General features: G+C 63.6%; 57 protein-coding genes (1 of these 57 only partly in view). 26 read left to right on the top strand and 31 right to left on the bottom strand.

The window, feature by feature from the left end:
- From DS839_RS32215 to DS839_RS32200, 4 genes are all read left to right on the top strand, one after another.
- A protein-coding gene (locus DS839_RS32215) for an aliphatic amidase (RefSeq protein ID WP_119274653.1) crosses the window boundary here: on the top strand, positions 1-83 show its end. Its footprint begins 958 nt before the window's first position; only the last 83 of its 1,041 coding nucleotides appear in the window; the start codon falls outside the window, past its left edge; it ends in the stop codon at positions 81-83.
- An 80-nt stretch (positions 84-163) separates the two neighbouring features.
- On the top strand, positions 164-961 hold the full coding sequence (locus tag DS839_RS32210) for a CbbQ/NirQ/NorQ/GpvN family protein (RefSeq protein ID WP_119274652.1): 798 nt from the start codon (positions 164-166) through the stop codon (positions 959-961).
- A 1-nt stretch (position 962) separates the two neighbouring features.
- Positions 963-3,236 (top strand): nitric oxide reductase activation protein NorD, encoded by a 2,274-nt coding sequence (locus tag DS839_RS32205; RefSeq protein ID WP_162918948.1) that lies wholly within the window; start codon positions 963-965, stop codon positions 3,234-3,236.
- Positions 3,237-3,238: 2 nt separating this feature from the next.
- Positions 3,239-3,913, top strand: coding sequence for an MIP/aquaporin family protein (locus DS839_RS32200; protein WP_119274650.1), 675 nt, complete (start codon positions 3,239-3,241; stop codon positions 3,911-3,913).
- Positions 3,914-3,934: 21 nt separating this feature from the next.
- Here DS839_RS32200 and DS839_RS32195 read toward each other — a convergent pair whose 3' ends face one another.
- The gene (locus tag DS839_RS32195; protein WP_119274649.1) at positions 3,935-4,990 is read right to left on the bottom strand and encodes a LacI family DNA-binding transcriptional regulator; all 1,056 of its coding nucleotides are present in this window, start codon (positions 4,988-4,990) and stop codon (positions 3,935-3,937) included.
- Between the two features lie 206 nt (positions 4,991-5,196).
- Between DS839_RS32195 and hisD the strand changes: the two genes are divergently transcribed.
- From hisD to DS839_RS32135, 12 genes are read left to right on the top strand one after another with little or no spacing between them, the layout of a single operon-like run.
- A complete protein-coding gene (hisD, locus tag DS839_RS32190; RefSeq protein ID WP_119274648.1) occupies positions 5,197-6,480 on the top strand; it encodes a histidinol dehydrogenase in 1,284 nt (427 codons plus the stop codon).
- Positions 6,477-7,580 (top strand): MBL fold metallo-hydrolase, encoded by a 1,104-nt coding sequence (locus tag DS839_RS32185; protein ID WP_119274647.1) that lies wholly within the window; start codon positions 6,477-6,479, stop codon positions 7,578-7,580. Before hisD ends, DS839_RS32185 begins: the two co-directional genes overlap by 4 nt.
- Before the next feature lie 23 nt (positions 7,581-7,603).
- Positions 7,604-8,938: a sugar ABC transporter substrate-binding protein gene (locus DS839_RS32180; RefSeq protein ID WP_162918947.1), complete on the top strand. Its 1,335-nt coding sequence runs from the start codon at positions 7,604-7,606 to the stop codon at positions 8,936-8,938.
- 29 nt (positions 8,939-8,967) lie between these two features.
- On the top strand, positions 8,968-10,557 hold the full coding sequence (locus DS839_RS32175) for a sugar ABC transporter ATP-binding protein (RefSeq protein ID WP_119274645.1): 1,590 nt from the start codon (positions 8,968-8,970) through the stop codon (positions 10,555-10,557).
- The gene (locus DS839_RS32170; RefSeq protein ID WP_119274644.1) at positions 10,554-11,546 is read left to right on the top strand and encodes an ABC transporter permease; all 993 of its coding nucleotides are present in this window, start codon (positions 10,554-10,556) and stop codon (positions 11,544-11,546) included. The genes DS839_RS32175 and DS839_RS32170 overlap by 4 nt, the downstream gene beginning before the upstream one ends.
- Before the next feature lie 30 nt (positions 11,547-11,576).
- Positions 11,577-13,055, top strand: a complete 1,479-nt coding sequence (locus DS839_RS32165; RefSeq protein WP_119274643.1) for an extracellular solute-binding protein — start codon at positions 11,577-11,579, stop codon at positions 13,053-13,055.
- A gap of 5 nt (positions 13,056-13,060) precedes the next feature.
- On the top strand, positions 13,061-14,011 hold the full coding sequence (locus tag DS839_RS32160) for a carbohydrate ABC transporter permease (protein ID WP_119274642.1): 951 nt from the start codon (positions 13,061-13,063) through the stop codon (positions 14,009-14,011).
- A gap of 1 nt (position 14,012) precedes the next feature.
- Positions 14,013-14,897, top strand: a complete 885-nt coding sequence (locus DS839_RS32155) for a carbohydrate ABC transporter permease (protein WP_119274641.1) — start codon at positions 14,013-14,015, stop codon at positions 14,895-14,897.
- Positions 14,894-15,967, top strand: a complete 1,074-nt coding sequence (locus DS839_RS32150) for an ABC transporter ATP-binding protein (RefSeq protein ID WP_119274640.1) — start codon at positions 14,894-14,896, stop codon at positions 15,965-15,967. Before DS839_RS32155 ends, DS839_RS32150 begins: the two co-directional genes overlap by 4 nt.
- Positions 15,967-17,094 (top strand): ABC transporter ATP-binding protein, encoded by a 1,128-nt coding sequence (locus tag DS839_RS32145; RefSeq protein ID WP_119274639.1) that lies wholly within the window; start codon positions 15,967-15,969, stop codon positions 17,092-17,094. Before DS839_RS32150 ends, DS839_RS32145 begins: the two co-directional genes overlap by 1 nt.
- Positions 17,085-18,242 (top strand): hypothetical protein, encoded by a 1,158-nt coding sequence (locus DS839_RS32140; protein ID WP_119274638.1) that lies wholly within the window; start codon positions 17,085-17,087, stop codon positions 18,240-18,242. Before DS839_RS32145 ends, DS839_RS32140 begins: the two co-directional genes overlap by 10 nt.
- A complete protein-coding gene (locus DS839_RS32135; RefSeq protein WP_119274637.1) occupies positions 18,239-19,513 on the top strand; it encodes an NAD(P)-dependent malic enzyme in 1,275 nt (424 codons plus the stop codon). Before DS839_RS32140 ends, DS839_RS32135 begins: the two co-directional genes overlap by 4 nt.
- On the opposite strand, the gene DS839_RS32130 is transcribed toward DS839_RS32135, so the two are convergent.
- The 28 genes from DS839_RS32130 to phnG all read right to left on the bottom strand — a co-directional run bounded on the left by DS839_RS32130 (position 19,500) and on the right by phnG (position 44,724).
- Positions 19,500-20,384 carry an SMP-30/gluconolactonase/LRE family protein gene (locus tag DS839_RS32130; protein WP_162918946.1) on the bottom strand — a complete coding sequence of 295 codons (885 nt, stop codon included), beginning with the start codon at positions 20,382-20,384 and terminating at the stop codon, positions 19,500-19,502. The two genes, DS839_RS32135 and DS839_RS32130, sit on opposite strands and share 14 nt — an antisense overlap.
- 13 nt (positions 20,385-20,397) lie before the next feature.
- Positions 20,398-21,150 carry an SDR family NAD(P)-dependent oxidoreductase gene (locus DS839_RS32125; protein ID WP_119274635.1) on the bottom strand — a complete coding sequence of 251 codons (753 nt, stop codon included), beginning with the start codon at positions 21,148-21,150 and terminating at the stop codon, positions 20,398-20,400.
- The gene (locus DS839_RS32120) at positions 21,150-21,917 is read right to left on the bottom strand and encodes an SDR family NAD(P)-dependent oxidoreductase (RefSeq protein ID WP_119274634.1); all 768 of its coding nucleotides are present in this window, start codon (positions 21,915-21,917) and stop codon (positions 21,150-21,152) included. Before DS839_RS32120 ends, DS839_RS32125 begins: the two co-directional genes overlap by 1 nt.
- Positions 21,918-21,921: 4 nt before the next feature.
- Positions 21,922-22,704 carry an ABC transporter permease gene (locus DS839_RS32115; protein WP_119274633.1) on the bottom strand — a complete coding sequence of 261 codons (783 nt, stop codon included), beginning with the start codon at positions 22,702-22,704 and terminating at the stop codon, positions 21,922-21,924.
- Positions 22,701-23,576, bottom strand: coding sequence for an ABC transporter permease (locus tag DS839_RS32110; protein ID WP_119274632.1), 876 nt, complete (start codon positions 23,574-23,576; stop codon positions 22,701-22,703). Before DS839_RS32110 ends, DS839_RS32115 begins: the two co-directional genes overlap by 4 nt.
- Before the next feature lie 48 nt (positions 23,577-23,624).
- Positions 23,625-24,776 carry an ABC transporter substrate-binding protein gene (locus tag DS839_RS32105; RefSeq protein ID WP_119274711.1) on the bottom strand — a complete coding sequence of 384 codons (1,152 nt, stop codon included), beginning with the start codon at positions 24,774-24,776 and terminating at the stop codon, positions 23,625-23,627.
- A gap of 114 nt (positions 24,777-24,890) precedes the next feature.
- Positions 24,891-26,066, bottom strand: coding sequence for a mandelate racemase/muconate lactonizing enzyme family protein (locus DS839_RS32100; protein WP_119274631.1), 1,176 nt, complete (start codon positions 26,064-26,066; stop codon positions 24,891-24,893).
- A gap of 37 nt (positions 26,067-26,103) precedes the next feature.
- Positions 26,104-26,922, bottom strand: a complete 819-nt coding sequence (locus DS839_RS32095) for an IclR family transcriptional regulator (protein ID WP_119274630.1) — start codon at positions 26,920-26,922, stop codon at positions 26,104-26,106.
- A gap of 145 nt (positions 26,923-27,067) precedes the next feature.
- A complete protein-coding gene (locus DS839_RS32090; RefSeq protein WP_162918945.1) occupies positions 27,068-28,285 on the bottom strand; it encodes a lytic murein transglycosylase in 1,218 nt (405 codons plus the stop codon).
- A gap of 85 nt (positions 28,286-28,370) precedes the next feature.
- Positions 28,371-29,261, bottom strand: coding sequence for a lipid kinase (locus tag DS839_RS32085; RefSeq protein WP_368912040.1), 891 nt, complete (start codon positions 29,259-29,261; stop codon positions 28,371-28,373).
- Positions 29,262-29,333: 72 nt separating this feature from the next.
- Complete coding sequence (locus DS839_RS32080; protein ID WP_119274627.1) at positions 29,334-30,284, bottom strand: aldose epimerase family protein; 951 nt, start codon at positions 30,282-30,284, stop codon at positions 29,334-29,336.
- Positions 30,281-31,108, bottom strand: coding sequence for a carbohydrate ABC transporter permease (locus tag DS839_RS32075; protein ID WP_119274626.1), 828 nt, complete (start codon positions 31,106-31,108; stop codon positions 30,281-30,283). The genes DS839_RS32080 and DS839_RS32075 overlap by 4 nt, the downstream gene beginning before the upstream one ends.
- A 3-nt stretch (positions 31,109-31,111) precedes the next feature.
- A complete protein-coding gene (locus DS839_RS32070) occupies positions 31,112-32,053 on the bottom strand; it encodes a carbohydrate ABC transporter permease (RefSeq protein WP_162918944.1) in 942 nt (313 codons plus the stop codon).
- Positions 32,023-33,363 (bottom strand): ABC transporter substrate-binding protein, encoded by a 1,341-nt coding sequence (locus DS839_RS32065; protein WP_119274624.1) that lies wholly within the window; start codon positions 33,361-33,363, stop codon positions 32,023-32,025. Before DS839_RS32065 ends, DS839_RS32070 begins: the two co-directional genes overlap by 31 nt.
- Before the next feature lie 47 nt (positions 33,364-33,410).
- The gene (locus DS839_RS32060) at positions 33,411-34,187 is read right to left on the bottom strand and encodes an SDR family NAD(P)-dependent oxidoreductase (protein WP_119274623.1); all 777 of its coding nucleotides are present in this window, start codon (positions 34,185-34,187) and stop codon (positions 33,411-33,413) included.
- 143 nt (positions 34,188-34,330) lie between these two features.
- Positions 34,331-34,966, bottom strand: a complete 636-nt coding sequence (locus DS839_RS32055) for an LbetaH domain-containing protein (RefSeq protein WP_119274622.1) — start codon at positions 34,964-34,966, stop codon at positions 34,331-34,333.
- Positions 34,950-35,531, bottom strand: a complete 582-nt coding sequence (gene phnN, locus DS839_RS32050) for a phosphonate metabolism protein/1,5-bisphosphokinase (PRPP-forming) PhnN (protein WP_368912039.1) — start codon at positions 35,529-35,531, stop codon at positions 34,950-34,952. Before phnN ends, DS839_RS32055 begins: the two co-directional genes overlap by 17 nt.
- A gap of 1 nt (position 35,532) precedes the next feature.
- On the bottom strand, positions 35,533-36,678 hold the full coding sequence (locus DS839_RS32045; RefSeq protein WP_119274621.1) for an alpha-D-ribose 1-methylphosphonate 5-triphosphate diphosphatase: 1,146 nt from the start codon (positions 36,676-36,678) through the stop codon (positions 35,533-35,535).
- Positions 36,675-37,397 carry a DUF1045 domain-containing protein gene (locus DS839_RS32040; protein WP_119274620.1) on the bottom strand — a complete coding sequence of 241 codons (723 nt, stop codon included), beginning with the start codon at positions 37,395-37,397 and terminating at the stop codon, positions 36,675-36,677. Before DS839_RS32040 ends, DS839_RS32045 begins: the two co-directional genes overlap by 4 nt.
- A complete protein-coding gene (phnE, locus tag DS839_RS32035) occupies positions 37,394-38,188 on the bottom strand; it encodes a phosphonate ABC transporter, permease protein PhnE (RefSeq protein ID WP_119274619.1) in 795 nt (264 codons plus the stop codon). The genes DS839_RS32040 and phnE overlap by 4 nt, the downstream gene beginning before the upstream one ends.
- Before the next feature lie 64 nt (positions 38,189-38,252).
- Positions 38,253-39,257 (bottom strand): phosphonate ABC transporter substrate-binding protein, encoded by a 1,005-nt coding sequence (phnD, locus tag DS839_RS32030; RefSeq protein WP_119274618.1) that lies wholly within the window; start codon positions 39,255-39,257, stop codon positions 38,253-38,255.
- A 93-nt stretch (positions 39,258-39,350) separates the two neighbouring features.
- Positions 39,351-40,190, bottom strand: coding sequence for a phosphonate ABC transporter ATP-binding protein (gene phnC, locus DS839_RS32025; RefSeq protein ID WP_119274617.1), 840 nt, complete (start codon positions 40,188-40,190; stop codon positions 39,351-39,353).
- Between the two features lie 77 nt (positions 40,191-40,267).
- Entirely contained in the window at positions 40,268-40,969 is a 702-nt protein-coding gene (gene phnL / locus DS839_RS32020) for a phosphonate C-P lyase system protein PhnL (protein ID WP_119274616.1), read from the bottom strand.
- Positions 40,970-40,973: 4 nt separating this feature from the next.
- Positions 40,974-41,747 carry a phosphonate C-P lyase system protein PhnK gene (phnK, locus tag DS839_RS32015; protein ID WP_119274615.1) on the bottom strand — a complete coding sequence of 258 codons (774 nt, stop codon included), beginning with the start codon at positions 41,745-41,747 and terminating at the stop codon, positions 40,974-40,976.
- Positions 41,744-42,583: an alpha-D-ribose 1-methylphosphonate 5-phosphate C-P-lyase PhnJ gene (locus DS839_RS32010; protein WP_119274614.1), complete on the bottom strand. Its 840-nt coding sequence runs from the start codon at positions 42,581-42,583 to the stop codon at positions 41,744-41,746. The genes phnK and DS839_RS32010 overlap by 4 nt, the downstream gene beginning before the upstream one ends.
- Positions 42,580-43,665, bottom strand: coding sequence for a carbon-phosphorus lyase complex subunit (locus DS839_RS32005; protein ID WP_119274613.1), 1,086 nt, complete (start codon positions 43,663-43,665; stop codon positions 42,580-42,582). Before DS839_RS32005 ends, DS839_RS32010 begins: the two co-directional genes overlap by 4 nt.
- Positions 43,665-44,264, bottom strand: coding sequence for a phosphonate C-P lyase system protein PhnH (gene phnH / locus DS839_RS32000; protein WP_119274612.1), 600 nt, complete (start codon positions 44,262-44,264; stop codon positions 43,665-43,667). Before phnH ends, DS839_RS32005 begins: the two co-directional genes overlap by 1 nt.
- A complete protein-coding gene (gene phnG / locus DS839_RS31995) occupies positions 44,257-44,724 on the bottom strand; it encodes a phosphonate C-P lyase system protein PhnG (protein ID WP_119274611.1) in 468 nt (155 codons plus the stop codon). The genes phnH and phnG overlap by 8 nt, the downstream gene beginning before the upstream one ends.
- Positions 44,725-44,958: 234 nt before the next feature.
- Between phnG and ccoN the strand changes: the two genes are divergently transcribed.
- The 8 genes from ccoN to ccoS are packed head-to-tail and all read left to right on the top strand — an operon-like array spanning position 44,959 to position 51,741.
- Positions 44,959-46,614 carry a cytochrome-c oxidase, cbb3-type subunit I gene (gene ccoN, locus DS839_RS31990; RefSeq protein ID WP_119274610.1) on the top strand — a complete coding sequence of 552 codons (1,656 nt, stop codon included), beginning with the start codon at positions 44,959-44,961 and terminating at the stop codon, positions 46,612-46,614.
- A gap of 5 nt (positions 46,615-46,619) precedes the next feature.
- The gene (gene ccoO / locus DS839_RS31985; protein WP_119274609.1) at positions 46,620-47,354 is read left to right on the top strand and encodes a cytochrome-c oxidase, cbb3-type subunit II; all 735 of its coding nucleotides are present in this window, start codon (positions 46,620-46,622) and stop codon (positions 47,352-47,354) included.
- Positions 47,355-47,356: 2 nt separating this feature from the next.
- Positions 47,357-47,518, top strand: coding sequence for a cbb3-type cytochrome c oxidase subunit 3 (locus tag DS839_RS31980; protein WP_119274608.1), 162 nt, complete (start codon positions 47,357-47,359; stop codon positions 47,516-47,518).
- Positions 47,509-48,387 carry a cytochrome-c oxidase, cbb3-type subunit III gene (gene ccoP / locus DS839_RS31975; protein ID WP_368912038.1) on the top strand — a complete coding sequence of 293 codons (879 nt, stop codon included), beginning with the start codon at positions 47,509-47,511 and terminating at the stop codon, positions 48,385-48,387. The genes DS839_RS31980 and ccoP overlap by 10 nt, the downstream gene beginning before the upstream one ends.
- Positions 48,384-48,554 (top strand): hypothetical protein, encoded by a 171-nt coding sequence (locus DS839_RS36740; RefSeq protein WP_162918943.1) that lies wholly within the window; start codon positions 48,384-48,386, stop codon positions 48,552-48,554. Before ccoP ends, DS839_RS36740 begins: the two co-directional genes overlap by 4 nt.
- A gap of 18 nt (positions 48,555-48,572) precedes the next feature.
- Positions 48,573-49,361 carry a DUF2189 domain-containing protein gene (locus DS839_RS31970; RefSeq protein WP_119274607.1) on the top strand — a complete coding sequence of 263 codons (789 nt, stop codon included), beginning with the start codon at positions 48,573-48,575 and terminating at the stop codon, positions 49,359-49,361.
- Entirely contained in the window at positions 49,358-51,595 is a 2,238-nt protein-coding gene (locus DS839_RS31965) for a heavy metal translocating P-type ATPase (RefSeq protein WP_119274606.1), read from the top strand. The genes DS839_RS31970 and DS839_RS31965 overlap by 4 nt, the downstream gene beginning before the upstream one ends.
- Positions 51,592-51,741, top strand: a complete 150-nt coding sequence (ccoS, locus tag DS839_RS31960; RefSeq protein ID WP_119274605.1) for a cbb3-type cytochrome oxidase assembly protein CcoS — start codon at positions 51,592-51,594, stop codon at positions 51,739-51,741. Before DS839_RS31965 ends, ccoS begins: the two co-directional genes overlap by 4 nt.
- A gap of 5 nt (positions 51,742-51,746) precedes the next feature.
- On the opposite strand, the gene DS839_RS31955 is transcribed toward ccoS, so the two are convergent.
- Entirely contained in the window at positions 51,747-52,436 is a 690-nt protein-coding gene (locus DS839_RS31955; protein ID WP_119274604.1) for a Crp/Fnr family transcriptional regulator, read from the bottom strand.
- 203 nt (positions 52,437-52,639) lie between these two features.
- On the opposite strand from DS839_RS31955, the gene DS839_RS31950 reads away from it, so the two are divergent.
- A complete protein-coding gene (locus tag DS839_RS31950; protein WP_119274603.1) occupies positions 52,640-53,842 on the top strand; it encodes an NnrS family protein in 1,203 nt (400 codons plus the stop codon).
- A gap of 26 nt (positions 53,843-53,868) precedes the next feature.
- Here DS839_RS31950 and DS839_RS31945 read toward each other — a convergent pair whose 3' ends face one another.
- A complete protein-coding gene (locus DS839_RS31945) occupies positions 53,869-54,489 on the bottom strand; it encodes a TetR/AcrR family transcriptional regulator (RefSeq protein WP_119274602.1) in 621 nt (206 codons plus the stop codon).
- Between the two features lie 93 nt (positions 54,490-54,582).
- On the opposite strand from DS839_RS31945, the gene DS839_RS31940 reads away from it, so the two are divergent.
- Entirely contained in the window at positions 54,583-55,656 is a 1,074-nt protein-coding gene (locus DS839_RS31940) for an ABC transporter substrate-binding protein (RefSeq protein WP_119274601.1), read from the top strand.
- The last annotated feature ends 135 nt before the right edge of the window (positions 55,657-55,791 follow it).

The raw sequence follows: 55,791 nt of genomic DNA, 5'->3' as shown, positions 1-55,791 counted from the left end.
AAGCGATCACGCGGTCCACGGTCGGCACCGAGGAGTCACCGATCGAGGGCATTCCCAATCCCAAGACACGAGCCCACCGCTAGAGGGTTCACTGTCTGGGTTAGCACCGGAGGGCGGCCCCACTGCCCTCCGGCCTCCTCCTTGCGACAAGGCCTTGAGCATCATGGAACTGAGCAGCTATCTCGTCACTGCCGAGCCCTATTATCACGCAACCGGCAATGAGGTGGCGGTATTCGAGGCCGCCTATGCGACCCGCCTGCCGATGATGCTGAAAGGTCCGACCGGCTGCGGCAAGACGCGCTTCATCGAGCATATGGCCTTCCGGCTGAAGAAGCCCCTGATCACCGTCGCCTGCCATGAGGACATGACGGCCTCCGACCTCGTGGGCCGCTTCCTGCTCGATGCGCAAGGCACCGTCTGGCATGACGGGCCGCTGACGCTCGCCGTGCGCCATGGCGCCATCTGCTATCTCGACGAGATCGTCGAGGCGCGCCAGGACACGACCGTCGTCATCCATCCCTTGACCGATGACCGCCGTATCCTGCCGCTCGAGAAGAAGAACGAGCTCATCAAGGCGCATCCGGACTTCCATCTGGTGATCTCGTACAATCCCGGCTACCAGAGCGTGATCAAGGATCTGAAGGAATCGACCAAGCAGCGCTTTGCGGCTCTCGATTTCACCTATCCCGAGGCCGAGATCGAAACCGAGATCGTGGTGCACGAAGCGGGCATCGACCGCAAGAATGCCGCGGCCCTGGTCAGGATCGCCGGCCGCACCCGCAATCTCAAAGGTCATGGGCTCGATGAGGGCGCCTCGACGCGCATGCTCATCCAGGCCGGCCGCCTGATGAGCCGGTCGGTGCCCATCGTCGAAGCCTGCGAGGTGGCGCTGGTGCTGCCGATCACCGATGATCCCGACATGCGCATGGCGCTCAGCGAAACCATCGCCGCCTGCATATAGTATGATGGGCGGCGGCGATCCCATAGATGATCTCCTCAAATCGGCACGCTACGCCAGGATGATCGACAGCCGGACATGGGACATGGTGCGCAAGGCCTTTCCCGATTCCATCTTCGACCAGTGGAGCGATAGTCTCTCGCGCATTGCCTCGGCGATCGATGATCCTCAGGCCGGTATCCAGTTTGCGCGCGGCAGCGCTGCGGTGGCGCGCGCCCATGGTACCGATCTTGCTCTGGCGACAGTGCCCATGGCGGTCGGTATCGCCAAGACAGCCGACATGGGGGCTGCCGCGATCTTCCTCACGGCACTCACCAAGGCGGCGGGACTCTTCAAGGATCATTCGGCTTTTCGGACCTGGCTCAGGACCATCGAGGAAGGCGCCAATCTGGCGCCGCATTCGCTGCCGGCCATCGTTCAAGCCTCGCTCCTCGGCCGGGTCAATATCATCGCCTTCCGCGCGTGGATGCTGAACGGCATCCGCGAAGCAGGCAGCGATCCCGTCAAATGCGCCGCCTATTTCGCGCAAGTCGACAGCGCGACGCTCAAGGCCTTCGAGCGCGATCCGGATGATGTCGCCTTCAGCGATGTCGAGGCCTCGCTCAAGGCCTTCGTGATGGCCTTGTGGAGGATCCGCCCGGTGATCCGCACCGCCAATGTGAGGCCCGGCGGGAAGGTGATGCGGCGCGCTTCCTTCGACGGCGCCTTTATTCGCTTGCCGGAAATCTATTCGGGCTATCGCGGGGCGGAAGCCGCGGCACATTATCATGCCGTGCTGGCCCATGTCGGCGCGCATCTGGCCTATGGCCAGGCGAAATTCCCCGTGGGATCGCTCAAGCCCGTGCAAATGGCGCTTGTCGGCCTCATCGAAGATGCGCGCGTCGAGGCGCTGGCAGCCGCCGATTATCCGGGCCTTGCCCGGCTGTGGGGACGATTTCATCGCGTCGAAGCATCGCCGGCGCTCACTGCCGAGCTCCTGATGCTGCGATTGTCACGCACGCTGATCGATCCTTCCTTCATCGATGGCGATCCTTGGATCACGAAAGCGCGCATCATGTTTCGCGAGGCCCGCGAACAATGGAACGATCCCTCCATCAGCCGCCGCATCGGCGGGCTCCTCGGCAATGATATCGGCCAGATGCGCATCCAGTTCAACGCCAAGAGCTACGTGGTCGAGCCGTCCTATCGCGACGACAATCTCGGCCTGTGGGATTGGGGCGAGCCGCCGCCCGAGCAAGCCGAAACGGCGGAGACCATTCTCGAAGCGGTGCGCGTCTCGGAAAAGGAAGACAAGGACAAGGGCGAGCAGCGCGACCGGCAGGACGACTCGACGCCGGCGAACCGCGCCACACGGGTGACGGAGGTGCCGGAAGACGCCGGCATCCCGATCGCACGCCATGCCGAATGGGATCACATCAGCAGCATCCTGCGCCATGACTGGACGACGATCGTCGAGTTCAAGCCGCGCCCCGCGCCGGCGGCGGCAATCGACGACATCCTCGAGCGCTATGCCGATGTCGAGCAGCGCATAGAGCGCCTGGTCAGGGCGGCGAAGATCAGCCGTCCGGTCCGCATGCGTCGCCAGCCGCAAGGCGATCGCCTGGATCTCGATGCCTCCATCCGGGCGATGATCGACTACAGGAGCGGTGTCACCCCCGATGCGTGCATCTATGAGACGAAGGAGATGCACGCGCGGGATCTCTCCGTGCTCCTGCTGCTCGACATATCGGAATCGACGCGCGACCGGGTGCGCGACACGACCACAACCGTCATCGCGCTCGAACGTGCCGCCACGGCCCTTCTGGCCCAGGCCATGGCCGATCTCGGCGATCCCTTCGCCATTCACGCCTTCTGCTCCAATGGCCGCGAGGAGGTGCGCTATTACCGCGTCAAGGATTTTGCCGAGAGCAGCCCGCAAGCGCTGAAAGCCCGGCTCGCCGGATTGCGCGGCATGCTGTCGACCCGGCTCGGCGCCGCTTTGCGCCAGGCCGGTGCCGAGATCGAGCGCCAAGTCACGCACCGCAAGCTCGTGCTGGTGATCACCGACGGCGAGCCCTCCGACATCGACGTGGCGGACCGCAAATATCTGGTCGAGGATGCGCGCAAGGCGGTGCATGAGCTTGCCCATAAGGGGATCGACGTCTTCTGCGTCGGCCTCGACAGCGGCGGCGAAAGCTATCTGCCGCGCATCTTCGGCCTGCGCAACCATCTGATGATCAACCGGATCGAAGCCTTGCCGGAGAAGTTGCCGATGCTCTATTTCCGGCTGACGATCTGATCATGCTGAGCGCAAACATAGGGCGCTACGCAGCGGAGTTCATCGGCACGGCCATATTGGTGTTCTTCGCCGCAGGCGCGGTCATGGCGGCCAGCATGGTGGGCGGGCTTCCCGTACCCCTGATCGGCGGAGCGGCCTCGGGGCTGGCACTCATGATCCTGATCTGGTGCTTCGTCGACATATCGGGCGGCCACTTCAATCCGGCCTTGACCGTGGTGCTTGCCGTCTTCGGCGATTTCCCCAAATCCAGTGTCCTCGGCTATCTCACCGCACAACTGGCGGGCTCCGTCGCCGGCGCCGCACTTCTTTATTATGCGCTTGGACCTCAGGCCGGCATGGGCGCCAATATGCCGAATACGGCGCTCGCCATATCAGGTCCTGGCGCCTTCATCATCGAATGCTTCCTGTCCTTCGCCATGATGCTCACCATACGCGCCGCTTTCGCGACGGGCGAGCAATTGCGCCAGTTCGCCGCCGTGCCGATCGGGCTTGTCGTCGGCATCGAGGTCATGGTCATGGGGCCGATCGCCGGTGCCGCCATGAATCCGGCCCGCGCCTTCGGCCCCTATGTCTTCCTCGGCGACTGGCATCATTACTGGATCTATGCCTTGGGTCCGCTGCTCGGCATCCTGCTGGGCGCTCTCGCCTGGGACAGGCTCATCGCACCAAAGCGGTGAAGGCGCATAAATATCAGCCATTCACCCGCGTGGCAGTGCGGTGCTCTCGCGCAGGATGATCTCGACCGGGAGGACCTCGGAAGCGGGCTCCGATTGGCCGCGGACCATCTCGAGTAGCCGGGTCGCCGCCACATGGCCCATGCGCTGAGCCGGCACGCGGATCGTCGTCAGCTTGGGAAAGGTGAATTCGGCAAGCGGCAGATCGTCGAAGCCGATGATCGACATGTCCCTCGGAACATCGAGACCCGAGGCCCGGCATTCGGTCATGGCGCCGATCGCCTGGATGTCGTTGGCGGCGAAGACCGCGGTCGGCGGGACGACATCGTCGAGCATGCGGCGCATCGCGGTGCGGCCTTCGATGAATTCGAAATCGCGCTCGAAGATCAATGTCGGATCGATGGCGATGTCGATCTCGGCGAGCGTGTCCTCATAGGCCTTGCGCCGTTCGAGCGCCCGGTCGTTGAGCTCGGTGCGGCCGCAGATCAGGCCGATGCGGCGATGGCCGAGCTCGATGAGATGCGTCATCGCCATGCGGCCGGCCGCGTAATTGTCGAAGGACACGCACGGAAGATTGGCGGCGGTGTCCAGCCGCCAGGTCACGACACAAGGGATGCCGTGGCGCTCGATCAGCCGATAGATGGCAGGATCGCGTCCGCCGCCGGTGAGGATCAACCCATCGACACGGCGCTCGACCAGATGACGGATCATGCGGCGCTCCTCATCGGGCGAGAATTCGCTGACGCCGAGCAGCACGCCATAGGATTCGCGCTGGGCCACGCGCTGGATGGCCTGGGTCGAGGCGGCATAGATCGAGTTGGTGATCGTCGGGATGACGAGGCCTATGGTCATCGAGCGGGCACCGGCGAGGGCGCCCGCCATGCCGTGCAGCACGTAATCGTGGCGCTCGATCACCTTGAGCACGGCCTTGCGCCGCTCGGGCCGTACACGCTCGGGATTGTTCAGCACGCGCGATACGGTGGCGGTCGAGACGCCGGCCTCCTTGGCGATCTCCTTGATCGTCTTGCGCTCCTGCGGCGAAGAGGAAAACTCGTCCTCGCGCGGCGGATCCTCGGTCATTATGTAAGCGCTTTCAGTTTGCCTGCCTGGAAACCGGGTTGCCGTCAGAAATTCGCTCCCCTTCAAAAACACAAACGAATCTCGAAAGATAGATCACGATTAGAAATCCTAAAGTGTCACTTTAGGATAAGTCAAGCCGAATGCGATTGACTCAAATATCCTCTGTCGTAAGCTCATATTTGTAAGCGCTTACAAATTGGGTCACGATGCCTCATTATATAAAGAAAGCCGCGGGCCAAGAGCGCGCCGATACGCTCGCCGTCGAACGCACGGTCGGCGAGATGATCGGGCGCATCCGCGAGGAGAGGGATGATGCCGTCCGGCATTACGCGAAAGCCCTCGACAAATGGGAAGGCGAGAGCTTCCGCGTCTCTCCCGACCAGATCCGCGCGGTCTCCAAGGCCTTGCCCGAAAGCTTCAAGGACGATTTCGCCTTCTGCCTGAAGAATATCCAGGAATTCGCCCGCCGCCAGCGCGCCTCCTTGAGCGAATTCACGACCGAGATCGCGCCCGGCGTGGAGCTGGGGCAGAAGCTCGTGCCCGTAGCCAATGTGGGCTGCTACATCCCCGGCGGCAAATATCCGCTCATCTCGGCCGCGGCGATGAGCGTCGGCACGGCGCGGATCGCCGGCGTCGATCACATCATCGGCTGCGCGCCGCCGCGGCCCGGCGAAGCGGGGATGTATCCCCACACGCTCCATGCGCTTCAGGCCTCGGGCGCGGATGAGATCTATTGCATCGGCGGCGTGCAGGCCATGGCCGCCATGGCCTTCGGCTGCGTGGGCATGCGGCCGGTCGACATGATCACGGGCCCCGGCAATGCCTATGTCGCGGAAGCGAAGCGCCAGCTCTTCGGCCTGGTCGGCATCGACCTGCCGGCGGGCCCGACGGAGATTTGCATCCTCGCCGATGACAAGGCCGATCCCGCTCTCGTTGCCACCGACCTTCTCGGTCAGGCCGAGCACGGACCCGACAGCCCCGCCTGGCTGGTCACGACATCGAAAAAGCTGGCGGAGGCCGTGGTGAAGGAGATCGAGCGCCAGCTCGTCGATCTTCCGACCCACGACATCGCTTCGCGCTCCTGGCGCGATCATGGCGAGATCGTCGTCGCCGATGGCAGGGAGGAAGCGGCCCAGATCGTCGATGCCTATGCGCCCGAGCATCTGGAGATCCAGACTGAGAGCGACGACTGGTATCTGGCGCGGCTCAGGAACTATGGCAGCGCCTTTGTCGGCGAGGAATCGACCGTCGCCTATGGCGACAAGGGTGTGGGCACCAATCACACGCTGCCGACGGGGCGCGCCGCGCGTTACACCGGCGGACTCTGGGTCGGCAAATTCATCAAGACCGTCACCTGGCAAAGGCTGACACGCAAAGCGAGCCGCGATCTCGCCGGGCCCTTCGAACGCATCTGTGCGGCGGAAGGCATGCTGGCGCATGCGCTGACCTGCAAGGCGCGCGCCGAACGCTATCGGGGAGAGAATGCATGATCTTCTTCTGGGCCGAGACGCCGGATGGCTGGGGGATTCCCGGACTTCACGGTCCCTGGGCCGAGGATGAGCTCGACGGCTATGTGCAGTCGGGCGTCTATCTGATCCGCGGCCGGGCTGAGAACATCCTCATCGATACCGGCAATTGGACGACACCCGACTATGACAACGGCATGGGCGAGTTTCTGATCGAAAAGCTCGATCAGGAGAAGAACGATCTCAAATATATCCTGATCACTCATTTCCATTACGACCATACCGGCAATGCCGCGGTCTTGAAGAAGCGCTATGGCGCGGAAATCGTCGCTCATCCCGCCGACAAGCCGATCATCGAAGATCCGATGCTGGTCACCAAAGCGGAGAATCTGAAGCGCTTCGGGACGACGCCGGCCGAGGTGCTGGCCGATTTCAACTTGGCGGAGGGCGAGAGCCTCGGCCTCTCCGACCCCGAGATCGTGCGCCGGCATTGGAACCGGCCGGTCGAAGTCGACGTGACGGTCGATGACGGCGACGTGCTCGAGGTCGGCGGCCTCAAGCTCGAGATCATGCATCTTCCCGGTCACTGCCCGGGCCAGATCGGCGTGTGGAACAAGCATTCGGGCACGCTCTATTCCGCCGACATCATGCATTTCCCGACACCGCTCGGGCCCTTTCCGATCGGCGATGCCAAGGCGCATCGCCGCTCGATCGAGCGCTGCATCGAGATCAAGCCGCAGCTCATCCTCGAAGGCCACGGCCTCTCCGCCTATTCGGCGGACAGCGCGCTCCGGCGCCTCCTCCATATGCGGCGCCAGCAGGAGGACATCGAATACTGGATCATCCATGTGCTGGCGCGGGCCGGGCGGCCGATGACCATTTCCGATCTCGTACCCGAGGTCATGCCGGTGAAGAGCGAGCTCGATTATGCCGTGTCGACCGGCATCGGCATGCGGCGCTGCTATGCCGAGTGCTGCATCCAGACGCATCTCATCTGGCACATCGAGAAAGGCAACGCGCTGCGCATCAATGAAAGCGGGCAGGTGAAATTCGCGGCGACCGCAAGGGGCAAGGACTGGGCATCGGAAGTGCACGAGGCCCGAAGGGCAAACAAATGGAGCTGAGCTCCAAGCCAAGGAGGGAAGAAATGTCGAAGGGTTTCAGAAAGTCTCGCTTTCCCGATTTCACCGACAAGAAGGTGATCGACCGCCATATGGACGCCTATGGGACGAGCGGCCTGTCGCGCCGCGACTTCCTTTCTTTCGCGACCGCAAGTGCGGTGGCCGCGTCCTTCGCCGGCACGATCGGCGCGCCGGGCGTCGCGGTCGCCGCGACCAGCGGCAAGATCGCCCATCTGATGATGACGCTGCAGCTCGAATATGTCGCCAATGCCGATGCCGGCGCCAAAGGGGCCGCGGCGGCGCTCGGTCTCGAGCAAGTGGCGGTCGACGGCCAGCTCGACAGCGAGCGCCAGCTCAACCAGTTCGAGCAGCAGGCGACCGCCGGGGTCAAGGCGGTGATGCTGCATGCGCCGGGCGGCGGCTCGATCAAGCGCATCGCCGAGCTCGCCAACCAGAACAAGATCTGGCTCGACAACACCTGGGGCACGCTGCCCTGGTACACGCCTTTCGAGGCCGGCGACTATTGGACGCTCTATGCGGTGCCGGAGGAGTTCTCCGCCCATGGCGATGTGACGCGCACCGTGTGCAAGGCGGTGATGGAGGCCTTTGGCGGCGGCGAGCTCGTCGGCGTCACCGGCGTCGAAGGCAATTCGACCGATCTTATCCGCTCACGTGGACGGGACGCGGCGATCAAGGAATTCCCCAAGATCACGCTCGCCGGTGAATTGCCCGGCAAATGGAACCGCGAGGACAGTCAGAAGGCGATGGAGGACCTGATCTCGCGCCATCCCAATCTCAAAGGCGTCATCGCGCAGAATGACGACGTGGCGGATGGCTGCATCGCCGCACTCAAGGCGGCGGGCCTCAGGCCCGGCCAGGATGTCTTCATCTCCGGCGCCGACGGCACGACCGGTGGTGCGGAGATGATCAAGCAGGGCCTGCTGCTCGCCACCAGCGCCAATGTCCCGCAATACATGGGCGCCATGCTGACGGCGCGGCTCTATGACGTGCTCAATGGCTGGAAGCCGCGTGCCGCCGAACGGCTGATGAGCTGGCGCTCGGTGACGATGACCAAGGACAATGTCGATGTGTATCTCGCCCGCTATGTGAACAATGGCGATGCGGCGCCCTTCGACTACAAGCGCCTGTCGAAAGTGGCGCATCCCGACGATTGGGACCCGCAGGCCGAGCTTTTCCCCATGGATATCGACCTCGAATGGGGCGGCATAGCGAAGCCGGACGGCTGGGACTATCCGGCGGACTACAAGAAAGCGCGCGAAAGCGGCGAGGCCGCGGCGGTCGCCAAGGAATATGCCGAACATTACAAGATTCCGATGTTCGGTCCGGCGCCGAAGCTTTGACGTCGAGCGAGCAGTAAGCGAGCCTTCGCATGAGCGCGCCCCCTGCCGACCATCCTGCGGCACTCAGCGCCAGAAGCTTGAGCAAGCGCTATGGCGAGACCCTGGCGCTGAGCCATGTCGATCTGACCCTCGAGGCGAAGAAGGTCGTGGGCCTTGTTGGCGAGAACGGCGCCGGCAAATCGACGCTGCTCAATATCCTGTCCGGCATCACGTCACCCGATGCGGGCACCCTGGAGATCCAGGGTGCCCGCCAGTCGCTCGCGGGCTATGGCGCGGCGCAGCGCCTGGGCGTCGGGCGCGTGTTCCAGGAACAGGCGCTCATCGGCACCATTCCGGTGTTCGAGAATCTGCTGCTCGGCGCGGAAGCGCGCTTCACCCGCCTCGGCCAGTTCATGCGCCGACGCGACATGATCCGGCTGGCGCAGGAGATGGTCGATGAAGCGGGCGCCAAGATCGACGTCCGGCGCCTGACCCAGAGCTTGAGCTTTTCCGAGCGCCAGGTTGTCGAGATCATTCGGGCCTGTATCGGACCCAAGAGCCTCCATGGCGTCGAAACGCCGATCATCGTGCTCGATGAGCCCACGGCGTCACTGGAGAAAGGCGATGAGAGACTGTTCTTCGATCTCATCGACAAGGTCAGGCAGTCGAGCGCCGTCCTCTTCGTGTCGCACCGGCTGACCGAGATCCTTTCCATTTGCGATGAGGTCGTCATCCTGAAGGATGGGCGCCGTGTCGCCTCGGTGACGCCGGCAGAAGCCGATGAGCGCGATCTGCATCGGCTGATGGTCGGGCGCGAACGCGACGCCGACTACTATCACGAAGAAGAGCAGCGCGACGGCGATCTCGGACGTCCGGGCTTCGCGGCGCGCGGCCTCACACGCGCGGATGTCTATGATGATGTCGGCTTCGAGGTGAAAGCCGGCGAGATTCTGGGCATTGGCGGCCTGCTCGATTCGGGCAAGTCGGAGCTGGGCAAGGGGCTTGCCGGCATCGAGCGCCCGGAGCGAGGTGAGATCCATCTTGGCGACGGACGCTGGACGGCACCCGAGATCACCAAGGCCATTCCCAAGGGGCTCGGCTATGTGCCGGCGGAAAGGCTGGCCGAGGGCATGATCGCGAGCCAGCCCGTCGCCTGGAACATCTCCTCCGCCAGCGGCGCCGATCTCTTCTCGACGCGCTGGGGCCTTTGGCGCCACCGCCGTGAAGCGGCGGTCAGCGCGCGGTTCATGGACAGGCTAAAGATCAAGGCCAGATCGCCGCAAACACCGGCGGCCCGGCTGTCGGGCGGCAATCAGCAGAAGGTCGTTCTGGCGCGCTGGCTGGCGCGCGACTTGCGCGCCCTGGTGCTCGACAATCCGACGCGCGGCGTCGATGCCGGCGCCAAGGAAGAGATCTATGCGCTGTTGCGTGCTTTGACCGCCAAGGACGTCGCGATCGTCCTGATCACCGACGACCTGCTCGAGCTGATCGGCCTCGCCAACCGCATCGCGATCATGCGGCAAGGGACGCTCTCCCGGATCATCGATGCCCGGGCCGATGCCAAGCCGACCGAGCAGGAACTGGTCGCCATGATGCTCGGCGCCGGTGACGGCGATCAGACGCCCGAGAGGGCGGCATGACGGACGAGGGCGTTCATATGGCTCTGTCCAGTGCCGATCGATCGACCGGCAAGGCGGCATTCAATGGCATCTGGCTTCCGATTGCCGTCGTCATCGCGCTCATCGTCTTCTTCTCCCTCGCCAGCGACGCCTTCTTCAGCCTGCGCAACATGACGGGCATACTGGGCCAGGCCAGCACCTTGCTGCTCGCCTGCCTCGGCGCGTCCTTCGTGGTCCTGATGGGCAGCATCGACCTCTCCGTCGGCGCCATCGTGCTCCTGGTCGGTGCCGTCACCGTCACGGCCCTGAACGCCTTCGGCATGGGCGTCGATGCGCTGGCGGTGAGCCTGGTCGCCGGAGCACTTCTCGGCCTCGTCAATGGCGTGCTCTATTCGCTAGGCCGCATCCCGTCCTTCGTGGTGACGCTCGGCACGCTGTCGGTCTTCACCGGCGCCGCCTGGGAATTGCTGCAGGGACGTGCCTTGCGCTTCTCCTCGCCCGCTTTCGAGGAGCTCGCGATCGGCCAGTTCATCCCGCATGTACCGAATATCGCGCTTTTCGCCATCGGCGTCTGGGTGCTGGCGAGCCTCGCCGGCCAGATGACGCGCTTCGGCCGCTATATGTACATCATCGGCGGCGGCGAAGCGGTGGCGCGCAATGTCGGCATCCCGCTCACGCGCTACAAGATCTATGCCTTCGTCATATCGGGGCTGCTCGCCGGCCTTGCCGGCGCGCTCGCGGTCGCGCGGCTCGGCGCCGCTGGTCCGACACTCGGTCAGGAATTGCTGCTCAACTCGCTCGCCGCCATCGTGGTCGGCGGAACGTCGCTGTCGGGCGGTATAGGCGGCGTCCATCGCACGCTGATCGGCGTCGCCATCATCGCGCTGCTCGATAACGGCCTCAATCTCATGGGCGTCAATCAATACACACAAATGGTGATCAAGGGCGCGGTCGTCGTGGCCGCCGTCCTGATAAGCCAGGACCGGCGGGGGAGCATTGTCATCAAGTGAGGGTTAGGTTCAGACAGAGAGGACGACAACATGACTAAGATCCGGACTAGGGGACTGACGCGCCGAGCGCTCATGCGCGGCGCGGGTTCGGGGATCGCCGCCTATGCGGTGGCGCCCATGCTCGCCGGCCGCGCTTCAGCGCAAGCCGGCGATCTCGCCACCATCCATGAAACCGCCGCCGCGGCGGCGAAGAAACTGGCCGAAGGCCGCAGCGTGACGCTCAAGATCCTGCAGCCGTCAGGCTCGCTCGGCAATGTCAAGCCGGTGGCCGACCGGTTCACCGAGGCGACCGGCATCAAGTTCGACTATATCGAGGTGCCGCTGGGCGAGATCAACCAGAAGGTCCTGCTCGAAGCGGTGTCGAAATCGGGCGCCTTCGATATCGCGCTGCCCGCAACCTTCGGCATTCCCGATCTGGCCGAATCGGGTATTCTCGTCAATCTCGACCAATATGCGCAGAAATACGAGCCGGCGGACTATCAGAAGGACGCTCTCTATACGATCGGCGACTACTACAAGGGCAGCCTCTATGGCTACCAGACCGACGGCGACACCTATCTCATGTTCTACAACAAGCCGTGGCTCGATGACGACGCCGAGCGGAAAGGCTTTGCCGACAAGAACGGCTATGAGCTGAAAGTGCCCGATACCTGGCAGGAGCTCGATCAGATGCTGGCCTGGTTCCATCGGCCCGACAAAGGCAAATTCGGCGGCGCGCTCTTCCGCACCCAGTATTTCATCGCCTGGGAATGGTGGGGCAGGTTCCATGCCAAGGGCTTCTACCCCTTGGCCGACGATCTGACGCCGCAGATCAACAATGAGGCGGGGGTCGCGGCGCTCGAAGAGCTGATCGCCGCCTCGCAATATCTCTATCCGGGCGCCAAGACCAACGGGTTGTTCGAAAACTTCGAAGCCTTCGGGGAAGGCGACAAATTCGCCAATATCGGCTGGGGCGGCACGCAGAAGTTCCTCAACTCCGACAAGTCGAAGATCAAGGGCAAGCTCGCTTTCGGCGACATGCCGGGCGGCCTCGTCAATGGCGAACTCGTCAGGACGCCCTATTTCAACTGGGGCTGGAATTATATCGTGTCGAGCGTGTCGCCGGAGCCCGAGATCGCCTATCTCTACACGCTCTTTGCCGCATCGCCCGTGCTCTCGACCATCGCGGTGCGCGATCCTGCCGGCTATTTCGATCCGACCCGCAACGCCCATTACGAGGATGCCGAGATCAAGAGGACCTATTCGCCGGAATTCCTCGTCGCTCACAAAGCGTCGATGATCAATTCGATCCCCGATCTCTATCTCAAGGGTCAGGGCGAGTATTTCGACGAGTTGCGCGTCAATATCGCGGCTGCCGATGCCGGCACCAAGACCGCCAAGGCGGCGCTCGACGATACCGCCGCCGCCTGGGCGCGCATCACCAGGCGCATGGGCGCAAGGAGCCAGGAAGTGCAGTGGCGCTTCCTCAAATCGAACTATCCGGCCGGCATACGCGACAAGCTCAAGTGAGCGACATGACGACGAGAGATGCGGCGCCCAAAGCGCCGCATCGCCAAGTGGGTAATGCGGGCGAGGGGAAAACCCCCGGCCTCGCCCGTCTTATCCCATTCAATGTGGCGCTGGTGCTGCCGGCGCAGCTCACCATGATGGTCGTCGTCGTCATTCCGACCCTCATCGTCATCTGGCTGTCGCTGACCGACTGGCAGCCCACCCAGGCTATTCCCTGGTGGAAGGCCGAGCCCGTGTGGTTCTGGAACTATTACGACCTCTGGTATGATGACCGCTTCATCAATGCCGTATTGCGCACTCTGGGCGTGGTGGCCTTGTGCATCACCGTCGAGCTGGCGCTGGCGCTCGGCCTTGCGCTCCTGTTTCTCGAGGACTGGTGGTGGAAACGCTTCGCCGTCTCGGTGATCATCCTGCCGATGATGATCATTCCGGTCGATGCCGCCAACGCTTTCTTCATGCTGTTCAACGATCGCGGGCCCATCAATCACCTGATCTCGCTCGTGACGGGTCAGCCCTTCACCTTTTCCTGGCTGTCGCATCCGACATGGGCGATGCTGCCGATCGTGCTGTGCGAGATCTGGCAATGGACCCCTTTGATGTTCCTGATGGTGCTCACCGGCCTCATCGCCCTGCCGCAGAACCAGATCAAGGCGGCGGTGGCGCTCGGCGCCTCGCCGGCGCGCATCTTCCGACGCATCATGCTGCCGCTGCTCACCCCCGTCATCGGCATCGCCGTGCTGATCCGCGCGATCGAGACCTTCAAGATCTTCGATCCGGTCTACATACTGACCCGCGGCCAGCCGGGCGGCGCCACCGAGACGATCTCGATGTATATGTACAACGGCGCTTTCGTCTATTTCCGCATGGGCTATGTCGCGGCGGCGGCACTCATCGTGCTGGTGCTGGTGATCTCGCTGTGCCTTGCGCTGGCCCGGCCGCTCAAGAGGCACGGCTGAGATGGCAAGAAACGTGCTGGCAACAGGCCTCAAGCGCTTTGCCGTCATTCTCGGCATGCTCATCGCCTTCTTCCCGATCTACTGGCTACTCGCGACCTCGATCAAGCCCTATGACGAATGGGCGGCCTGGCCGCCGGTCTGGCTCACCGAGCAGCCGACCTTGCAGAACTACCGGATCGTGTTCTTCCCGCAAGCGGCGCGCGACTTCGCCGCCACGCAAGCGGGCTCGCTCGACTACAAGGTATCGGGCAGCGCCTGGAAGGCGTTCCAGGACAGCGCCATCATCTCGACGGTGGCGACGATCCTGTCGGTCGTCTTCGGCACGCTCGCCGCCTATTCGATCGTGCGCTTCCGGACGGGCGGCGAGAACTATCCGTTCCAGTTCCTGACCGTCAGGATGATGCCGCCGATCGCGGTGGTGGTGCCGATGGTGGCGCTCTTTGCCATGCTGAGGCTCGCCGACACTTATGCCGGCATGATCCTCGCTTATACGGCCTTCACATTGCCTTTCTCGATCTGGATGATCCGCTCCTTCATCGAGGATGCGCCGGCCGAGCTCGAGGGTGCCGCCATGGTGCATGGCATGAGCCGGGTGGAAGCTTTCATCAAGGTCACGCTGCCCCTGATCCGCGGTGGCATCCTGGCGACGGCACTTTTTATTTTCATCCTCAACTGGTCGGAGTTCCTCTTCGCGCTGGTATTGACCTCGGGCAAGATCGTCACCGTCACGCTGCAGGTCGCCAATTATGTCTCGGCCTCCTCCGGCAAGCTTTATGGCGTGCAGGCCGCCATGGGCGCCATATCGACGCTCCCGGTGATCTGCTTCGGCTATCTCATCCAGAGGCATCTGGTGCGCGGCCTGACACTCGGCGCGGTGAAAAGATGACCCCGCGGCTCGCGCTCAAGGGGCTGGCCAAGAGCTATGACGGCGTCGAGGCGGTGCGCGGCCTCGACCTCACGCTGGCGTCGGGAGAGTTCCTGTCGCTGCTCGGCGCGTCGGGCTGCGGCAAGTCGACGACGCTCGCGATGATCGCGGGCTTCGAGACGCCGAGCGCCGGGACCATCGCCATCGACGGCAAACCGGTCAATGACACGCCGCCCGGCCGCCGCCGGATCGGGATGGTGTTCCAGGACTATGCAGTCTTCAGCCGGCTGACCGTCAAGAGCAATCTGGCTTTCGGTCTCGAGGCGCAAGCTGTCGCCCGCGCCGAGCGCGGACGGCGCATTGCCGATATCGCGGCCAAGCTCGATCTCACCGCACTGCTCGACCGCCGCGGCGCCAGCCTCAATATGAGCGAGATGCAGCGTGTCGCCATCGCCCGCGTGCTGGTGACGGAGCCGCGCCTGCTGCTGCTCGATGAGCCCATGTCCAATCTCGATGCGGGTTTGCGCGCCTCGCTGCGCAGCGAGCTCAAGCAGATCCAGAAGAGCCTCGGCCAGACCGTGCTCTATGTGACGCATGACCAGGTCGAGGCCATGGCGATGTCAGACCGGATCGCGGTGATGCGGCAAGGCGTCATCGAGCAGATCGGCACGCCGCAGGAGATCTATCACCGGCCCCGGACGCGCTTCGTTGCCGAGTTCATCGGCGATCCGCCCATCAACCTGGTTCCCTGCCAAGTGATCGAGGGCCGGGCGGTGACGGCCCTGCATGAAGCGATCGCCTTGCGCGTCAGCGATGCGCCCCAGGGCCTGCATCTGCTCGGCATCCGGCCGCACGACCTCAGGCTCGCGCGCGAGAAGAGCGCCGGCGCGGCCCGGACCATCGTGCGCTTTGTCGAGAATCTGGGGGCCGAGCATGTCGCCTATGTCGATTATGGCGATGCGGTTGCCGCCGCGATCATGCGCCCGGGCTTCGCCGCGCCGGGCGATCAACTGTGGGCCAGCGTGAATGCGGCCAAGGTCCATCTCATCCGCGGCGACAATGACCAGGTCGTCCTGCCGGAGGCCGCCTGATGGATTGGCTCGCGCTCAAAGACATCACCAAGACTTATCCCGGCAAAGTGACGGCTCTGTCCGACATCGATCTCAGGCTTCGCAAAGGTGAGTTCTTCACCATTGTCGGACCGACCAATGCCGGCAAGTCGACGCTGCTCAAGACGATCGCCGGCCTAGAGCGGCAGGATCGCGGTACGATCGCGCTCAAGGGCCGGGATCTCGGCGCGCTGCAGCCGCGCGAGCGGAAAGTGAGCCTGCTGTTCCAGAATATCGCTCTGTTCCCCGATCGCACCGGTTTCGAGAATGTTGCCTTCCCTTTGCGCGTCGCCGGGATGGCGGAGGCGGCGGTCAAGGCGCGCGTCGATGAGGTCGCCAATCTGCTCAAGGTCGATCATTTGCTGTCCCGGTTGCCACGCACCTTCTCGGGCGGCGAGCAGCAACGGGTCGCCATCGGCCGGGCCATCAGCCATCCGGCCGATCTCCTGATGCTCGACGAGCCCCTCACCAATCTCGATGCACGTATCCGCATCGCTTTGCGGCTCGAATTCAAGAAGCTGCATCGCGAGACCGGCCAGACGATCCTCTATGTGACGCATGACCAGATCGAGGCCTTGTCGATGTCGGACCGCATCGGCGTCCTCAACAATGGCCGGTTCGAGCAAGTGGGCACGCCGGATGATGTCTATCACCGGCCGGCGAGCGAATTCGTGGCGCGCTTCATCGGTTCGCCGCCCATGAATATCCTGCCTGTCGAGCTGAAACCGAAGAATGGCGCGCCGCAGGCGGTCGGGTCCGGTTTCACAACGGCTGTCGCAAGTGCCGGACCTCTTCCGGCTCATGCCGCCGTTGGAATCAGGCCGGAAGAAATCCAGGCGGCATCCAGGCCCTCTCCCGAGACACCCTTTGCGGGCGAAGTCCTGTGGATCGAACACTTGGGTAGCCATCAAATCCTGGATGTGAAGCTCGGTGATCACCTCATCAAGGTCAGGACCGCGGCCGATCATCCGGTTGAGAGCGAAGGGCCGGCCTGGTTTGGTTTCACGGTGAAAAGCGGCCGCATCCTCGACCGGGACACGAAATTGTTCATCACCACCGATCGCGACGAAGCCGATCTTGCGAAGAAGGAGGAATTCACATGTGTGTGACAGGCGCTTGCGGCAAGCATGGCGGACTGCCCGGAAAGTTCGCCTATGCGAAATTTTCCGACGACCTGGAACTGGCACCGCAACGGCGGCTGGAGGAGGTGATCGCCATGTCGCCCGAGGACATGGCGCGCTCGTCCTTGATGATCATGGGCATCTATAACGAGCTCCTGCGCACCGCGGCCAGCCTCGAGGATGCCGATTATCGCCGGCTGATGACCGAATGCATCACGGGACCTAAGATCACCTTCCTTGAATTGTATCCGAGCGACGACGACCGGCGAAAGCTGTTCAAGGAAATGGTCAAGCTCGGCTTCTTCAATGCGGCGGACGATCCCGACCATGTGTGGCCCAGGGGGCACATGTCGCCGCAGACCTATCTCACCGCGCCCTCGAGCCATAATGATTTCTACAATGCGCATCCGGGCGGGCTCGCACTGACGGTCGCCTATAATATCCGCATGGCCGATGCCTATACGCAGAATTACCGCCAGGTCTATGGCGTGCCGATCAATCGCGACGTGTCGGTGGCGGGCCTCCTGGTGCATGAATATCCGAAGGTCTGGCTTTATCAGTGGCAGCAGGACGGCACCTGGCTCGAGGAGCCGCGCACCGTCTATGACGATACCTGGCATGCGCACTGCATCTATGTGACGGCCGAGCTGATGCATCGCCGCTTCGACAGCCGGATCGTCATGGCCATGGCGGCGGCGCATCAGCTCTCCGCGCTCAATGCGTCGATGGACGGCCGCAAGGTGGTGACGAACTGGGTCGGGCTCGACCGTGTCGCCCATTTCATCAAGGCCGCCGCCGTGCTGGCCAATGTCGATCCGGTCGGTTACGGCCTGCTCGAAAGGAAAGGCGGCGAGGTGGTACTGGCGCCGCAGCCGGCCGAGCAATGGGTCACTCATCTCGCCGACATGAACTGGCCCTATACGATGGGCGCCGCGCATCTCTATACCGAGCCGATGCTGCGCCAGTTCGCGGCAAGCCGGCTCAAGCTCAAGGAGTGCGACCAGGCCGGAAAGCCGTTCAACCAGCTCAAGAACTATGTGTGGTCGCAGCTCAGCCAGATCACGCTCTATGAGATCCTGGTGCGCGAGGACGAGGATGCCGCCTTCCGCACCCTCGACCGGCTGGTCGCCGCATGAATGACGCATCGTCGACCTTCGAGGACCGGGCGCTGGCCTTCGGGCGCGACGTCTATTCCGGCCATGGCAAGATCGAGATCCTGCCCAAGGTAGGCGCCGAGACGCTGGCCGATATGGCGGTCGCCTATACGCCAGGCGTCGGCCATGTTGTGCGCCGGCTGTTGGCGCATCCGGAAGAGCTCGGCCGGCAGACGACCAAGGACAATATGGTGGCGCTGGTCACCGACGGCACGGCGGTGCTGGGCTTCGGCAATGTCGGGCCCCATGCCGGCATGCCGGTGATGGAAGGCAAGGCGGTGATGTTCAAGGCGCTGGCCGGCATCGACTGCATGCCATTGTGCCTCGATGTCAAAAGCCCGGAACAGTTCTGCGACGTGGTGGCGGCCCTCGAGCCGAGTTTTGGCGGCATCAACATGGAAGATGTCGCGGCACCGCATTGCTTCCGGATATTGCGTTCACTGGATGAAAGGCTGTCGATTCCGGTCATTCACGACGATCAATATGGAACGGCGACGGTGGCGCTGGGCGGCCTCATCAAGGCGCTGGAGCTCACGGGGCGGAAACCCGGCGATGTCCGAGTCGTGGTCAATGGCGTGGGCGCGGCCGGCTCGGCGACGATCTTCATGCTGGAGGCGCTCGGTGTCGGCGATATCGTGGCCGTCGACCGCAACGGCATATTGAAGGCCGGGGATCCGCTGGCGCATGATTATTGGCGCGAGATCGCGGCGCGCAGCAACCGTTCGCAACTGACCGGCGGCCTTGCCGATGCGCTGAAGGGGGCGGACGTCTTCATCGGTCTCTCGGTCGGCGGCATCGTCGATGAAAAAATGATCCGCGCGATGGCCAAGGATCCGATCGTTTTTGCGCTCGCCAATCCCGAGCCCGAGATATCGCCCGACAGAGCGCGCGCCGCGGGTGCTGCGATCGCGGCCAGCGGGCGGTTCGACTTCCCCAATCACTGCAACAATGTGCTGGCTTTCCCCGGCCTCATGCGGGGCGCGCTCGATACGAAAGCGAAGTCCGTCTCGATCGGCATGTGCCTTGCCGCATCGCGCATGCTGGCGAGGCTCGGCAGCAACGACACCGAGCATATCCTGCCCTCGCCGCTCGATCCTCTCACCCATGCGAGCGTAGCCGAGGCCGCTGCGCTGGCGGCGGTGTCGGAAGGGCTTGCCCAAATCAGCGTGAGACCGGGGGAAGTGCGGTCCCGCACTTTGGCGCTGACGCAGCTGGTCGCGGAACGGCAAGCGAGCCTGCCTAGGAAAGGGTGATGATCGGCTCCGGCAGGCCCGGAATATCGACCGGCCGCATGAAGACCGAGCCGCCAATATCCTGTGCCTTGGTTTCTTCCGTCGTTCCGGCGCCCCATCCCGTCGTGACATGGAGCGTCTTGAGCCCCGGCCCGCCGAAGCACAGGCTGGTGACATGGGCCGTGGGGAGCGGCAGCGACAGCTTGATCGTCCCTTGCGGATCGAGGCACACGACCTTGCTTCCGGCATAGAGCGCGCACCAGATATTGCCGGCGCTGTCGACGGTCAGCCCATCGGGCAGGCCGTCATCCGGTCCAAACTGAATGAAAGTGCGCTTGCCCGACAGCGTCCCGTCCTGGCCGAGGTCATAGGAGAGGATGCGGCGGCCATAGGAATCGCTGAAATAGAGCTTGCGGTTGTCGGGCGAAAAACTGGGACCGTTGCAGACGACGAAGCCGTCATCGGCGACGGTCGCCGTCCCGTCGGCGGCAACGCGATAGAAGATGGCGTTGGGCGAGACTTCCGGGACATCATAAGTTCCGATCCAATAGCGCCCGGCGCGATCGATCTTGCCGTCATTGAAGCCCAAATCGGTGCGGCCCTTTTTCGGATCGGCAAACGCCGTGGTCTTGCCGGTCGCGGGATCAAAGAGATAGAGACCGTTGTCGAGCGCCAGAAGGAGGCGGCCCTTGTCGGCGAAGACCAGCGATCCGATCGCCTTGCCGGCATCGATCTTCCAGGTCTCGACCGGACCCTTCGCCTGTTTCCGCCGATGCACGAAGGGCCCATAGAAATCGATCCAATAGAGCGCCTGTTCGGTAGGATGCCACAAGATGCTTTCGCCCAGCCTGTCATGCGTTTGGGCGCAGATCTGCCAATCGGAACCGCTCATGTTCGTTTTCCTCTCAAACTCGTTTGCCGGCGGTTGTGCCGCCATCGATGGTGATGATGCTGCCGGTGGCGAAGCTCGCGGCGGGCGATGCCGCAAAGACAATGGCCTCGGCGATCTCGCTTGGACGAGCGACGCGGCCGAGCAGCGGAAAACTCGCCCATTGCCGGCGCGCCGCTTCGGGATCGGACGTGGCCTTGACGGCATTCTCCATCATGTCGGTCGCGACCGGTCCCGGACAGATGCAGAGCGCCCGGACATCGGGGGCGAGCTCCACCGCGAGCGCCTTGGTCAGGCCGATGACGGCGCCTTTCGAGGCGGCATAGACAGAGCTCCCGCCATAGCCCAGGAGGCCGGCATCGGAGCTGACATTGACGATGACGCCGCGCCTCTGCCGCAGAGAAGGCAACAGCGATCGGCTGAGCAGGAAGCCCGCGGTCAGGTTGATCTCGATGGTGCGGTCGAAGAAGGCCTCATCCGAGTTGATGATGGACTTCTCGATATAGATGCCGGCGCAATTCACCAATATATCGATTGCGCCCGCTTCCTCAGCGAGGCGCTTCGTCTCGCCGCGGCGCGCCAGATCGGCGGCATGTCCCGTGATCCGATCGCGATGGCCGAGCTCATCGATCGTGCGGTCGACATCGCCCCGGCTCCTCCCATGCACGATGACCTCGGCCCCTTTCGCCAGAAAGAGCTCGGCCGTGGCGCGGCCGATGCCGCGCGTCGATCCGGTCACCAGGACGCGCTTTCCGGACAGCAGAGCCATCACATCCTCCCCGCCGAGCTGCCGCCATCGATCGCCACCGCGCTCCCCGTCATGAAGGCGGCGGCGGGCGAGGCGAGGCAGAGCACGAAGGCCGCGATCTCCTGCGGCGTGGCAAGCCGTCCGAGCGGATGATACTGCCGGAACCTTCGATAGTAATCGTCGGGATCACCGCTCGCCCTGGCACAATCCTGCATCAGCTCGGTATCCATCGTGCCGGGACAGAGCGCGTTGAGGCGGATGTTGAGTGGCGCCAGCTCGAGCGCCATGGATCGCGTCATGGCGATGAGGCCGTGCTTCGCCGAAACATAGGCGATGTTGTCGGCGATCGCCTGGAGACCGAGCTCGGAGGCGATATTGACGACCGAGCCTTGCGATTGCGTGAGCAAAGGCAAAGCGGTGCGCGTGGTGAAGAAGGCGGCCTTCAGCACGACCGCCAGATGCAGGTCCCAATGCGCATCGTCGGTCTCTTCGATCGGCTTCTCGATATTGACCGCCGCATTGTTGACCAGGATGTCGAGCCGGCCGTGGCGGAGCACTGGCGCCAGGGCCAGAGCCGCTCCTTTAGCGGTCGCGAGGTCGGCCGGGGCCGGAATCAGGTGTTCGCCCCCACCGGCCTTGGCGATTGCGGCATCGACCTGCTCGGCGGTGCGGTCATTGAGGAAGACGCTGGCGCCGGCGGCAAGGAAGGCTTGCGCGATGGCAAAGCCCAAGCCCCGGCCCGCGCCCGTCACCAACACGGATTTCCCGCTATAGTCGAAGACCATCATCCTTTCACCCGCGATACCGGCTGACCGACAGGGCCACTATGGTCGATCCGATGCTGAGGACAAGCAGCAAAGTGGCGAGCGCATTGATGGTGGGATCGAGCGAGGTGCGCACCAGGCCCCAGACCATGGTCGGCAAGGTGTTGCCGGCGCCGATGGTGAGAAAAGTGATGACGAAATCGTCGAGCGAGATGGAAAGCGCGATCAGTGCGGCGCCGACGATGGTCGGCTGGATGATCGGCAAGGTGATGGTGGCGAAGGCCCTGAGCGGCGAGGCGCCGAGATCGCGGGCGCTCTCGACCAGCGACCAGTCGAATGTCGCGAGCCGCGCATGGAGGATGGCGATGACGAAAGGCTGGATGATCACCAGATGGCCGAGAATGACCGTCGGCAGACCGAGCGGGACGTCGAGGAGGCGCTTAAAGAAGACCAGGAGCGCTATGCCGATGATGAGGGCGGGCATCATCATCGGGGCCGAAAGCAGGGCCATCAACCGGTCGGCGCCCTTCGGTTTGAAGCGCACAAGCGCCAAAGCGGCGAGCGTGCCCACCACGACCGACAGGACCGCGACGGTGAAGCCTATGATCAGGCTGTTGGTCAAGGCCGGCCAAAAACTCTCATTGGCGAAGAGGCGGCGATACCAGTCGAAGGTGAAGCCGGTGAGCGGCAGGCTGGTCAGCGCCGATGAATTGAAGCTGAACAAGATGACGAGGATGAGCGGCGTTACCAGAAAGGCGATCACCAGGAAGATGAAGAGGCGCCAGCCCTGCATCGTGAGCTTCGGCCTCATGGCAGCACCAGCCGGCGGAACAAGGTCCTGAGCAACAGATAGATGATGAGGGAAACCGCCATCAGGGTGAAGGACATGGCGCTCCCCATCGGCCAGTTGAAGCCGAAAGAGAACTGCGTCTCGATGAAATGGCCCATCATGGAGGCGCCGCCGCCGACATAGCGCGGCGTCACGTAATCGCCGACCGAGACCAGGAAGGCCATCAGGAAAGCGACGCTCAAGCCTTTCTCGCTGAGCGGCAGGACGATGTCGGCCGCGGCGCGCAGCGACCCGGCGCCCAGATCGCGCGCCGCCTCGACGAAATCCTCCGGGATGGCGCGCATGCTGCCATAGATCGGCAGGACCGCGAAAGGCAGCAGGAAGTAGGTGAGGGTGATGACGACGCTGTTGGCGTTGTAGATGAAGACGGTCAGCGGCTCATCGATGAGGCCGAGCGCGAGGAGGGCGGCATTGATGATGCCGTCGCGTCCGAGGATGCTCTTCCAGGCATAGATCTTGACCAGATAGCCGCCGAAGAGCGCGATGAGGGTGATGAAGAGCAGCGCATTGCCGAAGCGTCCGGCGCGGAAGCGGATCGCGAAAGCGAAGAACCAGGCGATGGAAGTGGTCACGAAAGCGGTAATGAGGCCGATGAGGAGCGTGCTCGCCAGGACATCGCCATAGTCGCGCAAGGTGGCCCAGTAGTTCTGCAAGGTGAGATCGGGCCGCATCGCGAGGCCCCGCACCGACCAGAAGCTGACGATGAAGAAGAAGCATAGAGGCAAGGCGAACAGCGCCGACCATAAAGCGAGAGCCGGCAGGACGCCCATCGAGCGTGCTGCCGGCTCGCCTGCGATTTCCGAGCCTATCCGCGCTATCTTTTGTTTGAGCATCGGATTATCCGAAGACCGCTTTGCACTTTTCGGTCCGATGCTCTGGCGTCAGGCTTTTTGCAGCCGGGCATATTCCTGCAGGAAGTCGCCATAGCTCGCCGTCTTGCCGTCATATTCGCTGGGCGGCACGGGCTGCAGTCGCGCCTTCTTCATGAAGCCGTCGAGATCGGCATAGTTGTAGGACTGGGCCAGCTCCTGAGGCAGCATGGGCACCGTCTTGAGATTGGTGATGCCGGCGCTCTGCTCGGTCGCGAAGATCTTCTGCGGCTCGGGCGAAACTATATGGTTGATCATCCTGTAGGTGAGGTCGGGATGCGGCGCATCCTTCGGGATGCACAGGCAATCCATGAACATGCCGGTGCCTTCCTTGGGGATGGTGTATTTGATCACCTTGCCCTTGGCCTTGGCCCAGACCGCGACGGCTTCCCAGCCAATGGCGCTCGCCGTCACTTCGTTGCGGGCGAAGGCGTCCGCCATGTCGCCATAGGAGGCGAAGAAGGCACGGGCCTGGTTCTTCTTGAGATCGATGAGCGTGTCGATGACCTTGGCCAGCTCCTCGCGGGTCAGCAGCGTGCCCATCGGCTTGCCGGTGACGACCGTGCCCCAGATGAGGAGATTGCCCAAGGGATCATCGACCATCGCCACCTTGCCCTTGAACTCGGGCTTGAACAGATCCTGCCAGCTCTCGGGCGGCGTCTTCACCGCTTCCGGGTCATACATCAAGGGCAGCGAGCCCCAGTTCCACGGCACGCCATAGAGCTTGCCACTTTCACGGATCGCTTCATTGTTGGTGAACTGCGGAATGAGCTCGCCGAAGAGCGGGATCTTTCCCGGATCGATGGGCTCGAGCAGGCCGCCTTGCGCCATCAGCGGCAGATAGCCGAAATACATGGTGATGATATCGGTCTTGCCGATGCCGCCCGCCTGCAGCTTGGTGATGATCTCCTCATTGGAAGCGATGAAGGTCGGCTGGAAATCGATGTCATTGTCTTTCAGGAACGTGCCCGCCTTGATCGGCGTCTCGTAGCCTTGCCAGCCCATCCAGGTCATGGTCGTCGAGGCTTTGGCCTCGCGTACCGGCAAGCCGGCCAAGGCGGCTGCGCCCAAGGCCAGTGAAGCCTTCATCAGGCCGCGCCGCGACAGCGTGCTTTGACGGGACAATGCAAGCATCGCCCGCAGGTCGTCAGATATGCTGGTCATGTCTCTCTCCCTTTTCGCCCGGTATTTGTTGTCTGTCCGCTATTTCGGACAGTCGGCTTACTTTGCGGAATAGTCTAATCAGCGCGGACGGACAGGGTCAAGCCAGGGAATGATTCAGAGCTTCGGCGTGCGGTAGAGGAGCTTGCCCTTGGCCTGGATCTCGACATCGACGAGATATTTCGCCATGCCCTTGGTGTCGACGGTGATGCCGAGGCCGGGGGCCTGAGGCACCGACACCTCGCCTTCGGCATCGGGCGTCAGATGCGTTTCGGTCATGTCCCAGGCCACCGATTTCGGCGTGAAGGGATATTCGCAGATCACATGGTCCTTCAGCCCGGCATAGGGCTGAAGCGAGGCGCACAGGGCCAGATGCGAGGTGAAAGTGTGGTTGACATAGGTGACGCCGCGCGGTGCCGCATAATCCGCCACGCGCTTCGCCGGACCGATGCCGCCGATGCGGCCGCAATCGATCTGCACATAGGCAACCTTGCCGTAGTCGATCAATTGCCGTGCCATGTGGAAATTATGGGAGGCCTCGCCGCCGGCGATGCGCACTTTGCCGCTCTTCGCGGCGAGTGCCGCATAGGCGTCGTAGGCGCCGCCCAGGAACGGTTCCTCGAGCCAGGTCGCGCCGACCTCGGCGAGCAGAGGCAACCGGGTCGCGGCGGCCGCGACATCCTCGATGAAGATCTGCCCGGCATCGATGAGCAAGGTGCCCTCCGGCCCCAGGCCCTCGCGCGCCGCCTGCAAATGGTCGCGGTCATCGGCCAGTGAGCCGCGCCCGAAGGGACCCCAGCCGCATTTCACCGCGCGAAAACCCTTGTCGCGCGCCGACTTGCAGCCCTGGCGCGTCTCCTCCGGCGTGTCGCCGAAAAGCTGCGAGGCATAAGGCAGTTTCGGAAAAGCTTTGGCGTAGCCCAGGAGCTCATAGACGGGCGCCCCATGCTTGCGCCCGAGGAGATCCCACAACGCCATCTCGATGCCGGATAAAGTGTGGGCCGCCTGCAAGAGATCCATGCATTCGAGCTCGACCGCGGCCGCGAGACGCTGAATGTCATCGGCGCTGTCGATCTTCTTGCCGAGCACGACGTCGCACACCGGTTTGCAGGCGCCATGCGACATGGGCGTCACATAGGCGGCGATCGAGACCAGCGGCGAGGCCTCGCATTCGCCCCAGCCGATATGGCCGTCGGCCGCGACGCGCACCACCAGGGCATCTTGGCTGCCGTCGCCGGCGTCGGTGACGTGCGGCATGGACAAATAGAAGAAGTCGATCGCTTCGATGCTCATTGAGGTTCCGTGAATGCTAGAACAATGGTGAGGGAAATCAGACGAGGCGGCGCGACAGCTTTTCGGCGGCGGCAATGACGCTGGCGATGAGCTGGTCGCGATTGGATTTGGCGAGTCGCTGCTCGGGGGCGACGATGCTCAAGGCGGCGATGCAGCGGCCGGAGCCGTCGATCACCGGGGCGGCGACGCAGCCCGCATGCTCATTGGCTTCGTTCAATTCGGTGGCATAGCCCTGGCGGCGGAATTTGCGGATCTGGCCGATGAGCTTCTTGACGTCGAGAATGGCCTTGCCGGTCGGCGACTGGCGCACCGTGTCGGTCAAGAGCTTGGCGAGCCCCTTGTCGTCGAGATCGGAGACGAGGAGGCGTCCGGCCGCCGCCCAGTTGACCGGGACCCGCGAGCCGACATTGCTGATGATGCGCAAGGGGCGGATGCCTTCCTCCTTGAACAGCACCATCATGAGATTGTTCTCGAGCACCGAGAGCTGCACCGTCTCGCCGGTCTCGTCGCGCAATTCCTCGGCGATGCGGCTGCCGTCGCGCAGGAGATCGACATGGCTCTTATAGGCCATGCCGAGCTCGAACAGCCTGCGGCCCAGGAACAGGCCGGAGCCCTTGCCGGAAGGCTCGAGATAGTCGCCGTCCGACAAGGTGCGCACCAGCTCATAGGCGGTCGATTTGGGGATCGACAATTCGCCGATGATCTGCGCCACCGTGACCGGCTGGTTGTGCTTGAGGATGAGCTCGAGAATATCGAGCGCCCGCCTGACACTGCGGGAGCCCGTATTTTCCTCCTCGCCAGCCGCGGCATCCGGTTCCTGCATGGGCTTCAAGGCCCGTTTATCCGAAGGAAGCATTCAGTCCCGTCCTCACGCGCACACGCCCCGTGTTTGAAATACTGTACCCCGTTCCGCGATTGTGGACAAGCATTCCTCAGCCAGGCAAGCCGACGGTCCCGGCCGCGAGGCCGGGGCAGGTCAGCGATCAGGAATATCGTTGGATCTAGCTCGAGGAAGCCGGGCTCCAGTCGCGCAGGCGCTGGAGCAGAGCGCGGGAGGGATGGCCGTCGGCCAGGAGCCCCTCCGTCTTCTGGAATTTGATGATGGCAAGGCGGATGGCGTGGCTCGCATTGCCGGCGGGCTTGCCGGGCTTCAGGACCTTCTCGGCGATCAGCGCCTCGAGCTCCTTGCGCTCACTGCGCGACAGCGGCACCACATCCTCGGGCCACGGGCTGATGAAATCCTCAGCCCCGGCAATGCGATCGGCGAGATGTGCTACGGCCAGCGCATAGGAGTCGGCGTTGTTGTAGCGCTTGATCACGTCGAAATTCTTGAGCACCAGGAAGACCGGCCCGGCGCCGCCCGCGGGCAGATAGAAACGGGCCTTCTCGCTCGGACGCGGGAACGGCTTTCCATCGGCGCGCTGAAGCCCCATCTTGGCCCAGTCGGCGAGCGTCACGTTCTTCTTCTTCCAGGCGGCGGCGAAATCGAACTTCTCGGGGATCTTCACCTCGTAGCCCCAGTCGGTGTCGGGCCGCCAACCGCTTTCCTTGAGATAGTTGGCGGTCGAGGCCAGCGCATCGGGGATCGACTTCCAGATGTCCTTGCGGCCGTCACCATCATGGTCGACGGCATAAGTCAGATAGCTCGAGGGCATGAACTGGATCTGGCCCATGGCGCCCGCCCAGGACCCGACCATTTGCGCCTTTTGGATCTTGCCGTCGCGCGCGATCTCGAGCGCCGCGAGCAACTCCTTATTGAAATAATCGGCGCGATAGCCGGCCTTGGTGAGCGTCGCGAGCGAGCCCAAGACGTTCTTGTCGCCCATCGTCTTGCCGAAATTGGACTCGATTCCCCAGATCGCCACCAGCATCCTGGCCGGCACGCCATATTTCTTCTCGATGCCGGCGACAGCATCCTGCCATTCGGTGATCTTGAGCTTGCCGGCCTCTATTCGCGCGGGGCTTACCCGCTTCTCCACATAATCCTTGACCGGCATCACAACTTCGGGTTGGTTCCGGGCGCGCTTGAGCACATCCGGGTCGGAGTCGAAGCCGAAGGCCAGGGCCAACAATTCCCAAGTGGAAATATTGCGTGACTGGGAGTCCGTCCACAGCTTGGCGATAAAGCTCCCGCGATCGCTCATATATAATGAGACGGTGGCGGCGCAGAACAATGCTGTCCCCACCAGTAGCGCGCCTATTTTCCACGGTCTGCGCATGCCGAAGTTCCTCTCCGTCACCCCTCCACTCATTAACGAGGAATATGATTAAAATAAGGATACCGGAAATTACCCACAGTTGCGGTTAACCCGGCCTTACCAGACGAGGCGCGAAGACCTTTACCGCCTTGATTTTGATATGGAATGTCGCGGGGGTCTGACCCACGATCTCGCCGTCGGCATTGATGTCATGGGGCCGCTTCGTCCGGATCACGAGATTCGTGGCCGAAAAGGCGCGCACTTTGCGCCAGCGATTCTGGGTCCCGCGGCGCAGCCACGGGGCCAAGGCGATCAGCTCCCACCAGTGATCGATCTCGAGACTATAGACATCGAGACGGCCATCATCGGGTGCCGCGGTCTTCTCGACCGCCATGCCGCCACCATAGAACCGGCCATTGCCGACGGCGACCTGCACCGTCCTCACCGTCTCCACCGCGCCGTCATGATCGATCTCGACCGTGAAAGGGCGGCTCTGGCGCAAGAGATTGAGCGCCGCCAAAGCGTAGCCCAGAGTCCCCCAGCGTTTCTTCGCCTCGGCCGTGAGCCCACGCGCAAGTGTCGCGGAAAAACCGATGCTCGCGACATTGAAGAAGAAATGACCATTGACCTCGCCGAGATCGACCGGCCGTTGGTGGCCGTCGATGATGATCTCTGCGGCGCGCGTGAGGTCGCGCGGTATGCCGATGGTCCGGGCGAAATCATTCGCCGTTCCCATCGGCAGCACGCCGAAAGGCAATCCGGTTTCGTGCAAGGCGGAAGCCGCGTGATTCAGCGTGCCGTCACCGCCGGCGAGAACGACGAAGTCGATACGATCGGCATGCGCATGGATGACATTGGCCGAACTGGTCGATGGGTCTTGCGGCACGGTGATCGTGCCGATGCCGGCATGATGCAGCCGATCGATCGCGGCGCCGAGCGATTGTTTGCCCTTCCGCGCGCGCCGGTTCGCCAAAATAAGAGCACGGGCTTCAGGCAAGACAATAAATCTCCAGGCACAGATCGAATGCCTCAGGGGATTATGAGCGGGGAGAGGCAGATATGTGGCAGCTCACGCCGAAGGCCGGAACACGCGAAATCGTATTGTAGCGTCAAGTTCTTCACCCGGATGCAGGCGAAGCAGCGTGCCGCCCGCGGCCTTGGCCTTCACGAGGCCGATGCCTGGCCAGGTCGTATTGGGCTCGATGCCGATGAGCCGCGTCTTGCCCCGCCAGGGCGGATCGATCGTGCCCGTCAATTCGCACCATAGCCAGGCGCAAGGGAAACGGTGCGCGTCCCAGGACAGACAGACGGCAATTTCATTGTCCATGCGCCGCACCGCGATCCAGGCCGCGTCGAAATCATGCAAATAGACGAGGCTCGCCAGGGAATCGCAAGGCCGGCTCAGATCGACAGGCGCGGTCTTGCCGGGCATGACCGGCCAATGGCCCGTGGCGCCCGGCCGCAAGGGATTGGCCGGGGGATCATAGGTCTGATCGACCGTCACCTGGCGGGCACCGGTGGTGATCTCGACCGGGCCCGCCAGCAGGTCGGAGCCCAAGGTCGGGTGATGGCCCCACATCACATCGAGCGGACGATCACCTTTCATGCGCAGATGCTCTCGGATCACCAGCACATCGTCCGCGAGGTGCAAATGACGGCGCATCTCCACCGGCACAACGGTGAAGCGACGCGTGAGCTCGATTCCCTCCGCCTGCGCCACCGCCGACCAGGGCGCGATCGAGGCTTCGCCGTGAAAGCCGTGAAAGATGCCGTCGACGATGCAGGCATCGCCGCCATTGGGAAAGATCAGCGGCCAGCCGCCGGTGTAGCGGGTCAGCCATTCGGGCTCATCGCGTGCCGCCAAGCTTGCGATCGGCTCATCGATGGCGGGCCAGGGCACCGTGCCCAGGACGGACAAGCCCGACGGCCGATGGGTGATCGAGGTGATGCTGCCGCCGACCCGGGGATTGAGCGTGACGCTGAGGCGTTCATTCGCGATGGTGAGGAGGGGCACGGTCATTTGATGGCGCCCGCCATCAGGCCGCGAATAAAATGCTTCTGGAAGGCGATGTAAAGAATGAACATCGGCGCGCTGGCGATGACCATGCCGGCCATGGTGAGCGGCACCTGATTGTTGTAGCGCCCCTGGAAGACGCTGATCCCGGCCATCAAGGTGCGCTTGGCGTCCTCTTGCAGGAAGATGATGGCGATCAGGAGGTCGTTCCAGACGTAGAGCGAATTCACCACCACCAGAGTGAGGATGGCGGGCAGCGACAGCGGCAGGACGATCTGCCAGAGGATGGTGAAATCGCCGCAGCCGTCGATGCGGGCCGATTCGAACAGCTCCTTGGGCACGGTGCGGAAGAAGGTGGTGAGCAGATAGACCGAGAAGGGCGTGACGAGCCCGGCATAGATGAGGATGGCGCCCTGATAGGTGCTGATCAGGTCGAGCTGCGTATAGAGCACGAAGAGCGGCACGATCATGACCACCGGCGGCACCGCCATCAGCGAGGTGCTGAGGGCCAGAAGCGTGTCGCGGCCCTTGAACTCCATGCGGGCAATGGCATAGGCGGCGAGGCAGGACACGACGAGGCTGAGCAGCACGGCACCCAAGACCAGTATGAAGCTGTTCAGCATCCAGGCGATGAACGGGCTGTCGATGAGCACGGCGCGGAAATTCTCGAACACCGGCACGTCCGGCAGGCCGAGCTTGTCGATCGCATATTCCTCATCGCTCTTGAGCGCGGTCACGATCATATAGAGCGTCGGCGCGAGGGCGACGAAGGAGGCCATGACCAGCACGGCCTGCTTGACGAGATCACCGGGCGCGAAGCGGATTTTCATGGTCTAGCCTTCCTGCTCCCTGACCCGGCGGCGCGCCCGGAACATCGGGAAGATCAGCAGCACCGACACGCCGAACAGCAGCACCGAGGCTGCCGACGCGATGCCCGGCAGGCTGATGCGGATCAGCGCATTGAAGATATAGAGCTCGATCACCATGGTCGCGGTGCCGGGACCGCCGCGGCCGCCGCCCATGACGAAGACATAGGCGAAGACCGAGGCCAGCATGGTGATGACGCTGACCACGGCGAAGAACTCGATGACGCCTTTCATCTGCGGCAGGATGATGTGCCACACGCGCTGCCCCCAATTGGCGCCGTCGAGCTTGCCGGCCTCGATCACCGATTCATCGAGGCTCAGGAGGCGGGCGAGGAAGAGGATGATGCCGAGGGCGGATTCGCGCCAGATGATCAGGATCATCACCGTCCACAGCGCGACATCGGAAGAGCCGATCCAGTCGAGCGCCAGGAAATCGAGGCTCAGCCACCTCAGGACTTCGTTCACCGGGCCTGAGAACTGGAACATGCGCTTCATGATCACGGCGATGATCGGGATGGCGAGCACGAAAGGCACGAAGACGATGATGCGATAGAGCTTCCAGCCGGGAACGCGCTCATAGAGCAGGATCGAGATCAGGAGCGAGATGACGACCATGGCGGGGATCGCCAGCAGGAGCTGGATATTGTGCAGCACCGATTCCCAGAACAGCGATTGCGACAGGATCAGCTGGTAATTGCGCAAGCCGATCCACGGGCCGTCGACGCCGCGCACCAGCTTGAAGCTGAATTCGAAGATGCGGACCAGCGGATAGCCGAAGACGGAAGCCAGGAGCGCCACCAGCGGCAGCACATAGAGATAGGGCTTGAGCTTCGACAGCGCTTTCCCCTCGCCCCGCTTCGCGGGGCGAGGGGAAGAGATCAAAGCGGCGCCGACAGGTCGACGGCCCATTTGCGGTAGTTCTCGACCATGTCGGGATTGAAGTCGCGCCATTCCTTGGCGGTGTTGGCGGCGAGCTCGCCCGCCTGCTCGCCGGTCATCGAGCCCTGGACGATCTGCTGGCCGGTCGGGATGGCGGCGCGCTCATAGAACTGGCCCGGCACCAGATTGGTCACGTTGGAGATATTGGGCTTGAGGCCCCAATTCTCCCACAATGCCCTGACCGACGGATCGGTGATGACGCTCGCATCGAAGGTCGTGTTGGACGGGAGCCAGCCGGTCGCGTCCCAGAAGGCCTTCAGCCGCTCGGGCGAGTTCAGATATTCGAGGAAGGCGGCCGCCGCTTGCGGATCCTCGGCGTTGGTCGAGATGCCGAGCCCCTGGACGTCGACCACGGGAACGCCGGCAAGCTTGCCCTTGCCGAAGATCGGCATGGTCATGAAGCCGATCTTGCCGCCGGTCGCCTTGCTGTCGGCGGGAAGCCTGGTGCCGATCGTCTGGCCGATGGCGAGCTTGCCTGCAGCGACGAGATCGATGCCGGGATAGAGCTCGAGCGACGACATGTCCTTGTTGAGATAGCCCTTCTTCTTGAGCTCTTCGAGCTTCGTCCAGTGCTCGTGATATTTTGGATCGCGGAAATCCTTCTCGCCGATGATGAGCTCGACCGCCTCGCCGAAGGAATCGAGATTCTGCGGCAGGGAATGGGTGATGTACCATTCACTCCAATAGCCGTCCTGGATGCCGCCGCCCAAAGGCTCGATGCCGGCGGATTTGAGCTTCTCGCAGGCGGCGAGCAGGTCGTCCCAGGTCTTGGGCGGCGCTTCGGGATCGAGGCCGGCCTTCTCGAACAGGGTCTTGTTGTAGCACCAGAACATCGGCAGCGGATACCAGCCGACGCGGTAGATATTGCCGCCGAAGCGGCTGAGCGCGGTCGGGTTGGAGGCGGTGAGGATGTCGTCCTTCACCAGACCTTTCAGGCCCTTGAGATAGCCCAGCCACACGCTCTCCATGTGATAGACGCCGTTCCATAGATACTGGATATCGGGCGCCTTGCCGGCGGCGGCCGCGGTCTGGAACTGCGAGATCACCACGGCGGTGTCCTGCAGCATCGACTTGACCGTCGCGTCCTTGTAGGCGGCAATCGAGTCGTCGACGAATTTCTGCAGGCCGGGCAGCTCCTGCTGGCCCCACCACCACATGTCGAGGGTCTTGTCCTCGGCGCGGGCGCCCGTGGGCAGGCCGAAAGCGGCGGCGGCGCTGAGCCCCGCCGATGTCATCAGGAAATCACGACGCGAGATATTGGGTATCTTGATGGTGCTCATGGCTGATGCCTTCCCTGTTCCTCACTCATTATGATAGTCGTTCTCGGTCAGAATGTGCTCATCAGCCCGCCATCGACCACCAGCAATTGCCCGGTCATGTAGCGGCAATAGTCGGAGGCCAGGAAGACGACGGTGCCCGAGACGTCCTCGGGCAGGCCGCTGCGGCCCAAGGGGATCTTGCGCCGGCGCACATACCATTCGATGAAGTCGGGTGTCGTCGTCTCATCGACGCCGTTGACGATCGACATCGGCGTCACCATGAAACCGGGCGCCACCGCATTGACGAGAATATTGTAGCGGCCGAGCTCGACCGCCATGGATTGGGTATAGGCGATGATGCCGCCCTTGGCGGCGTTGTAGGCGCCGGCCTCGCCGCTCGAGGCAAAGCCCTGGATCGAGGCGACGTGGATGATGCGCCCCCATTCCTGCTTCACCATATGGGGCGCCACCAGCTTGCTGCCCATATAGACGGCCTCGAGATTGATGGCGATGGTGCGCCGCCAGTCCTCCAGCGTGTCGTCGAGGATGGTGCGGGTCGGCGGGTTGATCGCGGCATTGTTGACCAGCACGTCGATGCGCCCGTGCTTGGCGATCACATCGGCGACGATCTCGCGATAGCGGTCATAATCGGTGACATCGAGCGGATAGGGCGTGACGCTGCCGCCCTTGGCCTCGACCTCGGCGGCCACCGTGGCGACGGTCTCGGCATTGCGCTCCAGCAGCATGACATGGGCGCCTTCGTCCGCCATTTCGTGGGACACCGCGCGCCCCAGGCCCTGGCCCGCACCGCTGACGAGGCAGATTTTGCCGGCGAGCAATCCCATGTGCTTTTCCGTAATGGTGGACTTTAATCTAGTATGCCGGACATGGACTATAGTCGGCGGCTATCGAGCGTCAAGGGGCGAAGGCCTGTCCCCGCATGCGCGGGCACAAGCCTTGAAGCCGTAGTTGCAGGAAAGAGTGGAGGCTAGCCGACCTTCTGCATGGGCATTGCCTCGTAGCGCTCGAGGAAGGCCTCGACTGTCAGCGTGCGGAAATCCTCGAGCGCCTGGCGCAGTGTCGCGTGGTCCCAGTCCCACCAGGCGAGTGCCTGCAGGCGCCGGCCTATGGCTTGCGGATGGCGCCACTTGATGAACTGCGCCGGCTTGCCCGCGACGATCGCATAGGCGGGGACATCTTTAGTTACGACCGAGAGCGAGCCCACGATGGCGCCATCGCCAATGGTGACGCCCTTCATGATCACCGAGCCATGGCCGATCCAGGTGTCGTGGCCGATGACGGCGCCGCGCGAGCGCCGCCAGTCGAAGATCGCTTCCTCGCCTTTCTCCTCCGGCCAGTAATATTCCGAGCGATACATGAAATGATGCAGCGAGGCGCGCTGATAGGGATGCTCGCCCGGATTGATGCGCACGAAGGCCGCGACATTCACGAACTTGCCGAGGGTCGAATAGGCGATGTCGGCATAGCGGTCGGTATAGCTGTAGTCGCCGAAGATGCTCTCGGTGATACGGGATCCGGCGCCGATCTCGACATAGCGGCCGAGCGTCGAGCCGATGACGACGGCGCCGTCATGGAAATAGGGCGTCTCAGACAGGCGCGGCATGGCTGACCTCGACAAATCGCAAGAGGGCGGTGGTGAAAGCGAGACCGGCGCGCTCGAGCGTCGTGTCGTTGACGATGGTGACCGTATCGAAGCGCGCCTCGAAATGCGGCGGCTCACGTTCGATGCGCCGGGCGATGTCCTCAGGGGACTCGCGCCCGCGCCCGGCCAGCCGCGCGGCGATGACCGACACGGGTGCCGTGACATGGAGCACGGCCAGGTTGGGAAAGCGGATTCCCGCCTCTGCAATGACGGCACGTGAGACATTGACGGCGACGGCCCGGCCGGCCGCAAGGTCATTCAGGATCGTAACGGGAATGCCGTAATGAAGGCCATGCGCCTCCCAGGACAGAGCGAAGTGGCCTCTCGCCTCGGCCTTGCGGAAGTCTTCCGCTGTCATGCTGTCATGGGCTTCCGTAGCGTCGCCATTCGGGCGGGTGATGACGCGGCGTGGAAAGACGACGTGCCTGGTACCGGCGAGACTTTCCGCTGCATGGCGCAACAGGCTATCCTTGCCGGCGCCCGACGGTCCTACCACCAGAACCAGCTTGCCCGGCAGCGGCGGCATGTCAGAGGACGCGCTCCGCCGCCCGCCAGACCGAGCGCACGACGGGAAAACCATCCACCCGGCGCACCTCGATGAGATCGGCGCGCTTGCCTGGCGCGATCTCGCCCCGATCGTCGAGACCCATCACGCGGGCCGGATTGCGCGACACGATCGTCACGGCTTCGGGCAAGCCGATCTCGGGCGCGATCTCGGGCAAGGCAAAGGCGGCATGCAGCAGGCTCACCGGCACGTAGTCCGAGGACATGAGGTCGAGGCATCGGGCCTTGGCGACATCGAGGGTCGGGATATTGCCGGAATGCGAGCCGCCGCGCACCAGATTGGGCGCGCCCATCAGCACTGAAAGGCCGTTGACATGGGCGGCGCGGGCGGCCTCCGCGGTGGTCGGAAACTCCGAAATGGCGACGCCGTCGGCGACGGCCTCCGCGACATGCTCGAGCGTCGCATCGTCGTGGCTCGCGAGCTTGATCCCATGGGCCAGAGCGAGATTAACGATGGCGCGGCGGTTACGGTCGGAATGGAGGATGTTCAATTCGCGCCGCTCGGTGATGAACACCTCGAGCCGGTCCGCCGTCATGATGTTCTTGCCGAGATAATATTCGCGGAACTTGTCGAGGCTGACGAACTGGCGCTCGCCCGGCGTGTGGTCCATGACCGACAAGAGGTCGACGAGGCCGTCCTCGACGAGCTCCTCGGCGGTGTCGAAGGTGTCGGCGCAGGGCAATTCGCAGCGCAAATGAATGCGGTGATCGGCGCGCAGCATGTCGCCGGCGCGGGCCGCGACGATCGCCTGGCTCAGCTCGCCATTGGCACGGCGCAAGGCCCCGTCCTCGGTGTCGAAGGTGCCGGCGCGCAAGGCGTCGAAGACGGTGGTGATGCCGGCCGAGGCGATCTGCGCATCATGAGCGAGAAGTGCCCCGACCGCCGGCCAGGCAACCCCCGGCCGGGGGCGAAAATGACTTTCGAGATGATCGGTATGAAGCTCGACCAGGCCCGGCAGCAGATAGGCGCCGTCGAGATCGACATCGACGGCGGCGACCGGTCCTCGCGTGATATCGGCAATCACGCCGTGGCGCAGCAGCACAGCCCCTTCGATGATCTCGGCGGCCGACACGATCCTCGCATTGCCGAGGACTTTTTCCTTCGTCATCTCACACCCAGTTTCCAGATTTCGGGCCAGGCCCTGTCGGCCTTGCCGGCGAGCGTGAAGCGCTCCTCGGCGCGGAAAGGCGCGCCCGGTTCCGCCTCGCAGAAAATCGTGATCGCATCGATCAGCAGCGGGGCGCCGATCGCCACCGCAAAATGCGTCTCGGCCGCGGATCGCAAGCGCGCCATGTCCGCCGCCTCGAGCTTGTCGCTGAGCGTCACGTGGAAGCGGAACTGGTCGAGCACATGGGGATAGCCCCAGTTGAGGAGCAGCCGGCTCTGGCGCAGATTGAGACCCGAACGGTGACGCCGCGCGATCTCTTCCTGGTGCAAGGGTCCGCGGAAGCCGTCGAAATCCATGACGCAGCAGGCGCTGAGCTCATGCAGGTGATCGCTCTCGGCATCGGGGACGAGCGCCAGGAAGCCGTCGAGGGCGGCAAGGCGGAGCTTCCTCAGCATCACCGGCGCCTGGCGCCTGGCGAACTCTTCGGCGAAGGCCGACAGGTCTTTTCGACTCTTACTTGCCGCCAGCTTGAACGGCGCCTTGAGGGTCGCATGGAAGCCATAGCGGCGCGGCTCGCCGGTGAGGTCCGCCAAGTTTTCGATCGCGGGCTGGCCCAAAGTCTCTCCCGACCAGGCGTCACGGCCGAGCCAGCGCGCGCCCAGCGCATGGAACAGCGTGTCGGGGGCGGGCGCGTAGTACAGAGCGTAGCGAGCGCTCATACCAGCACCTTGCGCAGACGCTGCGAAATGATGTCGATGATGGCGACGGTCACCACCACGACGATCATGATCGCGGCGGTCTCGCCATAATAGAAGCCGCGGATGTTCTCGAAGAGCAGTTGCCCGATGCCGCCGGCGCCGACGATGCCGAGGACGGTGGCGCCGCGCACATTCGATTCGAAGCGATAGAGCCCATAGCTCAGCCACAGCGGCATCACTTGCGGGACGATACCATAGATGACTTCCTGGAGCCGCGTGGCGCCCGTGGCGCGAATGCCCTCGACGGGGCGTGGATCGGAGGCTTCCACGGCTTCCGAGAAGAGTTTCGAGATGATGCCGAGATTGTGGACGAACACCGCCATGACGCCGGCAAAGGGGCCGAGGCCGACGGCTACGACGAAGAGGACGGCGAAGACGAGCTCGTTGATCGCCCGGCAGGCATCCATCAGCCGGCGCACCGGCTGGACGATCCAGACCGGCGCGACATTGTTGGACGCGAGAAGCGACAAGGGGATACCGAACAGGATGGCGAGGAAGGTGCCCCAGATCGCGATATGGACGGTGATCAGCATCTCGCTGACATAGAGCTTCCAGTCGGCGAAATTGGGCGAGAGGAAGCCTGACGCATATTTCGCCATGTTGCCGGCATCGGTGACGAGCAGCGGGGCGCGGTAGATCTCGGCCGGGTTGAAGCTCCAGGCCAGAAGGATCGCGAGGATCGACCAGAAGGCGAGCTGACCGTAGCGCTGCGCCGCCGGCACGGGAGGAATGTAGATCGCACTTGTGATCATCAACGCGTCCTGCGAGAGTTCCCCTCTCCCATTGCCGCGCAACGGGAGAGGGGAAGATGCTTGTTTAGGTCTGCGGCACTTCCGCCATCAGCTTCTCGAACTCGGCTTTCTTGGCCTCGAGCTCCTTGATCTTGGCGTCCTTGTCGGCCTGGCTCAGCGCCTCGTCCGCCTTGACTTTGTTCATGGCCTTGGAGATTTCGAGCACGCGGATCGGATAGAGCTGCGCATCGGAGGACGGCTTGAACGGTGCCCAGTTGAGCTTCTTGAGATTCTCGCGCGCCGCCTTGACCTGATCGACCGAGCCCTGACGGCCATAGGTCATGAAGAAGGACAGGATCTTGTCCTTGGCCTCCTGGTCGAGGTCCCTGCGCCAGACGATGGGATCGGACGGGATCAGCGGCGAGCGCCAGACTTCCTTGATCTTCTTCAGCTCGTCCGGATGCGACTTGGCGAAATTGCGCAAATTCTCGGTGTTGTTGGTGGCGAAGTCGACCTGCTTGTTCACCACCGCCATGAGATTGGTCTCATGATTGGCATTGGTGACCGTCTTGTAGCAGGTCTTGGGATCGACACTCTTGGCGCCGAAGACGAAGACCGACGGCACCAGGAAGCCCGAGGTCGAATTGGGATCGCCATTGCCGAAGCTCAAGCTTTTGTCGCATTTCAACACGTCATCGACGGTGTTGATATTGGCGTTGTCGACATTGGTCACGAGCAGCGACCAGTAGCCGGGATTGCCCTCGGCATCGACCGACTGGGCGAAGACCTCGCCCTCGGCGCGGTCGACCGCTTCCATGGCGGCCTTGTTGCCGTACCAGGCCACCTGCACCTTGCCGAAGCGCATGCCTTCGATGATGCCGGCATAGTCGGAGGCAAAGAACGGATTGATCTTGATGCCGGTCTCTTTCTCGAGATCGGCGAGGAACGGCGTCCAGTACTGCTTGAGGTTCTGGGTCGATTCGGTCGAAATGATGCCGAAATTGATCTCCTTGGTCTCGGCATAAGCGGTGCCGGCCATGAACATGCTGGCCGCTGCAAATACAGCAAGCCGTCGTGAAATCCATCTCATCTGACTTCTCCTGGAACGAAACGTTTGACGCAAACTATCTCTTGTTGCGCATTGGATTATCCGAAAACCGAGCACACTTTTCGGTCCAATGCGCTATGCGGCGGCCGCGGCGAGCCCTTCGAGGGAAGGAACGGGCCGGCGGACCTCGCCCGCATCGGGAAGGATCAGCTCTTCGCTGGCCGATCCGTAAATCTGGCGAAGCCGCTCATTGGAGAGCTGCGTGCTCGGCCCGTCGAAGACCACCTGGCCCGCTTGCATGGCAATAGTGCGCGGACAGAAGCGGCGGGCATATTCGACTTGATGCAGCGCCACGACGACGGTGATGCCGTCCTGCTTGTTGATGGTCTCGAGCGTCTCCATGACCCGGCGGGCGGAAGCGGGATCCAGCGAGGCGATGGGCTCGTCGGCGAGAAGGATACGCGCCCCTTGCACCAAGGCGCGGGCGATGGCCGCGCGCTGCTGCTGGCCGCCCGACAGCGTCGAAGCACGCTGGCGCGCCGTCTCGGCAATGCCGACGCGCGTCAAGGCGGCCATGGCCGCCTGCTGCTCGGCGAGCGGAAAGGCGCCGAGCGTGCCGCGCCAGGCCGGGATCTTGCCCAGGACGCCGGTCAGCACATTGGTCAGGACCGACATGCGGCCGACCAGGTTGAACTGCTGGAAGATGACGCCGATCTCACGGCGGATGTCGCGGACATTGTGGGCGATGCGGCCTTGGTCCTGCACGGCGCGGTCATGGACCTTGACAGTGCTGCCCTGGGCTTTGTCGGCGGCGACGAGGCCCGCAACATGACGGATGAGGGTCGATTTGCCGGAGCCCGAAGCGCCGATCAGGGCCACCATCTCGCCCTTGGCAATGGTGAGCGATATGTCGTCCAATCCACGCTTGCCGCTGCTGAACGTCTTGCTCAGCCGCTCGATCAGGATCGCGTTCAACGTCTACCCCTTTTGCTCTTTCAAGAAGGGGTAACGGGCTTTCATGACAGTCTTCTGAACGCTTTATGTCAATGAGACTAAGCCGCCTCGCTTTTCAGATGGTCGAGATCAAACTCCCGTGTGCACACGGCTTTTCGGTCTACGGCGTCGTGGAAAATCCCGATGATGGCGCTGCCTTGGGCGCGCGCCTCGCTGATCATGGCGAGGACGCGGGCCTTGTTCTCCTGGTCGAGCGAGGCGGTCGGCTCGTCGAGCAGCAGGATCGGATAGGGGGCGGCGAAACCGCGGGCGATGTTGACGCGCTGCTGCTCGCCGCCGGAGAAGGTCATGGGCGACAAGGACCACAGGCGCTCGGGGATGTTGAGCCGCTCGAGGAGGCTCGCGGCGCGGCCACGCGCTTCTTCCGCCGCGACACCGCGCTCGAGCAAGGGCTCGGCGACGATATCGAGCGCCGGGATGCGCGGGATGACGCGCAGGAACTGGGTGACATAGCCGATGGTCCGGCGGCGGACGGCGAGGACCTGGCGCGGCTCGGCGCGCGCGAGATCGAGCCAGTCGTTCTCGTGGCGGACGAGGATCTCGCCCTCACCTGCCTTGTAGGTGCCGTAGATCAGCTTGAGCAGAGAGCTCTTGCCCTTGCCAGAAGGGCCGGTGACGGCGAGCGCTTCGCCCGCTTGAAGCTCGAGTGCCAGGTCGTCGAAGACGGGAATGCGCGCGCCGCCCTGCAGATGCAGGCGGAACTGCTTGGCGAGATGGCTGATCTTGAGGACGAGGCTCATCTCATCACACCTGCAGGACGGAAGACACGAGAAGCTGGGTATAGGGCGCCTGCGGATCCTCGAGGACCTGGTCGGTGAGGCCGGTCTCGATAACCTTGCCCTGCTGCATGACCAGGATGCGGGTCGAAAGCAGGCGCGCCACCGCGAGATCATGCGTCACGATGATGACGGAAAGGCCGAGGCTCCTCACCAGGCCGCGCAAGAGATCGAGCAGGCGCGCCTGGACCGAGACGTCGAGCCCGCCGGTCGGCTCGTCCATGAAGACGAGGCGCGGGGCGGTCACCAGGTTGCGGGCGATCTGCAGACGCTGGCGCATGCCGCCCGAATAATGGCGTGGGCTGTCGTCGATGCGGTCGGCCGCGATCTCCACCCGGTCGAGCCAGTCGAGGGCGGTGCCGCGGATGCGGCCATAATGGCGCTCGCCCACCGCCATCAGGCGCTCGCCGACATTGGCGCCGGCCGAGACGCCCATGCGCAGGCCCTCGCGCGGATCCTGATGGACAAAGCCCCAATCGGTGCGCATCAGGAAGCGGCGCTCGGCCTCGCTCAGATCGGCCAGCGATGCCATCCGGCCGTCGCGGAGCGCATAGAGCACGCGTCCCGACGACAAAGCGATCTGCATCGAGAGGCATTTGAGCAAGGTCGTCTTGCCGGAGCCCGATTCGCCCACCACCGCCAGAACCTCGCCCGGCCAGAGCTCGAAGCTCACCTTGTCGCAGGCGACACGCCCGTCATAGAACTTGCTGATATTGTCGGCGGCGAGCAGAGGCCCGGTCATGCGGCTTCCTCGCCGCGGGCCTGGCGGCAATGATCGGTATCGGAGCAGACGAACATGCGCTTGCCCTTGTCGTCGAGGATGATCTCGTCGAGATAGGTGTCGCGCGAGCCGCACAGGGCGCAAGGCTCGTCCCATTTCTGCACGCTGAAGGGATGATCCTCGAAATCGAGGCTCTTTACCTGCGTGTAAGGCGGCAGCGCATAGATGCGCTTCTCGCGGCCGGCGCCGAAGAGCTGCAAGGCAGCGCAATTGTCGAGCTTCGGATTGTCGAATTTGGGGATCGGCGAGGGATCGAAGACATAGCGCCCGTTCACCTTGGCCGGATAGGCATAGGAAGTGGCGATATGGCCGTGGCGCGCGATGTCCTCATAGAGCTTCACATGCATGATGCCATATTCCTCGAGCGCATGCATCTTGCGGGTCTCGGTCTCGCGCGGCTCGAGGAAACGCAAGGGCTCGGGGATCGGCACCTGATAGACGAGGATCTGGTTCTCGTTGAGCGTCGTCTCCGGAACCCGGTGTCTTGTCTGGATGATCGAGGCTTTCGCGGTCTCCTCGGTCGTGGCGACGCCCGCGGTGCGCACGAAGAATTTGCGGATGCTCACCGCATTGGTGGTGTCGTCGGCGCCCTGGTCGATGACCTTGAGCGTGTCCTCAGGGGTGAGGATCGAGGCCGTCACCTGGACGCCGCCCGTTCCCCAGCCATAGGGCATGGGCATCTCGCGGCTGGCGAAAGGCACCTGGTAGCCCGGAATGGCCACGGCCTTCAGAAGCGCACGGCGGATCATCCGCTTGGTCTGCTCGTTGAGATAAGCGAAATTGTAGCCTGTCGTCATTCCGCCGCCTCCTGCTCGAGGCCGAGGGCCTTGCGCCTCAGACGCCTGAGCAATTCGAGCTCGGCCTGGAAGTCGACATAATGCGGCAGCTTCAGATGCTCGACGAAGCCCGTCGCCTGCACATTGTCGGCATGGGAGAGGACGAATTCCTCATCCTGCGCCGGCGCCGTCTGCTCCTCGTCCAATTCGCCCGCGCGCAAAGCGCGGTCGACCAGCGCCATGGCCATGGCCTTGCGCTCGCATTGGCCGAAGCTCATGCCGTAGCCCCGGGTGAATTGCGGCGGCACGCTGCCCGAACCCTTGAACTGGTTGATCATCTCGCATTCGGTCATGTCGATCTGGCCGATCTCGATCTCGAAGCCGAGCTCTTCGGGCGCAAAACTCACGCGAACCTCGCCATAGCGGATCTCGCCGGCGAAAGGATGGGTGCGGCCATAGCCGCGCTGGGTCGAATAGCCGAGGCCTAAGAGGAAGCCTTCATCGCCGCGCGCCAGGCTCTGCAGGCGCAGGTCGCGCCCCACCGGGAAGGAGAGCGGCTCGCGGGTGAGATCGGCGGGATCGCTCTGGGCTTCGGAAGCAGGCTCGATCAGGCCCTCGGCGCCAATGAGATCGAGCACTCTCGGCATGCTGCGGTCGATATCGGCCGGTCCGGTGTCGGTGGGTGCGGCCGCGATGTCATCGCCCGGCGCGAAGTCGAGCAGGCGATGGGTATAGTCGAAGGTCGGCCCCAAAATCTGGCCGCCCGGCATGTCCTTGAAGGCGGCCGAGATGCGCCGGCGCACCAGCATCTTCGAGGTTTCGATGGGGGTTGAGTAGCCGAAGCGCGGCAAGGTGGTGCGCGAGGCGCGGATGAGGAAGATCGCCTCGATGAGATCGCCGCGCGCCTGCCGGATCGCAAGCGCCGCCATCTCGCGGTCATAGAGCGAGCCTTCGGTCATCACCCGGTCGACGGCGAGGGAGAGCTGCGCGCCGATCTGCTCCGGTGTCAGTTCCGGAATGTTCGGATCGCCGCGGCGTTCTTCCGCGAGCTGCCGGTGCGCGGCATCGATCGCCTTCTCGCCGCCTTTGACCGCGACATACATCAGTCCTGGCCCTCTCTTCTTATACGTGTCGACCGGGGCAAAGCGGCGATCTCGCGCGAGGTGGCGAAGAACACGTCTGAGCCCAGCGGGAAAAGCGCGTGATTGTCTTCCATCAGATCCCAGAAGCCCTGTTCGAGGCCCAAAGCTCCGAATTCCCGCATGCCGTCGATGCCCGGACCATTGAGGATGAGACGCTCATCCGATGTGAAAGAGGCAAGCTGGACGATCAGCGTCGCCGATATATCGGGATATTCGGCCGTGCCGCGATTGGCCGAGGCGAGCGCCAAGGCGGCAGTAGCTTCGCTGCATAAGAGGAAGCTCGCCGCGGAAATTTCCTCAACGATGGGCGCGCCGCTGTGGAAGCGCAGATAGTCGAGCACTTGAGGCGTGCGATATGCCTCGTCGAGCCAGAGCGGCGTATCGTAGTCGCAGAGCGTCAGGCAGATCGTCGCCGCGGTCGGCAACAAGGGCGACGGCGCGTCGAGCCCTGCTTGCATCGGCACGATCAGGCCCGGACGCGCCATGGCGTCGAGCATGAGCCGGAAGGCGCGGGCGCTGTCCAGCGCCTGGTCGGCAAAGCCGCTGACGGCCTCAATCATCCTCGCCTCTCACCATGGTGAAGAAATCGACCTTTGTCGCCGCATTCTTGAGAGCGAGGTCACGCTCGCGGCGGGTGCGCTCTTGCGCCAGCGGCGCAATCACGGTCTGCGGAAGGTCGCTGTCCGAACCTTGCAAGAGCGCATCGCAGATCGCCGCACTCAGCGCATGCTCATGCGAGCGGCCCATGACGAAAGCATGGCCGACCGTCCCGTCATCGAGGCGGATGGCGCAGCGTGTCACCGTGGCTTCACCCATGTTGAACGGGCTGCCGGTGCCGCCGACGCGGCCGCGCAGCATGACCAGGCCGGTTTCCGGCTTGCGCAAATAGACGAAATGGGGAAAGCGCTCGCGCGGGAAGAGGGCGTCGAGGCGCCGTGGCAAGGCCTGAGCGAGGAGCGACATCCACTGTTGCCGGGCGGTTTTTTCGGTTGCGGACTGTCGGGATTCGTCGGAGGCCATGGGGCTATCAATCAGCCCATTGTAAAAGTTCTGTGACAGCGGAAAGCCCGCAGGTTGTTTTTGCTCCGAAAGCGATATCGTGCTTGAATAGCCGGCAAGTTTCGGGGGTGTGCGGGGTCGGCTCAACCCAGTTGCAGTCACAATTTGCGCCAGCGCAAAGACGGGATGCCGTTCTCGCTTAGATTCGAGTGAGGAGGGCCTTTGATTGTCTCACTTTCTGACAGCGGTTGACCCATGATCTCGAAACTGACGGTCGACGAGCGGCAGTCGGCGCTCGTCATGCTGTTCCTTGTAGCGGCGCTCGGCGTCATCATGGCTGCAGCGGGTCGCGACAATGCCCTTGGGGCCCAGGGCTTCATCGTCATGGCGTCGGCGCTCGGCGTGGCCATGCTGGTGCTGCGCAAGCTCGGCGCGCCGGAACCCGACCCTTCGCAATACGCGCATTATTATGACGACCCAACCAAAGCGGGCATCGTGCTCGCGATGCTCTGGGCGGTCGCCGGCATGTTTGTCGGCGTCTGGGTGGCGGCACTGCTCGCCTGGCCGGATCTCACCTTCGATGCGGCCTGGGCAAGCTTCGGCAGGCTGAGGCCCGTCCATACCAGCGGCGTCATCTTCGGCTTCGGCGGCAATGCCCTCATCGCCACCTCCTTCCATGTCCTGCAGCGCACGTCCCGCGCCCGCTTGCCGGATCAGTTGAGCCCGTGGTTCGTGCTCCTCGGCTACAACCTCTTCTGCATCGTTGCCGCCTCGGGCTATCTGATGGGCATCACCCAGTCCAAGGAGTATGCCGAGCCCGAATGGTATGCCGACATCTGGCTGGTGATCGTCTGGGTCGTCTACTTCCTCATCTATCTGCGCACGCTGGCGCGCCGCAAGGAGCCGCATATCTATGTGGCCAACTGGTACTACATGGCCTTCATCCTGGTCGTGGCGATGCTTCACATCGTCAACAACCTGGCCGTGCCGATATCCTTCGCGAGCGTGAAGAGCTATTCGCTGTTCTCAGGCGTCCAGGATGCCATGACGCAATGGTGGTACGGCCACAATGCCGTCGCCTTCTTCCTCACCGCGGGCTTCCTCGGCATGATGTACTACTATCTGCCGAAGCGCGCCGGACGGCCGATCTTCTCCTACCGGCTCTCCATCATCAGCTTCTGGGGCATCACCTTCATGTATATGTGGGCGGGCTCGCACCATCTGCACTACACGGCCTTGCCGCAATGGGTGCAGACGCTGGGAATGACATTCTCCATCGTCCTCCTGGTGCCGTCCTGGGCGTCGGCCGGCAATGCGCTCGCGACCCTCAACGGCGCCTGGCACAAGGTGCGCGACGACGCCACTTTGCGCTTCATGATGGTCGCCGCCGTCTTCTACGGCCTTGCGACATTCGAGGGTTCGTTCATGGCGATCCGCGCGGTCAATTCGCTGTCGCATTACACGGACTGGACGGTCGGCCATGTACATGCGGGGGCCCTGGGATGGGTGGCGATGATCACCTTCGGCTCGATCTATGCGCTCGTCCCGTGGATGTGGAAACGGGACGCCATGTATTCGGCGCGCCTGGTCGAAGTCCATTTCTGGCTCGCGCTCGCCGGCTCCGTCATCTACGTCTTCGCGATGTGGAACTCGGGCATCATCCAGGGCCTGATGTGGCGGACCTATACGGAAAACGGCACGCTGGCTTATTCCTTCATCGACTCGCTGGTCGCCATGCATCCCTATTACGTCGCCCGCGCCTTCGGCGGATTGCTGTTCCTCCTGGGCGCGATCGTCGGGACATATAATGTGCTGATGACGATCGTCGCGGCGCGCAAGGAGCGTGCCGCCGGCACAGGCGAGACGGACCAGCCGGCCGTCCGCGATCCCATCATCCAGCCGGGCGAGTGACGGACATGGCGGAATTCCATCGCAAGATCGAACGCAGCGCCATCGGCTTCGTGCTCGCCATCGTCGGTGTCGCCTCGATCGGCGGCTTTGTCGAGATCGCGCCTTTGTTCACCATCGCGGAAACCGTCGAGGCGGCGCCCGACATGCGGGTCTACACCCCGCTCGAGCTCGCCGGCCGCAATATCTACCTCCGCGAGGGCTGCTATGCCTGCCATTCGCAGATGATCCGCACCTTGCGCGACGAGGTCGAGCGCTACGGGCCTTATTCGCTGGCGGTCGAATCCAAATACGACCATCCGATGCTGTGGGGCTCGAAACGCACCGGCCCCGATCTGGCGCGGGTGGGCGAGAAATATTCCGACGCTTGGCATGTCGCGCATCTCAACAATCCGCGCGACGTCGTGCCGGAATCGGTCATGCCGGCCTATCGCTGGCTGTTGCGCAACGCGCTGAAGACGAACGACCTCGGCCAGCATCTTGAGGCGATGCGGGCGGTCGGCGTTCCCTATAGCGATGAGATGATCGCCAATGCCAGCCGGGATGCCTATGGCCAGGCCGCCCCCGACAGCGACTGGGCAGGCGGCGTCACTGAACGCTATGGCCCGGCCACGCATATGCGCGACTTCGACGGCAATCCGGAAAGGCTGACCGAAATGGATGCGCTCGTCGCCTATCTGCAGATCATCGGCGGGCTCACCGATGCCGCGAAGAAGACGAGCCAGACGGCGCTGGGAGAGTGATCATGCATGACACGATCGTCGCCTTTTCCAAGAGCTGGGGCCTGTTCTATCTGATCGCGCTCGCGATCGGCGTCGTCATCTATGCCTGTTGGCCGGCCAACCGGAAGAAGTTCGATCGCGCCAAGAAGAGCATCCTCGACAAGGACGACAAGCCGTGGACATAGGCAAGCGCGACCCGATCACCGGCCGCTTGACGACCGGCCATGAATGGAACGGCATCGAGGAGCTCGACACGCCGGTGCCGCGCGTCGTGCTGTTCTTCCTGGCGATCACCACCGTGTTCGCCATCGGCTACTGGATCGCGATGCCGGCCTGGCCGCTGGGCTCGACCTATACCAAAGGCATCCTCGGCATCGACCAGCGCGACATCGTGACGAAGCAGGTGGAGGCGGCGCGGCTCGCCCGCGGTCCGTGGATGGACAAGATCGGCGCTGCCGACTTTGCCACCCTCAAGGCCGATCCCGACATCATGCAGCATGTGCGGGAGACGGGGCGCACGCTGTTCACCGACAATTGCGCCGTCTGCCATGGTGTCGGCGCCACGGGCGGCCCGGGCTTTCCCAATCTGACGGCCAAGGCCTGGCTGTGGGGCGGGGCGCCCGAGGCGCTCGCGCAGACGATCAGCGTCGGCATCAATTCGACCAATAACGACACGCGCAGCTCGCAAATGACCCCCTTCGGCGCGAGCGGCGCGCTCGATCTGAAGCAGGTCGGGCAGGTCGCCGCCTATGTCCGCTCGCTGTCGGCGGCGCCAAGCGGGGACAGCGCCGAGGCTGAGACGATCAAGGCCGGGCAGGAGATCTTCACGGCCAATTGCGTGAGCTGTCATGGCGAGGATGCGAAGGGCAAGCAGGATGTCGGCGCGCCCGACCTGACGGACAAGGTCTGGGTCTATGGCGGCGATCTCGATTCCGTCTATCGCAGCATCTATGGCGGCCGGCAGGGCCACATGCCGCATTGGAAGAACCGGCTGTCGCCGGCCGAGATCAAGCTCCTCGCGCTCTATGTCGACACTCTGGGGGCGGCGCCATGATGCGGGTCACCTGGCGGACCATGGCGCTCGCCATCGCCGCCCTCACGCTCTCGATCTTCATCGCCGCCAATGCGCATCTCATCTATGTCGCCTTGCGGTCTCAGCCCGACTGCGTGCCGCATCAGAAGGAACCCGGCAGCGGTTTCCAGGCGGCGAAATCCTCATGATGAGGCGAGGGACATGACATGATCGCCAGCCATATTGCGGATGATACAGGGGAACGGCCCTATATCGAGCGCAACCGCCGCAACCTGCCGGCTGGTGCCGCCTTCGCCTGGCTGAAGGCCGGGTGGCGCGATTTCCTCAATCATCCGGGCGCCAGCCTGGCTTACGGGATCGCGGTCTTCGCCGTCTCGCTCGCCATCGTGTGGAGCCTGTTCGCGCTCGGCTACGACTACATCCTCTTTCCCGCACTCGCCGGCTTCATGGTGATGGGACCCCTGGTGGCGGTCGGCCTCTATCAGAAGAGCCGCGCGATCGCCAAAGGCGAGCCCGTCTCGCTCGCCCGCATGATCTTTGTCAGGCCGCGATCGGGCGCGCAGATCTGGTTCACCGGCGCCATATTGTGCGGGTTGATGCTCTTGTGGATGCGCGCCGCGGTCATCATCTATGCGCTGTTCTTCGGCCTGACGCCGTTTCCCGGGCTCGATCACGTCGCGACGATGCTGTTCACCTCATGGACCGGCTGGGCGATGCTCGCGGTGGGCTCCGCCGTCGGCGGGGTCTTCGCCGCCTTCTCCTTCGCCATCAGCACCTTCTCCATCCCGATGCTGCTCGATGAGGAGACCGATGCCTTTACCGCCATGGGCACCAGCATCTCGCTCGTCTGGAGCAATCTCCCGGTGATGCTGACCTGGGGCGCCATCGTGCTGGTGCTGTTCCTGCTCAGCGTGGCGACGGCGCTCATCGGGTTGATCGTCGTGTTCCCGCTGCTCGGCCACGCCACGTGGCATGCCTACAGGGCGATGAGATGACCTGCTGCGCATCAGCTGTGGCGGCCGGCGCCGAGCTCGCCCATGCGCCATCGCGCGATGAGCTCAAGCTTGCGAGCCGCGCTCTGGGCGGCGGCCTCCACCAGACCGATCTCTCCGTTCCCGGCATCCATTGCGCTCAGTGCATCGGTGCGATCGAAGGCGCGTTCAAGCGCATGCCGGGCGTCGTCGGGGCGCGGGTCAATCTTTCGAGCCGGCGCGTCGCGGTCAAATGGCGGGGCGATGACCCGCCGCCGATCGTCGAAACCCTGCACGATCTCGGCTATGACGCCCATCTCTTCAGCGATGACGAGCGCAGCGATCCTGAGCTCACGCGCCTCATCCGCGCCATGGCGGTCGCCGGCTTCTCGGCCATGAACATCATGCTGCTGTCGGTCTCGATATGGTCGGGGGCGGAAGCGGAAACGCGCCAGGCCTTCCATTGGATCTCGGCCGGGCTCGCTCTTCCGGCGCTCCTCTATTCCGGGCGCATTTTCTTCGCCTCGGCCTGGGCGGCGCTCAGGCGCTGGCGCACCAATATGGACGTGCCGGTCTCGATCGGCGTCCTCCTCGCCTTCGGCATCAGCCTCTATGACACGATCACCCATGGCCGGCATGCTTATTTCGATGCCGCGACCTCGCTCCTGTTCTTCCTGCTGATCGGGCGGACGCTAGACCATGTCATGCGCGAGAAGGCCCGCAGCGCCGTTCGCGGTCTCATGCGGATGACGCCGCGCGGCGCCACCGTCATCGGCGCCGATGGCGGCCGCGACTACCTTCCTGCCAACGCCATCGAGACGGGGATGCTGCTGCAGGTCTCTCCCGGCGAGCGCCTTTTGGTCGATGGTGTGATCGAAAGCGGTGTGTCCGATGTCGACTGCTCGCTGGCGACGGGCGAGAGCGCGCCCCTGGCCGTCAAGGCCGGCGGCGTGCTGCGATCGGGAACGCTCAACCTGACCGGCCTGCTCACCCTCAGGGCGCGCTCGACCGCCGCGACCTCGTTCCTTGCCGAGATGACGGCGCTGATGGAAGCCGCCGAGGCGGGGCGCGGCCGCTATCGCCGGATCGCCGATCGCGCCGCTTCTCTCTATTCGCCGGTCGTGCATGCGACCGCCTTGCTGACCCTGATCGGCTGGCTCGCCTTGACCGGCGATCCCTATCGCGCCGTCACCATCGCCATTTCCGTTCTCATCATCACCTGTCCTTGCGCGCTCGGCCTTGCGGTGCCGATCGTCCAGACGGTGGCGGCGCGCCGCCTGTTCGAGAGCGGCATCATGGTCAAGGACGGTGCGGCGCTCGAGCGCCTGGCCGAGGCCGACATGGTCGCTTTCGACAAGACCGGCACGCTGACACTCGGCCGCCCGCGTCTCGTCAATGGGCGAGAGATCGAGCCGGCGCATCTCGCTTTGGCCGCGGCACTCGCAACGGGATCGAGTCATCCGGTATGTCGGGCGCTTGCCGGTTATGGCGACGGCAAGTCTATTCGTGCGGAGATCACGGAAATCCCGGGTTCAGGCATCGAAGCGAAGATCGAGGGCCATCTCTACAGGCTCGGCCGATCGGATTGGGCAGGGGGCCATGACGCGGGGCGCACCGTTCTGACGAAGGATGGCCGGCAGCTCGCCTCTTTCGCCTTCACGGACAGCCTGAGGGCAGGGGCGAAGGCCGCTGCCGTGGAGCTCAGGCGCCGCGATCTTCCTCTGCTCATCCTCTCGGGCGATGCGCCGCAAGCGGTGGCGAAAGTCGCCGCCGAGCTCGGCATCGCGGAGGCGAAAGCGGCGCTGCTGCCTCAGGAGAAGACGGCGCATATCGCGTCTCTTGCCGAAGCCGGCGGCAAGGTGCTGATGGTGGGCGATGGCCTCAATGATGCGCCCGCACTCGCCGCGGCTCATGTGTCGATGGCACCGGCGAGCGCTTCCGATATCGGGCGCAATGCCGCGGATTTCGTCTTCCTGCATGGCGATCTAAGCGCGGTGCCCCTGGCGATGCGCGTGGCCAAGGATGCGAAGCGGCTGATCGGCCAGAATTTCGCGCTCGCCGTCCTCTATAATGCCATTGCGCTGCCGGCCGCCATTGCCGGCCAGGTGACGCCGCTCATCGCCGCGCTCGCGATGTCATTCTCCTCGATCATCGTCGTCGCCAATGCGCTCAGATTGCGCGGCGAAGCAAGTAGGAAAGCGGCGACTGAGAAGGCCATGCCGGCGGCCATTCCTCATTCTGCGGTGACGGCGTCATGAGCAGCCTCGTCTATCTGGTGCCGCTCGCCCTCATCCTCGGCGGTGGCGCGCTATGGGCGTTCCTGTGGTCGCTGAAGAGCGGCCAGTATGAGGATCTCGACGGGGCGGCCCAGCGCATTCTGCTCGATGACGAGATGGAAGGCTGAGGCGATCAGCCGCCGACATGCTCCTGCAGCCGCTCGGCATCGACCACCGTCACCTTCTTGCGCGTGCTCTTGACGAGACCCAGATATTCCCAAGCGGTCAGCAGGCGGCTCACCGTGTGCAAGGTCGTTCCCGTCATGTCGGCGATATCCTGGCGGGTGATGGGAAAGCCGATCAGCATGCCCTCATCGGTCTTGCGGCCGGTCTGCTTGGCGAGCCGCAGCAAAGCATGGGCGACGCGGCGGTCGACCTGCGCGGTGGCGAGCTCGACCATGCGGTCATGGGCCTCCTCCATTCGCTCGCCGACCGCCTTGTAGGTGTTGGCGGCGAAGCCCGGATAGCGGAGGGTGAGTTCGCTCCAGGCCTCGCTCGGCCAGGCGAGCAGCATGCAATCCACCGCGGCGACGGCGGTCGCGGGATAGCTCGACCGGCCCAGCGCCTTGGCGATGCCGATGAGCTGGCCCGAGCTCACATAGCGCATGATCACCTGCTCGCCGTCCGCCGTCGTCTTGACCACCCGCACATGGCCGTCGAGCAGCAGGAAGAAGGAATGGGCTTCGGCGTCCTGTTCGAAGACCGGCCGCCCCTCGGCCACGCGCGCCGGCCGCGCCTTCGCCAATATGTGGTCGAGATCCTGAGGCGTGAGTCCCGCAAAGGGCGCCAGATTGGCGATCAGGGATCGGTCAAGTGTGTACAAAAGCAGCTCCGCGAGGTCAGGGGTGAGGACCGCTTCGCATTTTTCGCGTGGCTGCGCCAGGACGAAAGGCCGCAGCCGATTCCGCCCTTATTTGCGTTCCCGCAAAGTAGGCCGGCTCGTGGGCGCGCAAGAGGGCATCAAGAAAGGGCGGCGACGGGGGTCCGGTGTGACCGGGCGCCCCATCAACACATGACGATGAACACATGGCGATCGCACGTCTCAAACCTGGCCACTATCCGGCTATTCTCTCTTACGGCTTCCGGCCGTTTTTTCTCGCCGGCGCTCTTTATGCCGGCCTGACGATCCTGCTCTGGCTGCCGCTCTTGCGCGGCCGGCTCGAAATATCGAGCCTGTTCGCGCCGATGGATTGGCATGCGCATGAAATGCTCTATGGCTATCTCCCGGCCGTCATGACCGGGTTCCTGTTGACCGCGATTCCCAATTGGTCCGGCCGCCTGCCGGTCCAGGGCCTGCCGCTTCTCGGGCTCGCCGCGCTTTGGCTCATCGGCCGCCTTGCGGTGCTGTTCTCCGCCGAGATCGGTTGGCTCGCCGCGGCGGCAATCGATTGCGCCTTCCTGCTCGCGGTCGTCGCCGTCGCCGCGCGAGAGATCGTCGCGGGCAAGAACTGGCGCAATCTCAAAGTGCTGGCGCCGGTCACGGTGCTGTGCGCGGCCAACATTCTGTTCCATTGGGAGGCGCATCATTGGGGCATCGCCGATATCGGCAGAAGGCTCGGTCTCGCTGCTGCGATCCTGTTGATCATGATCATTGGCGGCCGCATCATCCCGAGCTTCACCCATAATTGGCTCACGCGGGAGAATCCCGGACGCCTGCCGGTTGCCTTCAACAGTCTCGACATGATGATCCTTGCGTTGTCGGCCGCGACCTTGATCGCGTGGACTTTCCTGCCGGCTCGTTCGGAGACCGGCGTCCTTCTGATCGTGGCCGCCGCGGCCAACGGCGCGCGGCTCACGCGTTGGGCGGGCGCGCGGACCTGGCGCGATCCCCTGGTTCTGATCCTCCATATCGCTTATGGCTTCGTGCCGTTCGGATTGCTGCTGGCCGGGCTGGCGGCGCTCGCGCCGGAGACGGTTCCGCCGGCCGCCGCCATTCATGCCTTCGGCGCCGGCGCGATCGGCGCCATGACACTCGCCGTGATGATCCGCGCGACGCTCGGCCATACGGGGCGCGCGCTGAAAGCAGGCTTAGGCGGCTCGGCCATCTTCGCGGGCGTCCTTCTCGCGGCGCTCTTGCGTCTCGCGGCCGTGTGCTTTCCCGCGACCGGATTTCTGATCGAGCTTTCTGCCGCGGCCTGGGCTTTCGCCTTCTTCTTCTATGCGGTCCGGTTCGGCGGCATGCTGCTGCGGCCGAGGATGCGTTCGCAACGCCTTACGGCGCCTGCCTGATCATCCGCGAATCAGACCGCGGGTCATCAAGCCGCAGTGGCCGCCGCCTCGAGCAGCAGCTTGTTCTGCCGCCGGATCGCCGCGCGCAATTCGGCGGTGGTCATGGCCTCGTCCTTGACGAAGATGGTGAACATCATGTTCGTGTTGTTGAAGATCATCTCGCCGACGCTCCTCGAATCGATGTCGCGGCGGACGAGCCCCAGCTCCTGCAATCGTGCGACCAAGGCGCAGGTCTGGTCGGTCAAGGCGCGGTCGAGATTGCCATAGGTCTTGCCGAAGGGACTGTCGGGCTGCTGGGTCGAGATCGCCATGGCCTGGCGCCACATCTCCTTGCTCAGATAGACGAGCGAATGCTCGATATAGCCGATGACCAGCCGGTCGACGGCCTTCGCCACATTGGCGGGCGGCTTGGCGATGACGCCCTGGCCTGAATTCAGCACCTCGTTCACTTCCATGGCGACGATGGCAACCAGCAGATCGCCCTTGTTCTGATAGTAATTGTAGATCGTGCCGATCGAGACCTCGGCCAAGGCGGCGATCGCCTCGATCTTGGCGCCCTCATAGCCCGATTTGCGGAAAAGCTCGGAAGCCGCCTGCAAAATCCGCTGATGGCGGTCGGCCTTTTGGCGCGCTCTCAGTCCTGTCATGCGGGCCATCCTGGCATATTTTTAGAATTGACTCAACTTTAGAAATGGTTCAGTTTTCTTGGTCGAGAACATAAAATCAGGGAGGTAGTCACCATGAAATCTCTGCCATCTTTCGCCCGAGCCCTGCGCAAGCTCGCTCTGTCGGCAACGGCACTTTTCGCCATCACGCTGTCCCCGGCGTTTGCCGAAGACCTCAATGCGCTCGTCTGGTGCGACCATGCCGATCCCAATTTCCTCAAGCCTTTCGAGGATGCGACCGGGATCAAGGTGAATGTGAAGGAGTTCGAAGGCACCGGCGCGGGGCTCGCCATCCTCGACCAGTCGCAGCCCGGCGAATGGGACGTCATGGTGATCGATTCGATCGATGTGCGCCGCGGCGTCGACAAGAAGCTGTTCGAGCCGCTGCCCGAAGACAAGCTGCCCTTCGCCGATCTCTATCCGGAAGTGCAGCTCGACCAGTTCACCAAGATCGACGGCAAGCGCTACGGCATCACCGAGAAGTTCGGCTACAACACCATCGGCTTCAACAACTCAAAGGTCGATGTCAATGACATGCAGACCCTGCAATCGCTCTTGGGAGACAAATACAAGGGTCGCATTGCCATCTATGACTATTATCTGCCGGTGATCGGCATGGCGGCGCTCGCCGCCGGCAAGAAGACCGCCGAGCTCACCGAAGCCGACCTGCCGGCGATCAAGGAGGTGCTGCTCAAGATGAAGGCCAATGCCAAGCTCGTCGGCGAGGTCACCGCCAGCCAGACGGCGCTCGCCACCGGCGAGGTCGACATATTGGTCGGCGGCGGCGAATGGGTGACGGCCGGCCTCTCCAAGGAGAATCCGGCGCTCGATTTCTCGATCCCCAAGGAAGGCGGCATATTGTGGTCGCAGTCGCTCGCCATGCTGGCGTCGAGCCAGAAGAAGGATGCAGCGCTCAAATTCATCCAATATGTGCTGAGCCCGGAAGGCCAGGCCAGGCTTTCGACCTCGTCCTGCTATTGGGGCATGCCCGCCAACAAGCAGGCGGCGCTCAGCGACGAGCAGAAGAAGGTGCTGCGCTTCGACGAGCAGCCGGGCTTCCTGGCGCGCGCCCAGCTCTATCCCGCACCCGATGAGAAGCTCGACAAGCAGATGCAGGATGTGTGGACTGAAATGCTGCAGGCGCAGTAGGATCGCTCGTCACCGCAATCCTCCCTCCGCCGCGCGAAGCGCGGGGAGCGACTATCTGGGGTGTCAAGTTGCATTTGCATATTGCGCTCGCGCATCGCGTGCTTTGGCATTGAGGCGGACGAGAAGCTTGTGAGC

It is taken from the genome of Taklimakanibacter deserti (assembly GCA_003574785.1).
Note: the sequence above shows the minus strand (reverse complement) of the source record. Positions and strands in the feature narration are given on the sequence as shown.

What these genes read in the sequence shown, in the direction of transcription:
- DS839_RS32065 (WP_119274624.1), bottom strand. Translation starts at nt 33,363, where the DNA reads ATGAGCACCATCAAGATACCCAATATCTCGCGTCGTGATTTCCTGATG.
- DS839_RS32205 (WP_162918948.1), top strand. Translation starts at nt 963, where the DNA reads ATGATGGGCGGCGGCGATCCCATAGATGATCTCCTCAAATCGGCACGC.
- DS839_RS32090 (WP_162918945.1), bottom strand. Translation starts at nt 28,285, where the DNA reads ATGCGCAGACCGTGGAAAATAGGCGCGCTACTGGTGGGGACAGCATTG.
- DS839_RS32045 (WP_119274621.1), bottom strand. Translation starts at nt 36,678, where the DNA reads ATGACGAAGGAAAAAGTCCTCGGCAATGCGAGGATCGTGTCGGCCGCC.
- phnL (WP_119274616.1), bottom strand. Translation starts at nt 40,969, where the DNA reads ATGAGCCTCGTCCTCAAGATCAGCCATCTCGCCAAGCAGTTCCGCCTG.
- DS839_RS32005 (WP_119274613.1), bottom strand. Translation starts at nt 43,665, where the DNA reads ATGTATGTCGCGGTCAAAGGCGGCGAGAAGGCGATCGATGCCGCGCAC.
- DS839_RS31970 (WP_119274607.1), top strand. Translation starts at nt 48,573, where the DNA reads ATGATCGCCAGCCATATTGCGGATGATACAGGGGAACGGCCCTATATC.
- DS839_RS32210 (WP_119274652.1), top strand. Translation starts at nt 164, where the DNA reads ATGGAACTGAGCAGCTATCTCGTCACTGCCGAGCCCTATTATCACGCA.
- DS839_RS32180 (WP_162918947.1), top strand. Translation starts at nt 7,604, where the DNA reads ATGTCGAAGGGTTTCAGAAAGTCTCGCTTTCCCGATTTCACCGACAAG.
- DS839_RS31965 (WP_119274606.1), top strand. Translation starts at nt 49,358, where the DNA reads ATGACCTGCTGCGCATCAGCTGTGGCGGCCGGCGCCGAGCTCGCCCAT.
- DS839_RS32140 (WP_119274638.1), top strand. Translation starts at nt 17,085, where the DNA reads ATGTGTGTGACAGGCGCTTGCGGCAAGCATGGCGGACTGCCCGGAAAG.
- DS839_RS32175 (WP_119274645.1), top strand. Translation starts at nt 8,968, where the DNA reads ATGAGCGCGCCCCCTGCCGACCATCCTGCGGCACTCAGCGCCAGAAGC.
- hisD (WP_119274648.1), top strand. Translation starts at nt 5,197, where the DNA reads ATGCCTCATTATATAAAGAAAGCCGCGGGCCAAGAGCGCGCCGATACG.
- DS839_RS32185 (WP_119274647.1), top strand. Translation starts at nt 6,477, where the DNA reads ATGATCTTCTTCTGGGCCGAGACGCCGGATGGCTGGGGGATTCCCGGA.
- DS839_RS32070 (WP_162918944.1), bottom strand. Translation starts at nt 32,053, where the DNA reads ATGGGCCGTCGACCTGTCGGCGCCGCTTTGATCTCTTCCCCTCGCCCC.
- DS839_RS32145 (WP_119274639.1), top strand. Translation starts at nt 15,967, where the DNA reads ATGGATTGGCTCGCGCTCAAAGACATCACCAAGACTTATCCCGGCAAA.
- DS839_RS32155 (WP_119274641.1), top strand. Translation starts at nt 14,013, where the DNA reads ATGGCAAGAAACGTGCTGGCAACAGGCCTCAAGCGCTTTGCCGTCATT.
- DS839_RS32200 (WP_119274650.1), top strand. Translation starts at nt 3,239, where the DNA reads ATGCTGAGCGCAAACATAGGGCGCTACGCAGCGGAGTTCATCGGCACG.
- DS839_RS32080 (WP_119274627.1), bottom strand. Translation starts at nt 30,284, where the DNA reads ATGACCGTGCCCCTCCTCACCATCGCGAATGAACGCCTCAGCGTCACG.
- ccoO (WP_119274609.1), top strand. Translation starts at nt 46,620, where the DNA reads ATGGCGGAATTCCATCGCAAGATCGAACGCAGCGCCATCGGCTTCGTG.
- DS839_RS32160 (WP_119274642.1), top strand. Translation starts at nt 13,061, where the DNA reads ATGACGACGAGAGATGCGGCGCCCAAAGCGCCGCATCGCCAAGTGGGT.
- DS839_RS32170 (WP_119274644.1), top strand. Translation starts at nt 10,554, where the DNA reads ATGACGGACGAGGGCGTTCATATGGCTCTGTCCAGTGCCGATCGATCG.
- DS839_RS31950 (WP_119274603.1), top strand. Translation starts at nt 52,640, where the DNA reads ATGGCGATCGCACGTCTCAAACCTGGCCACTATCCGGCTATTCTCTCT.
- phnH (WP_119274612.1), bottom strand. Translation starts at nt 44,264, where the DNA reads ATGATTGAGGCCGTCAGCGGCTTTGCCGACCAGGCGCTGGACAGCGCC.
- DS839_RS31940 (WP_119274601.1), top strand. Translation starts at nt 54,583, where the DNA reads ATGAAATCTCTGCCATCTTTCGCCCGAGCCCTGCGCAAGCTCGCTCTG.
- DS839_RS32120 (WP_119274634.1), bottom strand. Translation starts at nt 21,917, where the DNA reads ATGATGGTCTTCGACTATAGCGGGAAATCCGTGTTGGTGACGGGCGCG.
- DS839_RS31945 (WP_119274602.1), bottom strand. Translation starts at nt 54,489, where the DNA reads ATGACAGGACTGAGAGCGCGCCAAAAGGCCGACCGCCATCAGCGGATT.
- DS839_RS32135 (WP_119274637.1), top strand. Translation starts at nt 18,239, where the DNA reads ATGAATGACGCATCGTCGACCTTCGAGGACCGGGCGCTGGCCTTCGGG.
- ccoN (WP_119274610.1), top strand. Translation starts at nt 44,959, where the DNA reads ATGATCTCGAAACTGACGGTCGACGAGCGGCAGTCGGCGCTCGTCATG.
- phnN (WP_368912039.1), bottom strand. Translation starts at nt 35,531, where the DNA reads ATGCCGCCGCTGCCGGGCAAGCTGGTTCTGGTGGTAGGACCGTCGGGC.
- DS839_RS32105 (WP_119274711.1), bottom strand. Translation starts at nt 24,776, where the DNA reads ATGACCAGCATATCTGACGACCTGCGGGCGATGCTTGCATTGTCCCGT.
- DS839_RS31980 (WP_119274608.1), top strand. Translation starts at nt 47,357, where the DNA reads ATGCATGACACGATCGTCGCCTTTTCCAAGAGCTGGGGCCTGTTCTAT.
- phnD (WP_119274618.1), bottom strand. Translation starts at nt 39,257, where the DNA reads ATGAGATGGATTTCACGACGGCTTGCTGTATTTGCAGCGGCCAGCATG.
- DS839_RS32125 (WP_119274635.1), bottom strand. Translation starts at nt 21,150, where the DNA reads ATGGCTCTGCTGTCCGGAAAGCGCGTCCTGGTGACCGGATCGACGCGC.
- DS839_RS32165 (WP_119274643.1), top strand. Translation starts at nt 11,577, where the DNA reads ATGACTAAGATCCGGACTAGGGGACTGACGCGCCGAGCGCTCATGCGC.
- phnE (WP_119274619.1), bottom strand. Translation starts at nt 38,188, where the DNA reads ATGATCACAAGTGCGATCTACATTCCTCCCGTGCCGGCGGCGCAGCGC.
- DS839_RS36740 (WP_162918943.1), top strand. Translation starts at nt 48,384, where the DNA reads ATGATGCGGGTCACCTGGCGGACCATGGCGCTCGCCATCGCCGCCCTC.
- DS839_RS32010 (WP_119274614.1), bottom strand. Translation starts at nt 42,583, where the DNA reads ATGACGACAGGCTACAATTTCGCTTATCTCAACGAGCAGACCAAGCGG.
- DS839_RS32195 (WP_119274649.1), bottom strand. Translation starts at nt 4,990, where the DNA reads ATGACCGAGGATCCGCCGCGCGAGGACGAGTTTTCCTCTTCGCCGCAG.
- DS839_RS32130 (WP_162918946.1), bottom strand. Translation starts at nt 20,384, where the DNA reads ATGAGCGGTTCCGATTGGCAGATCTGCGCCCAAACGCATGACAGGCTG.
- DS839_RS32100 (WP_119274631.1), bottom strand. Translation starts at nt 26,066, where the DNA reads ATGAGCATCGAAGCGATCGACTTCTTCTATTTGTCCATGCCGCACGTC.
- phnK (WP_119274615.1), bottom strand. Translation starts at nt 41,747, where the DNA reads ATGACCGGGCCTCTGCTCGCCGCCGACAATATCAGCAAGTTCTATGAC.
- phnG (WP_119274611.1), bottom strand. Translation starts at nt 44,724, where the DNA reads ATGGCCTCCGACGAATCCCGACAGTCCGCAACCGAAAAAACCGCCCGG.
- DS839_RS32075 (WP_119274626.1), bottom strand. Translation starts at nt 31,108, where the DNA reads ATGAAAATCCGCTTCGCGCCCGGTGATCTCGTCAAGCAGGCCGTGCTG.
- DS839_RS32110 (WP_119274632.1), bottom strand. Translation starts at nt 23,576, where the DNA reads ATGCTCAAACAAAAGATAGCGCGGATAGGCTCGGAAATCGCAGGCGAG.
- DS839_RS32040 (WP_119274620.1), bottom strand. Translation starts at nt 37,397, where the DNA reads ATGAGCGCTCGCTACGCTCTGTACTACGCGCCCGCCCCCGACACGCTG.
- ccoS (WP_119274605.1), top strand. Translation starts at nt 51,592, where the DNA reads ATGAGCAGCCTCGTCTATCTGGTGCCGCTCGCCCTCATCCTCGGCGGT.
- DS839_RS32095 (WP_119274630.1), bottom strand. Translation starts at nt 26,922, where the DNA reads ATGCTTCCTTCGGATAAACGGGCCTTGAAGCCCATGCAGGAACCGGAT.
- DS839_RS32060 (WP_119274623.1), bottom strand. Translation starts at nt 34,187, where the DNA reads ATGGGATTGCTCGCCGGCAAAATCTGCCTCGTCAGCGGTGCGGGCCAG.
- DS839_RS32055 (WP_119274622.1), bottom strand. Translation starts at nt 34,966, where the DNA reads ATGCCGCGCCTGTCTGAGACGCCCTATTTCCATGACGGCGCCGTCGTC.
- DS839_RS32115 (WP_119274633.1), bottom strand. Translation starts at nt 22,704, where the DNA reads ATGAGGCCGAAGCTCACGATGCAGGGCTGGCGCCTCTTCATCTTCCTG.
- DS839_RS32150 (WP_119274640.1), top strand. Translation starts at nt 14,894, where the DNA reads ATGACCCCGCGGCTCGCGCTCAAGGGGCTGGCCAAGAGCTATGACGGC.